Here is a 57,671-nt window from a genome sequence, read left to right as displayed (position 1 = left end):
CGCGAAGAGCGCCGCCCAGAAGTACATGATCAGCACCGCACGGCTGTGCGAGTGGCCGATCTCCAGCAGCCGGTGGTGCAGATGCTGCTTGTCGGCCGCGAACGGCGACTTGCCCGCCCAGGTGCGGCGCACCACGGCCAGCAGCAGATCGGCCAGCGGCAGCGCGATCACGGTCAGCGGCAGCAGCAGCGGGATGTAGATCGGCACCAGGGCGTGCACCGCGTCGCGCTGCGAGCCGGTCTGCTCGATCAGCGGGTCGGGGTTGACCCGGCCGGTGATGGAGATCGCCGCCACCGCGAGCAGCAGGCCCAGCAGCATGGAGCCGGAGTCGCCCATGAAGATCCGGGCCGGGTGCAGGTTGTGCGGCAGGAAGCCCAGGCACATGCCGATCAGCACCGCGCTGAACAGCGTCGCGGGCGCCGCGTCCTCGATGCCGTAGCCGTACAGCAGCCGGTAGGAGTACAGGAAGAAGGCCATCGCGGCGATGCAGACCATGCCGGCCGCCAGGCCGTCCAGACCGTCGATGAAGTTGACCGCGTTGACCATGATCACGACCAGCAGCACCGAGATCAGGGTGCCCTGCATCGGGGTCACGTAGACCGAGCCGTAGCCGGGCACCGGCAGCGAGATCACGGTGACGCCCTGCCAGACCATCACACCGGCGGCGACCATCTGGCCGCCCATCTTGACCAGCGCGTCGACCCCCCACTTGTCGTCCAGCACGCCCAGCACCCACATGATCCCGGCGCCGGAGAGCAGCGCCTTGACGTCGCTGCCGGAGTGGAAGACGTCCTTGATGTGGGTGAGGTGCGCGGCCATCAGCAGCCCGGCGCACAGACCGCCGAACATCGCGATGCCGCCGAGCCGGGGGGTGGGCTCGCGGTGCACGTCGCGGGCGCGCACCGGCGGCATCGCGCCGGCCGCGATGGCGAACTTCCGCACCGGCGCGGTCAGCAGGTAGGTGACCGCTGCGGTGGTGAACAGCGTCAGCAGGTACTCACGCACCGGGGCCCTCCAACCTCGTGTCAACGGCGGCTTCGCTCCCCCGGACCACTGAACGGGCGGCGGTGACCAGAGGTGCCGCCATAGCTGTCTGAGGTCTCGGGTGCGTTGCCACGGCACCACACCTTATTCAGATCGACGCCCTCAGCGCGCATTGCGGTTTTGTCGACAGCGTGATGTCACCGTTTCGGTACCGGACCACGGGCCAGCTCACGCACCCGCTCGGCCAGCTCCCGGTCCGCCTCGCCGGTGCGGATCGCCCGCCCGACCAGCTCGGCCACCGTGCCCATCGCGGCGGTGTCCAGGCCCTGGGTGGTGACGCAGCCGGTGCCCAGCCGGATGCCGGAGGTCTCGGCGGGCGGCGCGGTGTCGTACGGCAGCGCGCACTTGCCCAGCAGGATGCCGGCCGCCGCGCAGCGCCGCTCGGCCTCCACGCCGCTCACCCCGAGCGCGGAGACGTCCGCGGTGACCAGGTGGGTGTCGGTGCCGCCGGTGAGCGGGCGCAGGCCCCGGGCGGCCAGGCCCTCGGCCAGCGCGGCGGCGTTGGCCACCGCGGCGCGGGCGTACCCGGCGAACTCCGGGGTGGCGGCCTGGGCCAGCGCCACCGCCTTGGCCGCCACCTCGTGCATCGAGGGGCCGCCCTGGGTGAACGGGAAGACCGCCCGGTCCACCCGTTCGGCCAGTTCGCCGGTGCAGAGCAGCAGGCCGCCGCGCGGGCCGCGCAGCATCTTGTGGCTGACGCCGACCACCACATCGGCGTACGGCACCGGGGAGGGCGCCGCGCCGCCGGCCACCAGGCCGAGGGTCTGCGCGGCGGCGGCGATCAGATACGCCCCCGCCTCGTCGGCGACGGACCGGAAGGCCGCCCAGTCGATGTGCCGGGGGTAGGAGATGCCGCCCGCCACGATGGCCTGCGGCCGGTGCCGCCGGGCCAGCTCGCGGACCTGGTCCAGGTCGATCCGGCCGTCGTCGGCGCGCACCCCGTAGCTGATGAACTCGAACCAGCGGCCGGAGAAGTTGGCCCGGGAGCCCGCCGTGAGGTGGCCGCCGTGCTGGAGCGACATCGCCAGCACCCGGTCGCCGGGGCGCAGCAGGGCCGCGTAGGCGGCGAGCATGGCGGTGGTGCCGGTGTACGGCTGCACATTGGCGTGCTCGGCGCCGAACAGCTCCCTGGCCCGGTCGACGGCCAGCAGTTCGGCGGCGTCCGCGGCGGCGCAGCCGGTGTGGTGGCGGTGTCCGGGGTAGCCCTCGGCGTACTTGTCGGCCAGCGGGCCCGCCAGGGCCGCCAGCACGGCGGCGGAGGCGGTGTTCTCGCCGGCGATCAGCTGGAGGCCGTCCCGCCGCCGGGCGGCCTCGGCGGCCAGCACGTCGGCGATCTCCGGGTCGGCGCGGCGGAGGGCTTCCGGGGCCTCCCAGAGCCGCTGTGGGCGGCCGGAGGCGGTGGACGGGGGCTCGGTGACCGTCATGGCGGGCTCCCCAGGGGTTGGCCGCGTACGGAGGGCTGGCCCCTCCAGCGTAGGCCGGGCGGCGCCGGGCGGCACGGCGACCGCTACGGGCGGGGCAGGCCGGTCAGCGCGGTGACCACCGGGTCGAGCGCGTCGTAGATCTCCTCGCCGCAGTTGCGGAACATGCTGATCGGCGCCCCGTACGGGTCGTCGACCTCGTCGGCCTCCGGGGAGGAGGCGAGCAGCCAGCCGCGCAGCGCGGCGGCGGCGCGGACCAGGGCGCGGGCCCGGCCGGCCACCCCGGCGTCGTGGACCGGGTCCGGGAGGGTGGCGGGGTCTATCGTCCGCACCAGCCGGGTGAACTCCTTGAGGGTGAAGGTGCGCAGCCCGGCCGCGTGGCCCATGGAGATCACCTGGGCCCGGTGGTCGAGCGTGGCGGTGAGCACCAGGTCGGCGTCGATGACGTGCTCGTCCAGCAGCTCCCGGCCGACGAAGCCGCCGGTGTCGGCGCCGTACTCACCGAGCACGGTGGCGGCGTGCGCCTCCATCGGGGCGCCCTCGTGGCCCCAGGTGCCGGCGCTCTCCACCAGGATCTGGGCGGCGGCCCGGCCGCCGAGCCGGGCGGTGAGCTCATGCCGGGTCAGCCGCTCGGCGATCGGGGAGCGGCAGATGTTGCCGGTGCAGACGAACAGGATGCGGAAGCGGTCGTGCGCGGTGGCGCCGGGGGCCGGCTTGGGGCCGGATATGCCGTACGGGGCGGCGGACTGGCGGCTGGGCCCGGGGAGGGCGAGCCGGCCGGGCAGCTGGGTGTCCGCGGGCGTCAACTGCCGGCCTCCAGGTCGGGTACGACCTCCCTCAGCTGGTCGGCGCTGATCGCGCCCGCGCGCAGCAGCACCGGGACCTTGCCGGTGACGTCCACGATGGAGGACGGCACCGCGTGGTCGGCGCGGCCGCCGTCGAGGTAGACCGAGACCGACTCACCGAGCTGCGCTTCGGCCTCGTCGCAGGTGGCGGGGGACGGGCCGCCGGTGAGGTTGGCGCTGGAGACGGCCATCGGGCCGGTGGTGTTCAGCAGTTCGATGGCGACCGGGTGCAGCGGCATCCGGACCGCGACGGTGCCCCGGGTCTCGCCCAGGTCCCAGCGGAGCGAGGGCTGGTGCCGGGCGACCAGGGTCAGGCCGCCGGGCCAGAAGGCGTCGACCAGTTCCCAGGCGGCCTCGGAGAAGTCGGTGACCAGGCCGTGCAGGGTGGTCGGGGAGCCGACCAGCACCGGGGAGGGCATCCCCCGGCCGCGTCCCTTGGCGGCCAGCAGTTCACCGACGGCCTCCGGGGAGAAGGCGTCGGCGCCCAGGCCGTACACGGTGTCCGTGGGGAGCACCACCAGCTCGCCGCGACGGATGGCGGATGCGGCCTCCCGCAGTCCGGTTGCCCGGTCGCTCGGATCGGCGCAGTCGTAGCGGCGGCTCATCGGTACAGGCCCCTTCCGGACGGCATGACAGCGGTGGTGATGGTGGTGACGGTGGCAGCGGTGGTGACGGTGACGGTGGTGACAGCGGTGGTGGAGCGGGGGGTCACGGCACCGCCCGGCGGGCGGTGGTGAAGCGGGGGCGGTTGTTGAGGTCGCGGTGGTCGGCCGCGTCGGTCCAGCCGCCGTCCTCGTTGAAGATCCACGGGACCTGGCCGCCCTGGGTGTCGGCGTGCTCCACCACCACGACGCCGCCGGGGCGCAGCAGTCTGGCGGCGACCCGCTCGATGCCGCGGATGGTGGTCAGGCCGTCCTCGCCGGAGAACAGCGCCAGCTGCGGGTCGTGGTCGCGGGCCTCGGGGGCGACGTACTCCCACTCGGTGAGCGGGATGTACGGCGGATTGCTGATCACCAGGTCGAAGCGGCCGTCCCAGGAGCGGTCGTCCTCGAAGGCGCGGGTGGCGTCACCGGCGTGCAGGGTGATCCTGGCCCGGTCGGGGCTGGCGTCGATGTTGCGGCGGGTCCAGGTGAGCGCGGGCTCGTCCAGCTCGAAGGCGTGCACCGTGCTGCGCGGCACCTCCTGGGCGATGGCCAGCGCGATGGCGCCGGAGCCGGTGCACAGGTCGACCACCAGCGGTTCGGCCACGTCCATGTCGCGGACGGCGTCTATCGCCCAGTCGACCACCGTCTCGGTCTCCGGGCGGGGGACGAAGACGCCCGGCCCGACCCGCAGCTCCAGGTAGCGGAAGAAGGCGCGGCCGGTGATGTGCTGGAGCGGCTCGCGGGCCTCGCGGCGGGCGATGGCCTCCCAGTAGCGGGCGTCGAAGTCCGCGTCGGGGACGGTGTGCAACTGGCCGCGCTTGACGCCGTGGATGTGCGCGGCCAACTCCTCGGCGTCGAACCTCGGCGACGGCACGCCGGCCGCGGCCAACCGCTGGGTGGCCTGGGCCACCTCGGCGAGCAGCAGGTTCATCCGGCCCCCTTCCTGGTGTACGGCGGCTTCCGGCCCCCGAGCGGCGGTGGTTCAGCTCTCCTGGGCCGCGGCGAGCTTGGCCGCGGCATCGGCGTCCACGCAGGACTGGATCATGGTGTCCAGGTCCCCGTCGAGCACCTGGTCCAAGTTGTACGCCTTGTAGCCGACCCGGTGGTCGGAGATGCGGTTCTCCGGGAAGTTGTAGGTGCGGATGCGCTCGGAGCGGTCCACGGTGCGGACCTGGCTGCGGCGGGCGTCGGACGCCTCGCGCTCGGCCTCCTCCTGGGCGGCGGCCAGCAGCCGGGACCGCAGGATGCGCATCGCCTGCTCCTTGTTCTGGAGCTGGCTCTTCTCATTCTGGCAGGAGACCACGATGCCGGTGGGCAGGTGGGTGATCCGGACCGCGGAGTCGGTGGTGTTGACCGACTGGCCGCCGGGGCCCGAGGAGCGGTAGACGTCGATCCGCAGGTCGTTGGGGCCGATCTCGACCTCGACCTCCTCGGCCTCCGGGGTGACCAGCACCCCGGCGGCGGAGGTGTGGATGCGGCCCTGCGACTCGGTGGCCGGGACGCGCTGCACCCGGTGCACCCCGCCCTCGTACTTCAGCCGGGCCCAGACGCCCTGACCGGGCTCGGTGCTGCCCCTGGTCTTCACGGCCACCTGGACGTCCTTGTAACCGCCGAGGTCGGAGGCGTTGGCGTCCAGGATCTCGGTCTTCCAGCCGACCCGCTCGGCGTAGCGCAGGTACATCCGCAGCAGGTCGCCGGCGAACAGCGCCGACTCCTCGCCGCCCTCGCCCGCCTTGACCTCCAGGATGACGTCCTTGTCGTCATTGGGGTCGCGCGGCACCAGCAGCAGCCGCAGCCGCTCGGTGAGCTCCTCGCGCTCCGCCTCCAGCTGCTTGACCTCGGCGATGAAGTCGGGGTCGTCGGCGGCGAACTCGCGGGCGGTCTCCACGTCCTCGCCGGTCTGCCGCCAGGCGCGGTACGCCTCGGTGATCGGGGTCAGCTCCGCGTAGCGCTTGGCGAGCTTGCGGGCGTTGGCCTGGTCGGCGTGGACCGACGGGTCGGCCAGCCTCTTTTCGAGGTCGGCGTGCTCGGTGAGGAGCTCTGCGACTGCCTCGAACATGGCTGGTCCTACTTCCGGTACGTGAGGGGTGCTGCGGCTGCTGGGCGGGTGGGCGGGGGGCGCTGGGGGGGCTGCTGAGCGGGTGGGACGCGAACGGCGCCGGTCGGGGGCCCTCCCGCAGGCGTGCTGCGGGGGGCGCCCGGCCGGCGCCGAGAGGTCGCTACTTCTTGACGGCGTGCTGCTTGCCGAAGCGGGCCTCGAAGCGGGCAACGCGGCCGCCGGTGTCGAGGATCTTCTGCTTGCCGGTGTAGAAGGGGTGGCACTGCGAGCAGACGTCGGTGCGGATGACGCCGCCGTTGGCGGTGCTCCGAGTGGTGAACTCGGCACCACAGGTGCAGGTCACCTGGGTGACGTTGTACTCGGGGTGGATGTCGCTCTTCAAGGGGGCTCTCCTAGCGGTTCGGGAGGGTACCGGGTCGTACGGCCGTTGCCGCGCGTGAACCGGGACCGACGTATCAGTCTGCCAGGACTGACCGCCTCTTCCCAAACCGGGGCGGCGCCCCGGCTATTCCGCAGGTCAGCGGTGGCCTGCGGCGCGCGGGCCCAGCGGCGAGCCCACCCGGGCGGGCGACGGCGTGGCGGACGGCGCCGACAGCGGGGAGTTGGCGGGGTTGGCGGGCTGCTGGGCGAGGATGTCCACCGGGATCGGCCCGTCGTCCTTGAGCGCCGCCCAGAGCCGGGACGCCTGCGGCTCGGTGGCCACCACCCGGTTGGGGTTGCTGGGCGCGTAGTGCACCGGCAGGGTGACCGTGCTCAGGTCGGCGGCGCCGATGCCCTTGAGGGTCTGGGAGAGCCCCACCAGCGCGTTGACCGACGCCAGGTCGGTATCGGCGGTGATGCTCCTGGTCAGGGTGTCCGCGACCGAGTAGAGCTTGACCGGGTTGGCCAGCAGCCCGGCGTCGTGCGCCTGGCTGATGATGGACTTCATCATCTGCTGCTGCAGCTCGGTGCGGCCCAGGTCGCTGCCGTCGCCGACGCCGTGCCGGGTGCGGACGAAGGCCAGCGCCTGGTCGCCGCCCAGGTGGTGGGTGCCCCGGGCCAGGGTGAGGCCGCTCTGCCGGTCCTTGATGTCCACGGTGGTGGTCACGTCGACCCCGCCGATGGCGTCGATGAAGTTGGCGAACCCGGCGAAGTCGATCTCCACGAAGTGGTCCATCCGCAGCCCGGTGATGTCCTCCACGGTCTTCACCGCGCAGGCGGCCCCGCCGACCTCGTAGGCGCTGTTGAACATGGCGCCCGAGACGGCGGGCGCCGTGCTGCCGTCCGCCTTGGTGCAGGCGGGCCGGTCGACCAGGGTGTCACGCGGGATCGACACCACCGACCCGTGCTTGTGGTCGCGCTCCACATGCACCACCATCGCGGTGTCCGAGCGCGCCGTGCCGTCGTTGGCGCCGCCCACCTTGGCGCGGTTGGCGCCGGCGCGGGAGTCGGAGCCCAGCAGCAGGATGTTGAAGTCGCCGCTGGTGGACGCCGGCGGCCGGGCGTGGCCCAGCAGCGAATCCACATCGACGCTGGTGATGTTCTGGTTCAGCTTCCAGTACACGAAGCCGGCGAACCCGGCGCCCACCAGCAGCACGGCGGCCAGCGACAGGCCCGCGATCCGCAGGCCGCGCCGGTGGCGCCCGGCGGGCGTCGGCTGCTGGTCCTTCTGCTGCTCGGCCATGGTGCTCGGTCCGCCCCTCGTCTGCTCCCGCGCCCCGCGCGGACCGGCTCCCGGACTGGACGCACGCCTGCGGGCCGGATCGGCCGGGCCCGGACAGGGCGTACTACGCTAATCGAACATATGCACTGATCGGACGTACTGCACTGCTGGGACGTACTGCTGCGACGTACTGCTAGGACGTACTGCGACTCCGCTGCGGTTCCCATCACCTGGCGGACCACTTCGAGCATACGGGACAGGGCGGACATCACGGTCGTAGCCGGACACGGCCGCGTCCCGCCGGGCGTGGCCCGGCGGGACGCGGTGTCGGCTGCGGCCGGCCGTCGGCCCGGGGTCAGCCCAGGATGGTGAAGGACTTCCAGCTGCCGGAGCCCAGCTTCACCCGGCTCGCGAACTTGCCGTTGCCCTTGCCCGGGTACAGATAGAGCGACCCGTTGCTGAAGCGGGCCAGCAGGTCGGCATGGCCGTCACCGTCGACGTCCCCGACGGCGGCGAGCGCGTCGGCGGACTTGAAGCCCTGGCTCAGCGTCCGGCGGGCGGCGAACTTGCCGTTGCCCTTGCCCGGCCACAGGTACAGGCCGCCGCTGGAGGTGCGGGCCACCAGGTCGGGGATGCCGTCACCGGTGAAGTCACCGTGCCCCACCAGCTGCCGGTAGCCCTTGAAGCCCGAGCCCACCTTGAAGCGCTTGCCGAACTTCCCGGTGCCCTTGCCCGGGTAGACCCACACCTTGCCCGCGCTGTCCACGGTCAGCATGTCCTGCCAGCCGTCACCGGTGAGGTCGCCCGGCACCACGATCTGCCGCACGCCCTTCCAGCCGGTCGCCAGCCGGGTGGTCTTCCACGCCTTGCCGGTGTAGTGCCGCCAGTACAGCGAGCCGTTGGTGCCCCTCATGACCAGGTCGGCGATGCCGTCCCGGTCCAGGTCCGCCTGGATCACCAGGTTGTAGGACTTCCAGCCGGAGCCGGTCGAGGTGCGCGAGCGCAGCGTGCCGCCCCGGTAGACGTACCCCTGGCCCTTGGCGGTGCGGACCAGCAGGTCGGCCTTGCCGTCCTCGGTCCAGTCGGTGTCGGTGATCCGCTCCATCGCGGCGGCGGTGTACGTGCTCACCTTGGTGTAGACGTCGTAGCCGCCCTGCTCCACGCAGTCGCCCGCGCCCCAGGAGACGATGCCCGCGATCCGGCCGCCCACCACCAGCGGACCGCCGGAGTCGCCGTGGCAGCTGGCGACGGTGGTCTCGGCGCTGCCGGTGCCGGGCTTGCCGGCGCAGAGCATCTTCCCCGCCGCGTACAGGCCGGCCGTGTCCGGCAGCTTGTTCAGCGCGCTGCGGCAGGTGGCGTCCGCGACGATCGGCAGGGCGGCCTTGCGCAGTTGCGGCGACAGGTCGGCGTCCGGGTCGCTCCCGGCGGAGGTCAGGCCCCAGCCGTACACGGTGCCGACCGTACCGGCCTTGTACGAGGCGGTGTCACCCGCAGGGGCCAGCCGGGCGGTACGGGCCGTCAGCGCCCGGTCCAGGGTGAGCACCGCGATGTCGTTCTGCAGGGTGCGGTCGCTGTACTTGGGGTGGCTCCACTGCCGCCAGACCCCGGCGATCTTGCCGTTGCTGCCGTTCCACAGGGCGCTGGTGGAGCTGACCACGATGCCGTTCTGCTGCCACTTCAGCCCGGCCACGCAGTGCGCGGCGGTGAGGACCTTGTCCGGGGCCACCAGGGTCCCGCCGCAGAACTGCGCCGTCCCGTCGCCCAGCAGGTACCAGAGCTGCACCATGGAAGGGGCGTTGGCGATGGGGGCGGTCGACCCGCCGATGATCCGCGTGGTGACGGCGGCTGACGACCCGTCGGCACCGGACGCCTCGGCGCCGGACGACACCGTGGGAGCGCTCCCCAGCAGGCCCTGCCGCTGCGCCGCCTTGCGGATGCGGGCCACCAGCGCCTGGTCCACCGGGTGGCCGCTCTTGGCGGTGGTGGGGACCAGCTCGCTCTTGGCCGCGGTCGCCACCGGTACGTCCGACCCGGCCCACGCCTCGGAGGCCACCAAGGCCGCGCCACCCACCAGAGCGGTGGCGAGAAGGGCGGCCGGGAGCTTGTGCCTGCGTATCCGGTGCTTCCCGGAGGCACGTTGAGCTCGTTTCACTCGATCTCCTGTGGCAGAGGGAGCGCGCTCCCCCGGAGGCGCCCGCAGTCAGGTGCCGGCGGGCAGACGTCCGGGGCGGCGCGCACAGCGCCGCGCACACCGGTGATCCACACACGTGCGGCCCGTCGATGCTATTGGCCGATCGGAGGCCGGCGCGCACCGGGGTCGGAGTTGTGACGGAATCCGGACGTCCGGCGGCCGGGGCCGGACATGGCAGGGGCCCCGGACCAATGTGCGGTCCGGGGCCCCTGGTTGACGGCGCGTCAGTCGTTGTTGCCGGGCGTCGTCTTGGCGATCTGCATCAGGAACTCGCCGTTGCTGCTGGTCTTGCGCATCCGGTCCAGCAGCAGCTCGATGGCCTGCTGCTGGTCCAGCGCGTGCAGCACCCGGCGGAGCTTCCAGGTGATGGCCAGCTCCTCGCTGCCGAGCAGGATCTCCTCCTTGCGGGTGGAGGACGCGTCGACGTCCACCGCCGGGAAGATCCGCTTGTCGGACAGCTTGCGGTCCAGCCGCAGCTCCATGTTGCCGGTGCCCTTGAACTCCTCGAAGACCACCTCGTCGGCCCGGGAGCCGGTCTCCACCAGCGCGGTGGCGAGGATGGTCAGCGAGCCGCCGTTCTCGATGTTGCGCGCGGCGCCGAAGAACTTCTTCGGCGGGTAGAGCGCGGTCGAGTCGACACCGCCGGAGAGGATGCGGCCGGAGGCCGGCGCCGCCAGGTTGTAGGCGCGGCCCAGCCGGGTGATCGAGTCCAGCAGGATGACCACGTCGTGGCCCAGCTCCACCAGGCGCTTGGCGCGCTCGATGGCCAGCTCCGCGACGACCGTGTGGTCCTCGGCCGGGCGGTCGAAGGTCGAGGAGATGACCTCGCCCTTGACCGACCGCTGCATGTCGGTGACCTCTTCCGGACGCTCGTCGACCAGGACGACCATCAGGTGGCACTCGGGGTTGTTGCGGGTGATCGCATTGGCGATCGACTGCATGATCATCGTCTTGCCGGTCTTCGGCGGGGCGACGATCAGACCGCGCTGCCCCTTGCCGATCGGGGCGACCAGGTCGATGATCCGGGTGGTCAGCACGCCCGGGTCGGTCTCCAGCCGCAGCCGCTCCTGCGGGTACAGCGGCGTCAGCTTGCCGAACTCGGGGCGGCCGCGGCCGGACTCCGGGTCCATGCCGTTCACCGAGTCCAGCCGGACCAGCGCGTTGAACTTCTCGCGGCGCTCGCCGTCCTTGGGCTGGCGCACCGCACCGGTGATGGCGTCGCCCTTGCGCAGGCCGTTCTTGCGGACCTGGGCCAGCGAGACGTACACGTCATTGGGACCGGGCAGGTAGCCGGACGTCCGTACGAACGCGTAGTTGTCGAGGATGTCCAGGATGCCGGCGACCGGGATCAGGACGTCGTCCTCACCGATCTGCGGCTCATTGGCGGTCTCGAAGCCCTCGCGGCGACCACCCCGGCGGTTGCGGTCGCGGTAGCGGCCGCGACGGCCGCGACGGCCGCCGTCGAAGTCGTCGTCGTCCTGCGGCTGCTGGTCGCGGCGCTGGTCACGGGACTGGTCACGGGACTGGCCGCCCTGCTGGCCGCCGTCCTGCCGGAAGTCCTGGCGGCTCTCCTGGCGGTCGCCGCCCTGGCGACCGTCACCCTGGCGGCCGTCACCCTGGCGGTCGCCACCCTGCCGGCCGTCGGTCCGGCCGTCGCCCCGGTTGTCGCGGTCGCGGCGGTTGCGCCGGTCGCGGCGGGTCTCGCGGTCGCCCTGGCCGTCGCCGCCGCCCTGGCCGTCGCCGGCCTCCTGGCGGTCGGTGCGGTCGGTGCGGTCCCGGCGGTCGCGGCGCTCACGGCGGCCGTCACCGCCCTGGCGGCCGTCCTCGGACGGCTTCTCCCGGGTCTCGGTGGCCACCGAGGCGGTCGGCTCGGCGCGCTCGGCGACGGCCTCCTGCACCGTCTCGGCGGCGGTCGCGACCGGGGCGCCGGCCGCACCGGCGGGCGTACCGGCGGCAGAGGTGGCCCGGCGGCGGGGACGCTCGGCGCGGGCCGGGGCGGGGGCCTCGGCGGCGGCGGTGTCGCCCGCCACCTGGCCGGGGATCTCGATCTGGGCCGGCTCGGCGGCGGCGGCGCGGGTCCGGGTGCGGCGGACCGGCTTCTCCTCGGCGGGCGCGCTCTCGGCGGGCTTGGCGGCCTCGGCCTTGGCCTTGGCGGTGCCGCGCTTGGCGGCGGGGGCGGCCGGGGCCTCGCCGCCGGACAGCAGCGGGTCGCCGCCGTTCTTCTCCTTGATGGCGTCGATCAGCTGGCTCTTGCGCATCCGCCCGGTACCGCTGATACCGAGGCCGGAAGCCAACTGCTGGAGCTCGGCGAGGACCAGGCCGTTGAGGCCGGTGCCCTGGGCCCGGCGACGCTTGGGCGCGGGGGCCGCGGCCGCCGCGTCCGGAGCATCGGCGTCCGGGCGCGCGCCCATCAGATCGGTGGTGTCGCTCACGAAGGGTCCTTCCCTGGAGCGGACGTCGGCCTGTCTGGCTCGGCGACCGGTCGTGCTGTCCGTCCTGCTTGGTGTGCAGGTCCGGGGCGGTGTTCCGCCGGATGGCGGTTGAAGGTGTGGTGATGTGCGGTGCCCAGTGCGGCGCCGCCGTACGCGTCGGCCCTACACCGGCCGTACCGCTCCGCTCTGGATTCCGGGCCCCCGTCGCGCGGCGGTGGCCCTGGTACCCCCGGGCGCGGCCTCAGGTGGAGGCCGGCGGCTGCGGGCGCCCCCTAGCGCGGTCGGGGCCGGACACCGTCACGGCTTCGGGACGCGGCCGAACTCGCGCAGGCAGGCTGCGTACGCGGTGAGGCAGGCTCCCGGAGAATCGTGGTCCCGTACTTCCGGTATACCCCGTCAGGATGAGGAGCCGGGATCGGGACACTGAGCACCCGGCCCCGGAGGGCTCCTGGTGCTCGCATGAGATTAACACTACTGGACCCAACAAACATTCCCCCACCCCGTGTGCGCCAATCGTGTTCCGTGCCTTACTCGTCAGCCCTTCGCGCCACCGCGTCGGACACCGGTCGAGCGGGCGGGGACCCGGCCCCCGCCTGCGCGTCCTCAGCCCGCGAGCGGCAGCACCGAAGCGCCGTCGTGGTCGAACTCCAGGCAGTGCGCCGCCCACCCCGGCCCGGCGAAGCGGGCGAGCTTCTCGGCCGTGCCGACGTCCGAGAGCGCCAGTACGGTCGGCCCGGCGCCGGAGACGACGGCCGGTACGCCCTCGCCGCGCAGGGCGGCGACCAGCGCGGTGCTCTCCGGCATCGCGGAGGAGCGGTAGTCCTGGTGGATGCGGTCCTCGGTGGCCGGCAGCAGCAGTTCGGGGCGCCGGGTGAGCGCCTCGACCAGCAGCGCGGCGCGGCCGGCGTTCAGCGCGGCGTCGGCGTGCGGGACGGTACGCGGCAGCAGACCGCGCGCGGTCTCGGTGAGCAGCGGCGTCACCGGGACGAACACCACCGGTACGACCTCGGGCGACGGCTCCAGGCGCACCGCGCGGGCCGACTCGTCGTCGGTCCAGGCGACGGTGAAGCCGCCGTACAGACAGGCCGCGACATTGTCGGGATGGCCCTCCAGCTCGGAGGCCAGTTCCAGCAGACCCGCGTCGTCCAGCAGCGAGGGGCCGCCGATGGCCACCGCCCTGGCCGCGACGATGCCCGCGCAGATGGCGGCGGAGGACGAGCCCAGGCCGCGGCCGTGCGGTATGCGGTTGGCGCAGACCACCTCCAGGCCGCGCGGCTGGCCGCCGAGCACGTCGAAGGCGGCGCGCAGCGAGCGCACCACCAGGTGCCGCTCGTCGCGGGCCAGGGTGTCGGCGCCCTCGCCGGCTATGTCGACGTGCAGTCCGGAGTCGGCCACCCGGACCACGACGTCGTCGTACAGGCCCAGTGCCAGTCCGAAGGCGTCGAAGCCGGGGCCGAGGTTGGCGCTGGTCGCGGGGACCCGCACCCGGACGGCTGCGGCGCGGAACGCGGGACCGGCCATGCGGTGAACTCTCCTGGACTGAGTGGGGCCCGGCTGAGCGCGGGCCTGGAACCGGTTGGGAGCCTTGGACGGATTGGCCAGGGACGGACTGGCCGTGGACGGGGTGGCCGTGGACGGGGTGGGTGGTCGTCGTGCGGCGGGTCGATGCGAGCCCGGTCCCACCGGGCGCCCGTGGGGCCGGGCGACGGCGGTGCGCCTGCCGGTGGCACATTCACCCGGCCTGTACCGGCGACCTGTGCCGCCCGTGCCGCCACCAGGGTATCGAAGAGAGGTTCTGCGGCGGTACACCCCGCCGCGCTGTTGTCGGCCGTGTTGCGGGGTCGGCCGGAAACGCACCGGTCGGACGGCCCGGCGGGGCCCGATCAGGTGGCCGGAATCGGCCGGCCCGGTCGCGCCGGGCGGCGGGGGCGGCACGGGGCCGCTCCGGCCGCCCGGACGATCCGGAGGCGGGTGGGTGCCGGGGCGCGGGTCAGTCGGTGAGACCGAGCCGCTCGGCGGCCGCGTCGGCGTCGACCGGGACCACCACGGGCTGGGGCGCGCCCATCACCGCCCAGTCCGGGTCCTTGAGGCCGTTGCCGGTGACGGTGCAGACGATCCGCTGGCCGGGGTCGACCAGGCCGCGCTCCGCCGCGTACAGCAGACCGGCCACCGAGGCGGCCGAGGCCGGCTCCACGAAGACGCCCTCGCGGGAGGCCAGCAGCCGGTAGGCGGCCAGGATCTGACGGTCGGTCACCTTGTCGATCAGGCCGCCCGACTCGTCCCGGGCGGCCAGGGCGAAGTCCCAGGAGGCCGGGTTCCCGATCCGGATCGCGGTGGCGATGGTCTGCGGCTTGAGCACCGGGGCGCCGTCCACGATCGGCGCCGAGCCGGACGCCTGGAAGCCCCACATCCGGGGCTTGCGGGTGGCCAGGCCGTCCGCCGCGTACTCGCGGTAGCCGCGCCAGTAGGCGGTGATGTTGCCCGCGTTGCCGACCGGCAGCACATGGATGTCCGGGGCGTCGCCCAGCGCGTCCACGATCTCGAAGGAGGCGGTCTTCTGGCCCTCGATGCGCGCCGGGTTCACCGAGTTCACCAGGGCGACCGGGTACTTGTCGGACAGGCCCCGGGCCAGGGTGAGGCAGTCGTCGAAGTTGCCGTCCACCTGGAGGATGCGGGCGCCGTGCACCAGCGCCTGGCCCATCTTGCCCAGCGCGATCTTGCCCTGCGGGACCAGCACCGCGCAGACCATGCCGGCCCGCACCGCGTAGGCGGCGGCGGAGGCGGAGGTGTTGCCGGTGGAGGCGCAGATGACGGCCTGCGCGCCGTCCTGCTTGGCCTGGGAGATGGCCATGGTCATGCCCCGGTCCTTGAAGGAACCGGTCGGGTTGGCGCCCTCCACCTTGAGGTACACGTCGCAGCCGGTGCGCTCGGAGAGCAGCTGGGCCGGGACGAGGGGCGTGCCGCCCTCGAGGAGGGTGACCACCGGGGTGGTGTCGGTGACCGGGAGCCGGTCGCGGTACTCCTCGATGAGGCCCCGCCACTGGTGGGTGTGGCGCCTGGGGCTGTCGACGACGGCGTTCATGCTGCTCTCCTACTCCCCTTCGACCCGCATGATGCTGGCCACGTCACGCACGCTGTCCAGCGTACGGAGCTTGTCGACCGTCGCCGACAGCGCGGCGTCGGTGGCACGGTGGGTGACCACCACGAGCGAGGCGTCGCCGTCGCGGCCCTGCTGGCGCACGGTGTCGATGGAGACGCCGTGCTCCGCGAAGACCATCGCGACCTGGGCCAGCACGCCCGCCCGGTCCGCGACGTCCAGGCTGACGTGGTAGCGGGTGACGACATCGCCCATGGGCCGGGCCGGCAGCTCGGCGTAGGCGGACTCGCCCGGACCGGTGGCCCCGGCGATCTTGTTGCGGCAGACGGCGACCAGGTCGCCGAGGACGGCACTGGCGGTCGGTGAGCCGCCGGCGCCCGGACCGTAGAACATCAGCCGGCCGGCCGCCTCGGCCTCCACGAAGACGGCGTTGTACGCCTCGCGGACCGACGCCAGCGGATGGCTGAGCGGGATCATCGCGGGGTGGACCCGGGCGGTGACGCTCCGGCCGTCCCGGGACCGCTCGCAGATGGCCAGCAGCTTGACCACGCAGCCCATCCGCCGGGCACTCTGGATGTCGGCGGCGGTGACCTCGGTGATGCCCTCGCGGTAGACGTCGGCGGCGGTGACCCGGGTGTGGAAGGCGATTCCGGCCAGGATCGCGGCCTTGGCGGCGGCGTCGAAGCCCTCCACGTCGGCGGTCGGGTCGGCCTCCGCGTAGCCGAGCGCGGTGGCCTCCTCCAGCGCCTCGGAGTAGCCGGCGCCGGTGGAGTCCATCTTGTCGAGGATGAAGTTGGTGGTGCCGTTGACGATGCCCAGCACCCGGTTGACCTTGTCGCCGGCCAGCGACTCGCGCAGCGGCCGGATCAGCGGGATGGCCCCGGCCACCGCCGCCTCGTAGTAGAGGTCCACCCCGGCGCCGGCGGCGGCGGCGTGCAGCACCGCGCCGTCCTGGGCCAGCAGCGCCTTGTTGGCGCTGACCACCGAGGCGCCGTGCTCCATCGCGGACAGGAGCAGGCCGCGGGCCGGCTCGATGCCGCCGATCACCTCGACCACCACATCGATGCCGTCGCGTTTCACCAGCTCGGTGGCGTCGGTGGTGACCAGGTGCTCGGGTACGCCGGGGCGGGGGCGGCCGGGGCGGCGCACGGCCACACCGGCCAGCTCCACCGGCGCGCCGATGCGTGCGGTGAGGTCGGCGGCGTGTGTCGTCATGATGCGCGCCACCTCGGAGCCGACCACTCCACAGCCCAGCAGCGCCACCTTCAGCGGCCGCGTACGCATCATCCGACTCCGCTCTCGTCTTCCGTCGTCGAGTTGTCACCGGGGATCGCTCCCCCGCCCAGTCTCATGGACACGGGGGTGGGATCTCCGCCCGTTCCACGATCTGAGACCAGAATTTCATCAGCCGATATCGAGGTGCAGCAGATCCTCTTCCGTCTCCCGCCGCAGCACGGCTCGGGCCCGGCCCTCGCGCACCGCCACCACCGGCGGGCGCAGCACATGGTTGTAGTTGCTGGCCATCGAGCGGCAGTAGGCGCCGGTGGCCGGGACGGCGACCAGGTCGCCGGGGGCCAGGTCGGCGGGGAGGAAGGCGTCCCGGACCACGATGTCGCCGGACTCGCAGTGCTTGCCGACCACCCGGGTCAGCATCGGCTCGGCGTCCGAGGAGCGGGAGACCAGCGCGACCGAGTAGTCGGCGTCGTACAGCGCGGTGCGGATGTTGTCCGACATGCCGCCGTCGACGCTGACGTACGTCCGCAGCCCGTCCAGGTGCTTGACGGTGCCGACCTCGTACAGGGTGAAGGTCGTCGGGCCGACGATGGCGCGGCCCGGCTCCATCGACAGCCGGGGGGCCCGCAGACCGGCGGACTCGCACTCGCGGCGGACGATCTCGGCCAGCGACTTGGCGATCATCTCCGGCTCGCCGGGGTCGTCCTCGCTGGTGTACGCGATGCCGAGGCCGCCGCCGAGGTCGATCTCCGGCAGCTGGACGCCGTGCTCGTCGCGGATCTCGCCCAGCAGCCCGACCAGGCGGCGGGCGGCCACCTCGAAGCCCGCCGTGTCGAAGATCTGCGAGCCGATGTGCGAGTGCAGGCCGACCAGCTCCAGGCTGTCCAGCTTGAGCACCCGGCGCACCGCCTCGGCGGCGGCGCCGCCGGCCAGCGAGAGGCCGAACTTCTGGTCCTCGTGGGCGGTGGCGATGAACTCGTGGGTGTGCGCCTCGACGCCCACCGTCACCCGGACCAGCACCTTCTGCCGTACGCCCTGCTCGTCCGCGATGAAGGCCAGCCGGGCGATCTCCTCGTACGAGTCGACCACGATGCGCCCGACCCCGGCCGCCACCGCCCGCTCCAGCTCATGCGCCGACTTGTTGTTGCCGTGGAAGGCGATCCGGTCGGCGGGCATCCCGGCGGAGAGCGCCACCGCCAGCTCGCCGCCGCTGCACACGTCCAGGCCGAGGCCCTCCTCGTGCAGCCAGCGGACCACCGCGCGGCAGAGGAACGCCTTGCCCGCGTAGAAGACGTCCGCCTCGTCGCCGAACGCCTGCCGCCAGGCGCGCGCCCTGGCCCGGAAGTCGTCCTCGTCCAGGATGTAGGCGGGGGTGCCGAACTCCTCCGCGAGGGTGCGCACATCGACCCCGCCGACGGAGGCCGCGCCGCCGACCGGGCCACGGGCGACGGTGCGCGCCCAGACCTTGGGGTCCAGCGCGTTGAGGTCGGCGGGCGGTGCGCTGTAGTGGCCCTCCGGCATGACATCGCCGTGGCGCGGGCCCGCGGGGTGCGCGGAGCGGCTCATGGTGCTGATCTCTCCTTGTGCGTCAGCTGGTACGTCGGCGGCCGCCCGGCAGCGGGGTGCGGCGGCGGGGCGGGGGCACCGCCACCACCGCCGCCGGGGGCGCTCACATGCGCTCGGGGGCCGATACTCCCAGCAGGCCCAGGCCGTTGGCGATCACCGTGCGGGTCGCCTCGGCCAGCCACAGCCGGGCGCGGGTGAGGTCGGTGACCTCCTCGTCGCCGCGCGGCAGGATGCGGCAGTTGTCGTAGAAGCGGTGGTACGTACCGGCCAGCTGCTCCAGGTAGCGGGCCACCCGGTGCGGCTCGCGCAGCTCGCCCGCCGCCGCGACGACGCGCGGGAACTCGCCCAGCATGCCGAGCAGGTCGGACTCCCACTCGGTGGCCAGCAGCTCCGGGGCGAAGTCGTCGGCGCTGCCCTTGTCGATGCCGAGCTGGGCCGCGTTGCGGGCGACCGAGCTCATCCGGGCGTGCGCGTACTGCACGTAGTAGACCGGGTTCTCGTTCGACTGGCTGGTGAGTACGTCGATGTCGAGGGTGAGCGTGGAATCGGTGGAGGAGCGGGCCAGCGAGTAGCGCGCCGCGTCCACCCCGATCCAGTCGACCACGTCGTCGATGGTGATGATGTTGCCGGCCCGCTTGGACATCCGGACCTCTTCGCCGTCCCGGAGCATCTTCACGAACTGGCCGATCAGCACCTCGATGTTGCGCTCGGGGTCGTCGCCGGCGCAGGCCACGATCGCCTTGAGCCGGCCCACGTAGCCGTGGTGGTCGGCGCCCAGCATGTAGACGTTGACGTCATTGCCGCGGTCCCGCTTGGAGAGGTAGTACGCGGCGTCGGAGGCGAAGTAGGTGGTGTCGCCGTCGGCCTTGATCAGGACGCGGTCCTTGTCGTCACCGAAGTCGGTGGTGCGCAGCCAGATGGCGCCGTCCTGGTCGAAGACGTGGCCCTGCGCGCGCAGCCGCTCGATCGCCTTCTCCACGGCGCCCGACTCGTGCAGCGACTTCTCGGAGAACCAGACGTCGAAGTGGACGCCGAACTCCTCCATGGAGCGCTGGATCTCGGCCACCATCAGCCGCAGGCCCTCGGCGCGGAACAGCTCCAACTGCTCGGCGTCGGGGAGGTCGAGCACGCCGGGGTTGGCCGCCACGATCTGCTGGGCGATGTCACCGATGTACTCACCGACGTAGCCGTCCTCCGGCACCGGCCGGCCGTTGGCGGCGGCGTGCAGCGAGGCGCCGAACTTGGTGATCTGCACCCCGGCGTCGTTGATGTAGTACTCGGTGGTGACGTCGGCGCCGCCGGCCCGCAGGATGCGGCCGAGGGAGTCACCGACCGCCGCCCAGCGGACGCCGCCGATGTGGATCGGGCCGGTGGGGTTGGCGGAGACGAACTCCAGGTTGATCTTCAGGCCCGCCAGGGCGTCATTGCGCCCGTACGCGCCGCCCGCCGCCACGATGGTGCGCGCCAGGCCGCCCTGGGTGGCGGCGTCCAGCGTGATGTTGAGGAAGCCGGGACCGGCGACGTCGACCTTGGCGACACCCGGGATCTGCGCGAGGCGGGCGGAGACCAGCTCCGCCACCTGTCGGGGCGGCTTCCCGGCCGGCTTGGCGAGCTGGAGGGCCACATTGGTGGCGTAGTCGCCGTGGTCCCTGTTCTTGGGCCGCTCGACGGTCACCTGCTCGGGCACGGCGACGGTCAGCTCGCCCGCCTCGACGGCGGCGCGAACCGCGGACAGCACTGCCTGGGAAAGCTCTGCGGGTGTCACGGTGCAAGCGTAGGCGAGAGGGGGGTGTGCACCGCCATCGGGTTTGAGGCGTGAGACACCCGCTCGGGCGTCCCGGGCCCGCCTGCGGCCCGGAACGCCGCTTGTGCCGGGAACGCCCGGCATCGGTGCGGTTCCGGCGGCGCGGCGGTGGCGCGGCCGGACGGCGCGGGGGCGGGCGGGCCGCGTACGGGGGCGGGTTCGGCTTCGGGTGGGCTGCGCGCAGGGGCGTACGGGGGTCACCGGTCCGTTCGCGGAGAGCGGAACGCCCGGTCGGGTCGGAGCAGGCCCAGCCCGGCGCCCCGGCCGAATCCGATCCGCTGGTCGCCGGTGGCCGCGCCGGGCGCGCCCGGCGGTTCCGGGGGCGCGCCGAGCAGCCGGCGCACCAGCCGCACCAGGTCGGCCGGTTCGAACGGCTTGCCGAGGTAGCCGTCCACCCCCACCGACTCCCCGCGCTCCAGATCCGCCGGGGTGCAGGCGCTCACGATGGCGATGCGCAGCCGGCTGGTGACCGGGTTCCCCCGCAACCGGGCCGCCGTCCTCAGTCCGTCCAGACGTGGCATCACCACGTCGAGGGTGACGACATCGGGCTGGACCCGCTCCACGACCTCCAGGCACTCGGCACCGTCAGCGGCGGTCACCACCTCGAACCCCTCGAGTTCGAGGTTGACCCTGATCAGCTGTCGGATCACCTCGCTGTCATCGACGACGAGGACCCGACCGGACACGTCAGGCACATCACCGAGGGTAGGCGCGGCCCCCTGGGCCCGTCCCCGTTTCGCCCACTTCCGCGCCCGCCCACCCCGGATTCACCACCACCGGTGACCACCCCACCCCCGGGTGGACGCCACCCCCCGACACCAGCCCGACCCCCGAACGCCCACCCCACCAACTCGTGCACGTCCACCCCTTGCGACCTGGTAGTGTTCTTCCCGTCGCACCAAGCAAGCCCCCGTAGCTCAGGGGATAGAGCAACGGCCTCCGGAGCCGTGTGCGCAGGTTCGAATCCTGCCGGGGGCACTTCGCGAGAAGTGCCAAGGGACCCCGCAAGCAGCAGAGATGCTGACTGCGGGGTCTTTCTGCATGCCTGGGCGGGGCGGGGCCGCACCCGACAATGCGGCCATCAAGGCAGGGCCGCCGCTGAGCACGGGCCCATCACCGAGGAGGAGATCCAGGCGAAACGGGATCGGCTTCGGCGTGCGCTCGGGCAGCGGACGAACGCCGCATGACGCGTTCCTCGGCCGTGCCCGGTGGACGCTGGTCCTGGACAGTGAGGGGCTGGCGAAGGCTGTGCTTCGCGACCGCGAGGTCACCGGGTGGCGCGCATCATCGTCGAGCCCGTCTCCGAACCCCTTGCCCGACACGCGGCGGCGCTGCTGGCGGACGCCGGGCCGCACGGCCGCAAGTACGCGATCCCGACGGCCGCAGCGCGCTCTGCGGGGACCGGGTCGTCGTCATCAAGGTCTGACCGCTGGTTGAAGGCCCTGACCGCCGGTTGCCGGGGCCCGGGGCGGTCGTCGCCGGGGTGGGGGCGGTCGACCGACCCGGGCCTGGGAGGGCGGCCGGGGTCAGCTGATGGGGATGCCGGGGTTGGCCAGGCCGTTGCCGCCGGTGACGGTGTTGTCGGCGGTGATGGTGACCGGGCAGGTGGCCGGGTCGTAGACGGTGACGTCGATGGCGTAGCGGTTGGGGCCGGTGGCGCCGGTCAGGTCCGACGTGTTGTGGCGGAAGACGGTGCCGCAGCCCCAGCCCGGGTACTGGCTGTGCGTCTGGTAGCCGTCGTTGGTGGTGTGGACGCCGGTGTTGTTCTGGATGGTGTAGCCGTTGCCCTTCACGTCCACCCAGGAGTCGTCGTAGTTGGCTCCGGTCAGTCCGCTGCCGTCGAAGGTGTTGCCGGAGATCAGGCCGCCGGTGGTTCCCTCCTTGATGTCGATGTTCTCGCCGCCGATGTTGGGGCCGATCACGTTGTCGAGGATCTGGACGTGGTCGCTGGTGTCGCTGAGGGTGTTGGCGGTGCCGACGTAGACCCCCTCACCCATGCCGTTGCCGGAGGTGCCGGTGTCGTGGATGAAGGAGTTCTTCACCACTCCGTAGCTGCTTGAGGTACGGAAGTGGATGCCCTCCATGGTCGTGTGGTGCACCTGGACCGAGTCGATGACGACATGGTCGGAGGAGTCGACCATGATGCCCTTCTGGCCGCCGGTGATGGTGATGCCCTTGATGGTCCAGTAGCCCGCGCTGGTGAGCTGGATGCCGTTGCCGCCGCCGGAGGGGGTGGAGAGGACCGCTCCGGCGGAGCCGGTGAGGGTGATCGGGGCGGTGGCGGTGCCGGGGGTGGTGATCTTGAAGTTGCCGGAGTAGGCGCCGTCGGCCAGGTGGATGGTCTGGCCGGGGGTGGCGGCGGTCAGCGCTGCTTTGAGGCCCTTGGTGTCCGAGACGTTGACGGTTGTGGGGTCGGTGGAGGGCTGGGTGGGGGTCACGGTGGGGGTGGGGGTGGGGGTGGTGCGAGTCGGTGTCGGGGTGGGGGTCGGTGTCGGGGTGGGCGTGGGGGTCGGGGACGGGGAGGTGGTGGGCGTGGGGGAGGTCGTCGGTGCGGTGGGGGCCGGGCCGGTCAGGGTGACGTCGTCCACGGAGAGGTCCCCGGAGGCTGATCCGCCGTTCACGGTGACGGTGATCTGGGTGGTGGCCGGGCCCGCGAGGATGTTGGCGGTCAGCTGGGTCCAGGAGGAGGAACCGCTCCGGGTGGACTCCTTCACGCCGTTGCCGGTGGCGGAGAGTTCGGCGTACGCGCCCTTGGTCCAGGCGCCCAGTACGTACCTGCCGCCCGGCTGCACCGCGACCGTCTGCGAGCACGGCGCGGTGTCGGCGCTGCCGGGCGAGGAGAGCAGGGCGTAAGCGCCGGAGTGCGGGGACGCGGTGCTGACGGTCGAGTGGCCGGCGCAGGTCCAGCCGCTGGTGCTGCCGCTCTCGAAGCCGCCGTTGACCACCAGGTTGGCGGTGGTGTCGGCGGCGGCGGTGCCCGGCAGCAGGGCCAGGGCCGACGTGGTGAGGGTCAGTGCGGTGGCGGCTGCCGCCAGTACGGGTATGCGGGGGCGTCCGGCTTTGGGCTTGGTGGCGGTGGACGGGCGGGTCGGGGCAGGGGGCATGACGGTGGCTCCTGGGGGGAGGGAGGGAGCGCCACGATCCGGGGCACTACGAGTCGTTCGCTGCGGCGCGCGCCACCGGGCGTGGGGCTCGCTCGGCGGTGGCGATGATCGCGTGCCCACGGTGGACTGGACCAAAGTGGCTGTCAAGGGTGCCAAGTTGGGGTGTTCGGGGCGTTGGGGATGCCACTGCTGTCCCGCTGCTTTCTCCTGTCGCTGTGGGTGCGGGGGAGAGTGCGGGGACGGGGGTGGCTGGGCGCGCGGTTCCTCGCGCCCCCGAGGCAGTGCAACAAGCCGAAAAGGGGGACAGCGCGGCAGAGGGGGTGCGGCGGGCCGGTGGGGACTCCCCGCCCGGGGTGGGCGGGGAGTCGTGGGGGGTCAGAGGCGGGAGAGGGCGTCCACCAGGTCGTCCAGGCCCAGGGAGCCTTGGGAGAGCGCCGCCATGTGCCATGCCTTGAGGTCGAACGCGTCGCCGTGGGCCGCCCTGGCCGCCGCGCGGCCCTGGAGCCAGGCGCGCTCGCCGAGCTTGTAGCCGATGGCCTGGCCGGGCATCCCCAGGTAGCGGACCAGTTCGCTGTCCAGGAAGTCGGCGGCCAGGCCGCAGTACTGCCCGAAGAACTCGCGGGCGGCCTCCGGCGTGACCGGCTCGCCGGGCCGGTACGGGGAGTCGGCGGGGAAGTCCAGGCCGACGTGCATGCCGATGTCGACGATCACCCGCAGGACCCGCATCATCTGGGCGTTGAGGTAGCCGAGCCGGGCTCCCGGGTCGGTGAGGTAGCCCAGTTCGTCCATCAGCCGCTCGGCGTACAGTGCCCAGCCCTCGGCGTCGGCGCTGACCTGGCCGACGCTCACCTGGTACGTCGACAGGCTGTCGGCCACGTAGTTCCACTGCGCGAGCTGGAGGTGGTGGCCCGGAACGCCCTCGTGGTACCAGGTGGAGACCAGGTCCCAGACCGGGAAGCGCTCCTGGCCCCGGGTGGGCAGCCAGGTGCGACCCGGACGGGAGAAGTCCAGCGACGGGGCGGTGTAGTACGGCGCGGCGGCGCTGCCGGCCGGGGCGATCATCGACTCCACCCGGCGGACCGGCTCGGCCAGGTCGAAGTGGGTGCCCTGGAGGTCCTGGATCGCCTGGTCCATCAGCCCCTGGAGCCAGCGGCGGGCCTCCTCGGCGCCCTCGATGGCCGGGCCTTCGTTCTCCAGGTAGGCCATGGCCTCCAGCGGGGTGGCGTCCGGCAGCACCTTGGCGGCCTCGTCGCGCATCTCCGCCACCAGCAGGTGGAACTCGCCCCAGGCCCAGCGGTACGCCTCGTCCAGGTCGGGGTCGGCGCCGTTCCAGTAGCGGACGAACCGGGCGTAGCGCTCGCGGCCCACCGGGTCCGGGGTGTCCGCGGCGGCCGGGGCGTAGACGTCGCGCAGCCAGTCGCGCAGCTCGACGAGGGCGGCGGTGGCGGCGGTGGCGGCCTGGTCCAGCTCGGTGCGCAGGCTCTGCGGTCCGCCGGCGGCGAAGTCCGCGAACCAGCCGCCGTCGGAGCCGGAGCCCAGCCACTCCCCCAGCTGTTCGACCACGGTGGCGACCTGCCTCGGGCCGGAGAGCAGCCCGCGCTCGACGCCCTCCGCGAGGGTGGCGCGGTAGCCGGTCAGGGCCTGCGGGACGTGCCGCAGTCGGCGGGCGATCAGCGCCCAGTCGTCGTCGGTCGCGGTGGGCATCAGGGTGAAGATGTCGCGTACGCCGTGCAGCGGGGAGCCGAGGTTGCGTACGGCGCGCAGGTCCTCGCCGGCGTCGTGCACGGCGAGTTCGGCGGTGAGCCGCTCGCGCAGCAGCCGGGCGCAGCGCTGTTCGGCGGCGTCGAAGCCGGTGCCGGCCGCTTCGGCGGCGCGCTCGGCGGCGTCGAGCTGGGTGAGGGTGCGGCGGCCGAGGTCGGCGACGGCTTCCTGGCCGCTGGGGGTGAGGTCGGGGAGCCGGTCGTCGCCCGGGTTGAGCCCTAGGTAGGTGGCGGTCAGCGGGTCGAGGGCCGCGAGCGCATGGACGTAGGCGTCAGCGATACGCCGTGGGGTCGCCTGGTCGGCTGTGGAGATCGATTCTTCGGCCATCTGGCTATCCTGGCGCAGGAACCGGCGTTTGTACTGCACTTTCACGCGGTATCGGTCGGCGTTCGACAGCCGCGCCGGCAGGCGTGAGCGGCCCGGCCCGCCGGGCCCTCGGGCGGCGGGCCGGTGGTGCGGGCGGGCCGGGCCGGTCGGCTCACTCGTCGGGGTAGCGCAGCCCGATCCGGTCACGGACGGTGTCCAGGGTGGCCATCAGCGAGAGGCTGCCGTCCAGCGGGACGAGCGGCGACTCGGTGGCGCCCTCGCGCAGGCAGCGCATCACCTCAAGGGCCTCGTGGGTGTAGCCGTTGCCCGGGTCGGCGGGCAGCCGGACCTCCTCGGGCTCGCTGCCCTCGCGGTGCAGCACGAAGCCCTCCGGGTGGAAGAAGTCCCGGGCGAAGACGATCCGGCCCCGGGTGCCGTTGACGGCGGCGTACTGGGAGGTGCCGGCGACCAGCGAGCAGGACAGGTTGGCGACGGCGCCGCTGTCGTAGCCGAGCAGGATGCCGGTGTTCTCGTCCACGCAGGCCGGGCTGAGGTGCGCCCAGGCGGAGACGCTGGCTGGGGCGCCGAGGACGAGCTGGGCGAAGCCGACCGGGTAGACGCCGAGGTCGAGCAGCGCGCCGCCGCCCTGGGCGGGGTCGTGCAGCCGGTGGTCGGCCTGGTACGGCACCGAGGCGCCGAAGTCGGCGTGGACCGAGCGGACCTCACCGATGGCGCCGTCCGCGATCAGCTCCAGCATGCGGCGCACGGTGGGGTTGACGTACGTCCACATCGCCTCCATCAGGAACAGCTCGCGCTTGCGGGCGAGGGTGACCAGGTCCTGGGCCTGGGCGAGGTTGAGGGTGAACGCCTTCTCGCAGAGCACCGCCTTTCCGGCCTCCAGGCAGAGCGAGGCGGCGGCGTGGTGGGCGGAGTGCGGGGTGGCGACGTAGACGACATCGACGTCCGGGTCGTCCGCGAGGTCCTGCCAGGTGCCGTGGGCGCGGGCTATGCCGTGGCGGTCGGCGAAGCGCTGGGCGGAGGCGAGGGAGCGGGAGCCGACCGCGGCGAGCTCGGCGTCGTCGGGGAGCAGTCGCAGGTCGGCGGCGAAGGAGGCGGCGATTCCGCCGGTGGCGAGGATGCCCCAGCGGACGGGGCGGTGGGCAGCAGTGGTCACCTGCGGCAGCGTACGGCGTGCGGCGGACAGGCGGTACGACCGGACCGACTGCTGGGCGGTCGGCGGCGCGGCCGACGCCGGGCGGGGTGTTCGGCGGCGCACCCGAGGGGGCGGCGACCCCAGGCCGCTGTGAACGGGCCGGGGGGCATGGCCGGGCAGCCGGTGGGCAGGCGCAGCGCAGGACGGATTCCGGGCCTCCCGGGATCGATCGCCTGTATCCGGAGGGAAACGCCATGGGCATCGGCAAGAAGGCGGAGAACGCCGCCGACAAGCTGAAGGGCAAGGCCAAGGAGCACACCGGCAAGGCCACGGACGATCCGTACCTGGAGTCCGAGGGCAAGGCCGACCAGGACAAGAGCGACCTGAAGCAGGCCGGGCAGCATGTGAAGAACGTCTTCAAGCACCGCTGAGCGGCGTTCTCGCCCCCGGGAGCCACGGGACCGGTCCGACCGGTGCCGTGGCTCCCGCCCGTCCGCCGGTCAGGGCCGCCCCCGGTGCTGCTCCCACTCGGCGGCCAGGATCGACATCACGGTGGCGTCCACCCACTCGCCGTCCCAGCGCAGCGCGTCGCGCAGCACGCCTTCGGCGACGAAGCCAACCTTCTCGTACGTACGGCGGGCCCGGGGATTGAAGGCGTAGACCTCCAGCGAGATGCGGTGCAGGCCCAGCTTCTCGAAGCCGTACCCGACCAGCAGCCGTACCGTCTCGGTGCCCAGGCCGCGGCCCTGCCCCGGGCGGCCGATCAGGATGCGGAAGTTGCAGGACTCGTCGGCCGGGCTCCACTCGTTGAGGACCGCCTCACCGACGCACTCCCCGGTCTCCCGGTCCACCACGGCCAGGTCCAGCCGGTCCTGGTGGTCGGCGCGCGTCCCGTACCACCGGACGGCCTGCGCCCAGGAGATCTCACCGTGGCTGCCGGTGAGCCGCCGCACCTCGGGCTCGTCCATCAGCGGGTACAGCACGGCGGCGTCCTCGGCGGTCACCGGGCGGAGCACCACCTTCTCCCCCGGCAGGGTGGGCTTGGTGCGGAAGTCGGGCGCGGATCTCTCGGTCATCCGCACATTGTGCGGCCCCGGTCGGCGCGCTGCCGGACGGGGCCGCTCATCGGGTGCCGCGCAGGTCAGCGGACGGGGGTGAGCGTCCACGGTCGGCCCGGCCGGTGGCTGTGGGGGCCGGGCCTCGCGGCGACGTGTCCAGCGGCGCGGCGGGCCCGGCCCGACCCCGGCGGCACGGGGGGATGGTGGCCGCGCGGGGGCAGGGAGCGGAGCTCGGGGGGATGGCTCCTTCCCTGGGGAGCAGCGTACGGGTGGCGGCTGAGGGCCGGGTGGGTTTCGGCCGAGAGAACGATGAGGATGCGGGTCAGCCCGCCGGTTCGCGCGGGGTGGCGAGGCCGAGGTGGTCACGGAGCGTACGGCCGGTGTACGCGGTGCGGAAGACGCCCCGTTCCTGGAGCAGCGGCACCACCCGGTCCACGAAGTCGTCCAGGCCGCCGGGGGTCAGATGGGGCACCAGGATGAAGCCGTCGGCGGCGTCGGACTGCACGTACTCGTTGAGCTGCGCGGCCACTGTCGCCGGGGTGCCGATGAACGACTGGCGGCCGGTCACCTCGATGACCAGCTCCCGGATGGAGAGCCGCTGCTGCTCCGCGACGGCCCGCCAGCGGGCCGCGACGGCGAGCGGTTCCCCGATCCGGACCCTGCCCTGTACCAGGGTGGACTCCGGGTCGGGGTCGCGCTCCGGCAGCGGGCCGTCCGGGTCGTACCCGGAGAGGTCGAAGCCCCAGACCTGCTCCAGGAAGGCCAGCGCGGTCTGCGGGCCGACCTGGGCGCGGCGGATCTCGGCGGCGCGCTCGGCGGCCTCCTGCTCGGTGTCGCCGAGGACGAAGGTCACCCCCGGCATGATCTTCAGCTCGTCGGGTTTGCGGCCGTACGCGGCCAGCCGCCGCTTGACGTCGGCGTGGAACGCCCGGCCCGCCTCCAGGGTGCTGTGCCGGCTGAAGATCACATCGGCGGTGGCGGCGCCGAACTCCCGCCCGTCGTCGGAGTCCCCGGCCTGGATGAGCACCGGGTGGACCTGCGGCGAGCGCGGCCAGCCGGCCTCGGCGGTGATGTCGAACTGCGGCCCGGAGTGCCGGACCTCCCGGATGCCGCCGGGGCGGACGAAGCGGGCCGGGTCGCCGGAGTCCAGCGCGTCCGGCTGCCAGGACTCCCAGAGCCGGCGGGCAACGGCCACGAACTCGGCGGCCCGGTGGTAGCGGTCGGCCCGGTCCAGGAAGCCGCCGCGCCGGAAGTTCTCCCCGGTGAAGGCGTCGGAGGAGGTGACGATGTTCCAGGCCGCGCGGCCGTCGGAGAGGTGGTCGAGCGAGGCGAGCCGGCGGGCCAGCTCGTACGGCTCGTTGAAGGTGGCGTTGACGGTGGCGGCCAGGCCGAGCCGGTCGGTGACGGCGGCCAGCGCGTTCAGCAGGGTGAGCGACTCGGGGCGGCCGACCACGTCCAGGTCGTGGATGCGGCCCTTGTGCTCGCGCAGCCGCAGCCCCTCCGCCAGGAAGAAGAAGTCGAACAGGCCGCGCTCGGCGGTCCGCGCCAGGTGCCGGAACGACGCGAAATCGATCTGGCTGCGGGAGGCCGGATCGGTCCACACCGTGGTGTTGTTGACGCCGGGGAAGTGCGCGCCCAGGTGGATCTGCTTCAGCGGGCGGTCGGCGGAGGCATGTCCGGCGGACGTGTAGGCGGTGGGCGCGTGGGTGGTGGGCGGCGGGGTCATCGGGCCACCTCCGAGGGGGCGTAGCGGCTGGCGGGCCGGGCCAGGCCGAGGTGGTCGCGGAGCGTACGGCCGGTGTACCCGCTGTGGAACAGGCCGCGCTCGCGCAGCAGCGGCACCAGCTCGTCCACCACCGCCGCCAGGTCGGCCGGCAGCACGGCGGGCAGCAGATGGAAGCCGTCGGCGGCGTCGGCGGCCTGCCACTGCGCGAACAGGTCCGCGAGCCCGGCGGCGGTGCCGGTGTAGGCGACGGTGCCCGGTTCGCGCTGCTCCGGGGGACCCGCCAGCGCGTCCAGCTCGGCGGTCCGGGCCTGCGCGGCGGCGGAGTCGGCGGCCAGGGTGACCGCGATCCGTACCAGCACGGTCAGCGTGTCCGGTTCGCGGCCGGCCTGGGCCGCGCGGCGGCGCAGCACCTCGCGGGCGCCCCGGGCGGTGGCCGGGTGGCGGGCGGCGAGCAGCACCACATCGGCCCGCTCGGCGGCGAACGCCCAGCGTTCCTCGGGGTCGGCCGGGTCCAGCGCGACGGCGACGACCGCCCGGCCCTGCGGCGAGCGGGGCACGATGGACGGCCCGCGCACCGCGAAGTCGGGCCCCTGGTAGTCGATGTAGTGCAGCTTGTCGCGGTCGATGAAGCGGCCGGTGGCGGTGTCGCGGATCTCGGCGTCGTCCTCCCAGCTGTCCCAGAGCCGGGCGGCGACCTCGGCGGCGGCCGCGGCCTCCCGCCACAGCTCGGCGGCCGGGGCGACCGGGCGGCGGCCGACCGCGCGGGCCTCCGCCTCGGTGGCGGAGACGTCGACCAGCCAGCCGGCCCGGCCCTCGCTGACCCAGTCCAGGGTCTGGAGCGAGACGGCGGTGTGGAAGGGCTCGGTGTGGGTGGTGGTGACGGTGGGCACCAGGCCGATCCGGCTGGTGCCGGGGGCGACCCGGGCCAGGGTGGCCGCCGCGTCCAGCCGGCCGCGTACCCGGTCGTCGCGGGTGTCGGGCGGGGCGAGGGAGTCACCCAGGGTGACCAGGTCCAGGGTGCCGCGCTCGGCGAGGCGGGCGAGGCCGGTCCAGTACGCGGCGGTGAACAGCTCGGCGGGGTGGAGCCCGGCGGCGCGCCAGGCGGCGGGATGCCGCCCGGCGCCGTCCAGGGCGGCGGAGAGGTGCAGCTGGCGGGGCATGGGGTTCCTCGATGGTTCCTCGATGGCGGTGGTGTGCCGGTGGTCAGGTGCCGGTCTTGGGCAGGCCGGGCGGGTTGAGCTCGGAGGTGGGCACCGCCTCGCCGGACAGGCCCCAGCGCTTGAGCACCTGGGCGTAGCTGCCGTTGTCGATGACGGTCTGCAGGGCCTGCTGCACCGCCTTGATCAGGCCGTTGTCCTTCTTGGTGGTGGCGGCGATCTTGCCCTGCACGGTGGCGCCGCCGCCCGAGTAGGTACCGGCGATCTCGCTCTCACCGGCGGCGGCCACGTGGTAGGCGGCGCTGGGGTTGGGGCCGAGCCATGCCTCGATGCGGCCGGAGCCGAGGGCCAGGTAGTAGTCGCTGGGCTTCTGGTAGTACTTGATGTCCACCGGCTTGAGGCCGTTCTTGACGTCCGCTGCGCTCCAGTCGACCAGCAGTTTCTCCTGGTTGGTGCCGGAGGCGACACCGATGGTGCGGCCGGCCACGTCCCGGGGGCCGCCGATCCGCAGCCCGCTGCCCTTGCGGGCCTCGAAGGCCAGGTTGTCCAGCCGGTAGGTGGCGAAGTCGTACTTCTCCTTGCGCTCCTCGGTGACGGTGATGTTGCTGACGCCGAGGTCGTACTTGCCGCTGTCCAGGCCGACGAAGATCTGCTCCCAGGCACCCGTGTTCTGGTGCATGGTCAGGCCGAGGACGTCCGCGATCAGATGGGCGATGTCGGTCTCCACGCCGATCACGGTTCTGTCGTCGGTGGCGTAGAAGTCGAGCGGTGGCGAGGTGGTGGCCGAGTCGACCACCTCCAGGGTGCCTCTGCTGCGGATCGCCTGGGGGACGAGGGCGGCGATGGCGGGCACCTCGGGCGTGGTGATCCGGTGCTGGTCGGGGCTGAGGTCGAAGGTGGTCCCGGCGACCTTGCGGGTCTTGGGCGCGGCCTTGGCCTGGCCCGCGTCGGCGGAGCCGCCGCAGGCGGCGAGGGTGAGGGCGGCGGCGAGGCCGAGCGGGACGGCGGCCGAGCGGCGGGCGAGCGAGGTGGGCATGGGTGATTCCTCCGGGATCGGATGCGGGGGGTGTGTCAGAGGACCTTGGCGAGGAAGGCGCGGGTGCGTTCGTGCTGCGGATCGTCCAGTACGGCCGAGGGCGGGCCCTGTTCGACGATCACGCCGCCGTCCATGAAGACCACGGTGTCGGCCACCTCGCGGGCGAAGCCGATCTCATGGGTGACGACGACCATGGTGGTGCCGCTGCCGGCCAGGTCCTTGATCACTTCAAGCACCTCGCCGACCAGCTCCGGGTCGAGCGCCGAGGTGGGCTCGTCGAAGAGCAGCACCTTGGGTTCCAGGGCCAGCGCTCGGGCGATGGCCACCCGCTGCTGCTGGCCGCCGGAGAGCTGCCGGGGGTAGGCGTCCGCCTTGTCGGACAGCCCGACCCGGGCCAGCAGCCGTTCGGCCGCCGCCGCGGCCTCCTTGCGGGGGCGGTGCAGCGCGTGGACCGGCGCCTCGATGAGGTTCTCGGCCACGGTGAGGTGCGGGAAGAGGTTGAAGTTCTGGAAGACGAAGCCGATGTGGGTGCGCTGCCGCAGGATCTCCCGCTCCCGCAGTTCATGCAGCCGGTCCCCGGAGCGGCGGTAGCCGATCAGCTCGCCGTCGATGCTGATCCGGCCCCGGTCGACCTTCTCCAGGTGGTTGATGCTGCGCAGCAGGGTGGACTTCCCGGAGCCGGACGGCCCGAGGACCACGGTGACCTCGCCGGCCCGCACCTGGAGGTCGACCCCGCGCAGCACCTCCAGCGGGCCGAAGCTCTTGTGGACGCCGCGTACGTCCACCATCACATCACTCATTCGGTGCCTCCTGAGATGACCTGGTCCGGGGCGAGCCGGTCCGGGCCGAGCCGGTCCGGGGTGAGCCGGCCGGGGGTGACGGCCTCGTCCCGCCGGGCCGCCGCCGCGCGCAGCCCCCGTACGGCGCGGCGGGCGCGTTGCAGCGGGGTGGGCGGCGGGGTGCGGCTGGCGCCCCGGGCGAAGTGGCGCTCCAGGTAGTACTGGGCGACGGACAGCACGGTGGTGAGCACCACGTACCAGGCGGTGGCGACCATCAGCAGCGGCACCACCCGCCCGTTGCGCCCGTAGACCACCTGCACCTGGTAGAACAGCTCGCCGATCGCCATCACCGAGACGATCGAAGTGCCCTTGAAGAGCGAGATCACCTCGTTGGCGGCGTTGGGCAGGATGGACCGCATCGCCTGCGGCAGTACGATCCGGCGGATCTGCCGCAGCCGGGGGATGCCCAGCGCGGCGGCGGCCTCCAGCTGGCCGTGGTCGACCGCGAGCACTCCGGCCCGGACGATCTCGGCGGCGTACGCGGCCTGGTGCAGCGCCAGCCCGATGACCGCCGCGCCCAGCGCGCCGACCAGGCTCATGGTGTCGAAGGACCAGACGGTCGGGCCGAACGGGACGCCGACGCCGAGCCGCCGGTAGAGGTAGGAGAGGTTGAACCAGAACAGCAGCTGCACGATCAGCGGGATGGAGCGGAACGCCCAGATGTAGACCCAGGCCACGGTCTGGAGCACCGGGTTGCGCGACAGCCGCATGAAGGCCAGCACCACGCCGAGCGCGAAGCCCAGCAGGGTGCCGTAGACGGTGAGTTGCAGGGTGACGCCGACCGCGCGGAGCACCGTGCCGGAGGCGGCGAAGTCCGCGAAGGTGGCCCAGTCCCAGGCGGGGTTGGTGGCCAGGCCGTGCAGGAACTGGGCGACCAGCACCAGTACGGCGACGGCGGCCGCCCAGCGCCAGGGGTGGCGGGCGGGTACGACGGTCAGCGCGGCCGGGTCGGGCGCGCTCGCGGTGGCGGGCGGCTGCGCAACGCTCGGCTCGGCGGTCGGCTCGGCGGTCGGCTCAGGGGCGGCCGCCTCGGTGGCGATGCCGGGGGTGGTCATGGCAACTCCGGCGGGTTGATCCGGGATTCGGTGATCGCGGAGCCGGTGGTTCCCCACTTCCGCAGGATGCGGGCGTAGCTGCCGTCCTTGATCAGCTGGTTGACGGCGGCCTGGAACGCCCTGGTCAGCGGGGAGCCCTTGGCGAAGGCGAAGCCGACGTCCAGCCGGTGGAACTCATTGAGGAAGGTGACCTTCGCGGCCGGTTGGGACTCCTGGTAGCGCAGGCCGTTGATGGTGGACATCAGCACGTCCAGCCGGCCCTGCTGGAGTCCGGTGAGGGTGGCGGCCTGCTCGGAGAAGACCTTGACCTGGTACGGCTTCTTGCCGGCCTTGACGCAGTCGTCCTTGTGGGCGTTCAGGGTCGCCTCGAAGGTGGTGCCGGCGCCGGTGCCCACCGTCAGCCCGCAGAGCTGGGTGAGGTCGGTGACCTTGCCGAGCGAGGTGTTGCCGGTCCGGACCGCGAACCCCTGGCCGTCGTCGATGTAGGTGACGAAGTCGATGGTCTTCAGCCGCTCATTGGTGACGCCGAAGTTGCCGGTGCCGACGTCGTACTTGCCGCTGTCCAGCGCCGGGAGGATGGTCTCGAAGGTCGCGATCTCCCGGTCGATCCGCAGGCCCAGCACCTTGCCGACCGCGTCCGCGATGTCGACGTCCAGGCCGACCGGCTTCCGGTGGTCGGCGTCCGCGAAGTAGACGCCGGGCGGGCTGCCGCCGGCAGCGGTGCCCACCCGTACGGTGCCGGCCTTGCGTACGTCGGCCGGGAGCAGCGCCGCGATGGAGTCGACCTCGGCCACGGCGGCGACCGGGTCGTCACCGGGTGCGGACGCGCCGGGCCCGGCGGCGGCCCGGACGGTGGCGGGGTCACCGGAGCCGCAGGCGGTCAGCGCCAGCAGGGGCAGCAGCGCGGCGGCTGCGGCGAGGCCGGGTCGGCGGCTGCGGGCGGGGGCGCTCATCGGGTCGGGGCCTTTCCGGGGTGGGTGAGGTGCTTCTCGAACGGGAGCGGGCCGATCGTCTCCGGGTCGGCGGCCAGGTCGAACAGCGGTGTGTAGCCGGTGGCCAGGTAGAGGCCGCGGGCCTCCGGCTGGCGGGGGCCGGTCGTCAGGAAGACCCGCCGGTAGCCGCGCGCGGCGGCCTCCCGCTCCAGCTCGGCGACCACCCGGCGGGCCAGGCCGCGCCGCCGGTGGGCGGAGTGCGTCCAGATGCGCTTCAGCTCGGCGGTGGCCGGGTCCTGGTGGCGGCGGAACGCGCCGCCCGCCACGGCGGTGCCGCCCTCCAGCAGCAGGAGCAGCGCGCCGTGCGGCGGGGCGAACTCCGCCGCCGGATAGCGGGTCAGCTCGCTGCGCGCGTCATGGCCGTAGCGGGTCTGGTACTCATGGGCCAGCTCGGTCAGCAGCGGCCGCACCCGGGGGTCGTCGACGGCCACCCGGGCGACGGCCAGGCCGCCGGGCTCGGCCACGGACGTCATGACGGCACCGCCGTGAGCTGCCGGCGGGCCCGGTCGGCGTCGCGCCGGGCGACCTCCGCGCGGACCAGCGGGATGACATGGCGGCCGAAGTCGACCGCGTCGCCCAGCAGGTCGTAGCCGCGCGCGGAGAGGATCTCCACCCCGAGGTCGTAGTAGTCCAGCAGCGCCTGGGCGACCGTCTCCGGGGTGCCGACCAGGGCGTTGGAGTTGCCGGAGCCGCTGGTGGCGGCGGCGGTGGGGGTCCACAGCGCCCGGTCGAAGCGCTCGCCGCGGGCCGCGATGGAGACCAGCCGCTGCGAGCCGGTGTTCTCCGGGGTGGCGGCGGCGTCGGACGCCGGGTTCGGGCGGCGGCGCGGGCGGATCTGCTCCCCGGCGGCCCGGCGGGCGTTGATGGTGTCCAGGGTGCGGTGGGCCTTCTCCCAGGCCAGTTCCTCGGTCGGCGCGATGATCGGCCGGAACGCCACCTGGAAGCGCGGCGGCTCGCTGCGCCCGGCGGCCTTGGCCGCCGCCTTCACCTTCTCGATCTGCTCGGCGGTCTGCGCCAGCGGCTCGCCCCACAGGCAGTAGATGTCGGCCTCGGCGCCACCCGCCGCGTACGCCGCCGGGGAGGAGCCGCCGAAGGAGACGCCGGGGCGCGGCTGCTGGACCGGGCGGACGTCGCTGACGAAGTCGTGGAAGCGGTAGTACTCGCCCTCGTGGTCGAACGGCGTCTCACTGGTCCAGGCCCGCTTGACGATCCCGATGTACTCCCGGGTGCGGGCGTAGCGCTCGTCCTTGGTGAGGAAGTCGCCCTCGCGGCCCTGCTCGTGGTTGTTGCCGCCGGTGATGAAGTGGACGGTGAGCCGCCCGCCGCTGATCTGGTCCAGGGTGGCGAAGGTCTTGGCGGCGAAGGTGGGGTAGGAGACGTTGGGCCGGTGGGCCAGCAGGATCTGGAGGCGCTCCAGCCGGGCGGCGATGTACGCGGCGGCCGGTGCCGGGTCGGGTGAGCCGGAGCCGTAGGCGAACAGCACCCGGTCCCAGTCGTAGTCCTCGTGGGCGCGGGCGAGCCGCAGGGTGTAGTCCTTGTCGAAGGCGCCGCCGGAACGGCGGTTCGTCTCCGAACCGTCGTTGGTGGCGGCGATGCCCAGGAACTCCACAGGCATGGGAGTGGCCTCTCGGGTGGGATGGGTGGCCGGATGCGGGTACGCCGAAGGGGCCCTCGGCGCGGGCATGGCGGCATGACGGTGCGGTACCGGTACAGGTGCGGATGCGGTGCGGATGCAGTGCGGTGCGGATGCGGTGCGCGGTGCGGGGCAGTGCGATGCGTGGGCGCGATGGCACGTCAGGTGCAGGCGGGGGTGGCGGCAGCGTGCGCCTCGGAGCCGTACCCGGCCGGTGTCAGCAGGGGGTACGGCGGCAGTGCTCGGCCCGCGACGGGGTCACCGAGGGAGGAGGAAGGGGCCGGTCAGGCGGCCCGCTGCCGAGTCAGGCGCGACACGCGGCGGACCACACCCGACCGAAGTCGATGTGGTCGCGGGTGACCAGGGGCTGCTCGGCGTTCACCCCATCAGTTGACCAGTGCACCCGCGCGTTCGTCAACCACCGTCCGCGCCCCGGGCATCGCTTGACACTTGTCCGAGCACCGTGCGTACGATCGACGCGGACCGGTGGCGACCGGTCCGGCCGCGTTGAGGGACGCGGCGCGCGTGATGGCACCGCCGCCCCGTGCCGGGGCGTGCCCACCCGCCCGCCCGCGCACATCCCTCCCCGGAGAGCCCGTGATGGCCGCCTCGCCCGACGTCATACCCGCCGCTGCCGTACCCGCCGCCCCGAGCACCCCGGCCGCACCCCGGCCGCAGCCGCCGGCCCCCGTACCCGAACCCCGGATCGTCCCCAGGCGCCGCCCCGGCCGACTGCTGGCCGCGGCCGTCGCGCTGCTGGTCCTGGCCATGGTGCTCAACTCGGTGGTCCGCAACCGGGCCTTCCAGTGGGACGTGGTCGGCCGCTACTTCACCAGCGCCGCCGTGCTGGACGGCCTGCTGCTCACCCTCTGGCTGACCGCCGCCGTCATGGTGCTGGGCTTTCTGCTCGGCACCCTGCTGGCGGTGATGCGGCTCTCCGGCAACCCGGTGCTGCGCACGCTGGGCTGGGCCTACATCTGGATCTTCCGCTCCACGCCGATCCTGGTGCAGCTGCTGTTCTGGTTCAACATCGGCGCCCTCTACCCGACGCTCGGCTTCGGCATCCCGTTCGGCCCGGAGTTCGTCACCTTCCGTACCGTCAATCTGCTGGGCGCCACCGCCACGGCCGTCATCGGCCTCACCCTGCACGAGGCCGCGTACGCCGCCGAGGTGGTGCGCGGCGGCATCCTCTCGGTGGACCACGGCCAGCTGGAGGCGGCGCAGGCGCTGGGGCTCTCCCGGTACCGGGTGCTGCGCCGGATCGTGGTGCCGCAGGCGATGCGGTCCATCGTGCCGACGGCGGGCAACATGCTGATCGGCACCCTCAAGGGCACCAGCATCGTCAGCGTGCTCGCCGTGCAGGACCTGCTGTACTCGGTGCAGCTGGTCTACAACCGCACCTACGAGGTCATCCCGCTGCTGACCGTGGCGACGCTCTGGTACCTGGTCGTCACCAGCGTGCTCTCCACCGGCCAGTACCACCTGGAGCGGTACTACGCGCGCGGCGCCAGCCGCGAACTGCCGCCCACCCCGCTCCAGCGGCTGCGCGGCCGGCTGCGCACCCTGACCGCCGCCGACGCCGCGCCCGCCCTCGGCGGCCACCGGTGACGGCGGCCGTGCTGGTGGTGGTCGGCGCCGGGCCGCGCGGCACCGGGCTGCTGGAACGGATCGCCGCCAACGCGCCCGAGCTGCTGCCCGACCGGCCGCTCCACATCCACCTGGTGGACCCGCACCCGCCGGGCGCCGGGCGGATCTGGCGGCACGACCAGTCCCCGCTGCTGCGGATGAACTCCATGGCCGAGGACGTCACCATGTTCACCGACGAGCGCTCCACCATCCAGGGCCCGGTACGGCCCGGACCCTCGCTCGCCCAGTGGGCCGCCGACCCGGCCGCCCACCCGCCGTACGCACCGCCCGCCGACCCGGCGGTCACCGCCGAACTGCACGCCCTGGCACCCACCGACTTCCCCACCCGCCGGGCGCAGAGCGCCTACCTGGACTGGGTCTTCCGGCGGGCCGTCGCCGACCTGCCACCGCACATCACCGTCACCGTGCACCGCGACCGCGCCGTCGCCGTCACCGGGCCGGCCGACGGGCCGCAGCGGGTCCGGCTGGCGTCGGGCCAGGTCCTGACCGGCGACCAGGTAGTGCTCACCCTGGGCCACCTGGGCTCGGCGCCGGGCGGGCCGCACCGGGAGCTGGCCCGCTTCGCCGCCCGGCACGGCCGCTACTACCTGCCGCCGGAGTTCTCCGCCGACGCCGACCTGGAGCCGGTCCGGCCCGGCGAGCACGTGGTGCTGCGCGGCTTCGGGCTGGCCGCCGTGGACCTGACCGTGCTGCTCACCGAGGGGCGCGGCGGCTCCTACCGCACCGGGCCGGACGGCACGCTGACCTATCTGCCGTCCGGCCGGGAACCGGTGCTCCACCTCGGTTCGCGGCGGGGCGTGCCGTACCACTCCAAGACCGGCTACCGGTTGCAGGGACCGCCCGCGCCGCTGCCCCGCTACTTCGACGCCGCCGCCGTGGACGCGCTGCTGGCCGGCGCCGGGCCGCTGGACCTGCGGCGCGACCTGTGGCCGCTGATGGCCAAGGAGATCGGCTTCGGCCACTACCACGAGCTATTCCACGCCCATCCGGAGCGGACCGCGCTGCCGTGGGCGGAGTTCCTGGCCGGCTACGACCGGCTCGGCTGGTACTCCGCCGGGCTGGCGGAGCTGGTGGCGGCGGCCGTGCCCGACCCCGCCGACCGGCTGGACTTCGAGGCGCTGGACCGGCCGCTGACCGGGCTCGTCCTGGACGACCCGGAGGAGTTGCAGACCCGGCTGCGCGACCACATCGCCGCCGATGTCGCCCGCCGCGCCGACCCCGCCCACAGCGCCGACCTGGGTGCCTTCCTGGCGCTGCTCTCGCTCTACGCCCAGTTGCCCCGGGTGCTGGCCACCGGCCGGCTCACCGCCCGCTCGGTCGCGGAGGACGTCGACGGCTGGTGGTCCGGCTTCTTCAGCTTCCTGGCCTCCGGGCCGCCCGGCTTCCGGCTGCGCGAGCTGCTGGCGCTCTCCCGGGCGGGGGTGGTCCGCTTCCTGGGCGCCGGGATCGAGGTGACCACCGACGAGGCGACCGGCACCTTCCGGGCCACCGGCGCGTCCGTACCGGGACACACCGTCACCGCCACGGCGCTGATCGAGGCGTACCTGCCCCGGCACGCCCTGGAGCGGACCCACGATCCGGTGCTGCGCGGCCTGCACCGCAGCGGCGCGGTGGCCGAGGAAGTGCTCGCCGACCCCTCCCGGGTGCACCGCTCCGGGCTGGTCAGCGTCTCCCCGGCCGACGGGCGCCTGTACGACCCGCTCCTCGGCGGCCCACACCCCCGCCGCACCGCCCTGGGCCCGCACACCAACGGCCGCGCCTTCGCCGCCTTCGCCCGGCCCCGCACCGACTCCCCCGGCTTCCGCCAGACCGACTCCGCCGCCCGCGCCCTCCTCCGCGCCCTCCGCCCGACCCCACCCCAACGGCCCGGGGAACCCACCACCAGCCCCACACCACCCCAGCGCCGCGAGGAGCCCACGGCCAGCCCCACACCACCCCAGGGGCGCGAGGAACTGCGCGAGGAACCCACCACCCACCTGCAACTGAACGACGTGCTCAGCCCCCCACCCCGGCGGTCGGCGGCCCGCGCAGTTCCCCGCGCCCCCACACCACAACCCGTCCCCCACAACCAACCCTGACCCCCCACAGGGGCGCGAGAAACCGCGCGAACAACCCACCATCCACCCGCAACCGAACCACACACGCAACCCCCCACCCCAGCAGCAGGCGACCCGTACAGCCCCCGCGCCCCCACACCACAACCCGCCCCCCACAACCAACCCTGAACCCCGGTTCCCCGAAAGCGCACCCCCGGCCCGGGGGCAGAGCGGGGGTCGGGTGGGAGGATGGCTGCTGCCGGGCGCGCAGCGGTGTGCGCCGTGGCGGCGAGGCGGAGGTGGGCGAGGATGAGCAGGCAGGCTCCCGGGAGCGACCCGGCACAGGACGCACCCCAGGTGACCGCACCCAAGCACGCGGCGGCCGGACTCCCCGCCGTCGTCCACAGCCTGCGGATGGCCGGGGCGCAGATGAGCCCGAGCCGGGTGGTGTCCACGCTGCGCCGGGTCAACCAGCCGAAGGGCTTCGACTGCCCCGGCTGCGCCTGGCCGGAGCCGGACCGCCCGCACACCGCCGAGTTCTGCGAGAACGGCGCCAAGGCGGTGGCCGAGGAGGCGACCGAGCGGCGGATCGACCGGGAGTTCTTCGCCACGCACCCGGTGGCGGACCTGGCCGAGCGGTCCGGCTACTGGCTGGGCCAGCAGGGCCGCCTCACCGAGCCGATGCTGCTGGACGCGGGCGCCGACCGCTATGAGCCGGTCGGCTGGGAGCGCGCGTTCGACATCATCGCCGAGGAGATCGCCGCCCTGGACTCCCCGGACGGCGCCGCCTTCTACACCTCCGGGCGCACCGGCAACGAGGCCGCCTTCACGTACCAGCTGTTCGCCCGCCAGCTGGGCACCAACAACCTGCCGGACTGCTCCAACATGTGCCATGAGTCGTCCGGTTCGGCGCTGACCGAGACGCTGGGCGTCGGCAAGGGCAGCGTCAGTCTGAAGGACCTGCACCAGGCCGATCTGATCATCGTCGCCGGTCAGAACCCCGGCACCAACCACCCCCGGATGCTCAGCGCCCTGGAGCGGGCCAAGCGGGCCGGCGCCCGGATCGTCAGCGTCAACCCGCTGCCGGAGGCCGGTCTGGAGCGGTTCAAGAACCCGCAGACGCCGCGCGGTCTGGTCGGCGGCGGTACGCGGCTGACCGACCTGTTCCTGCAGATCCGGCTGGGCGGCGACCTGGCACTGTTCCGGGCGCTCAACCTGCTGCTGCTGGAGGCGGAGGACAAGGAGCCGGGCACCGTCCTGGACCGCGACTTCATCGAGCGGCACTGCCACGGCTTCGACGCCTGGGAGGCGGACGCCCGTACCACCGACTGGGCTGCGGTGCTGGCGGCGACCGGCCTGCCGGAGGAGCAGATCCGGGAGCTGGCCGCACTGGTGCTGGACGCCCGCAAGGTCGTCGTCTGCTGGGCGATGGGCCTCACCCAGCACAAGCACTCGGTGCCCACCATCCGGGAGGTGGTGGACTTCCTGCTGCTGCGCGGCAATGTGGGCCGCCCCGGCGCCGGGGTGTGCCCGGTGCGCGGGCACAGCAATGTGCAGGGCGACCGGACCATGGGCATCTTCGAGCGGCCGGCGGCGGCGTTCCTGGACGCGCTGGGCAAGGAGTTCGACTTCCAGCCGCCGCGTGAGCACGGCCATGACACGGTGGACACCATCCGGGCGATGCGCGACGGCCGGGTCCGGGTCTTCTTCGCCATGGGCGGCAACTTCGTGGCGGCCTCCCCGGACACCCTGGCCACCGAGGCGGCGATGCGCCGCTGCCGGCTCACGGTGCACGTCTCCACCAAGCTCAACCGGTCGCACGCGGTGACCGGCGCCCGAGCGCTGATCCTGCCCACCCTGGGCCGCACCGACCTGGACCGCACCTCCAGGGGGCGGCAGTTCGTCACCGTCGAGGACTCGATGGGCATGGTGCACGCCTCGCGTGGCCCGCTGCCGCCGCCGTCCCCGCAGCTGCTGTCCGAGGTGGCCATCGTCTGCCGGCTGGCCCGCCGGGTGCTGGGTCCGGAGAACACCGTGCCCTGGGAGGACTTCGCGGAGTCGTACGACCTGATCCGCGACCGGATCGCCCGGGTGATCCCCGGCTTCGAGGACTTCAACGCACGGGTGCGCGCCCCCGGCGGCTTCGCGCTGCCGCACGCCCCCCGGGACAGCCGCAGCTTCCCCACCACCACCGGGAAGGCCAACTTCACCGTCAACCCGCTGACCGCGCCCGAGGTCCCCGAGGGGCGGCTGCTGCTCCAGACGCTGCGCTCCCACGACCAGTACAACACCACCGTCTACGGTCTGGACGACCGCTACCGGGGCATCGAGGGCGGCCGCCGGGTGGTCCTGGTCCACCCCGAGGACGCCGCCGCCCTGGGCTTCGCCGACGGCGCGTACACCGACCTGGTCAGCGAGTGGACGGACGGCGTGGAGCGTCGCGCGCCGCACTTCCGGGTCGTCCACTACCCCACCGCGCGCGGCTGCGCGGCGGCGTACTTCCCGGAGACCAATGTGCTGGTCCCGCTGGACTCCACCGCCGACACCAGCAACACCCCCACCTCCAAGTCGGTCGTCATCCGCCTCGAACCCGACAGCGTCGCCTGACGACTGATCAGCACATACGTGCGATGCGCATGCCATTGACACCACTGGTCCAGACCTAGTTCAGTGGTCTAGTCCACTGTGGACGCCTCCCCGACACCCCCCTCACCCGTGTCGACCCAGGAGCATCGCATCATGCGTAGACCGCGCCCCCGCCCCCGCTCGTTCCTCGCGGCCGGCACCGCCCTGGCCACCGTCGCCGCGGCGGCCCTCGCCACGACCCTCGGCCTCGCGCCCGCCGCCCAGGCGGGCGAGTTCCTCACCAACGGCGGCTTCGAGAGCGGCAGCCTCTCCGGCTGGAGCTGCGGCACCGACGGCAGCGTCGTCACCGGACACGCCCACGGCGGCGGCTACGCCCTGGCCGGCGCCGCCTCCACCGGCAGCACCGCGCAGTGCACCCAGACCGTGGCGGTGGCCCCCAACACCACCTACACGCTCTCCTCGTACGTCAACGGCGCCTATGTCTACCTCGGCATCGACGGCGGCACCAGCACCTGGACCCCGTCCACCGGCGGGGCGTACAGCAAGCTGTCGGTCGGCTTCACCACCGGCGCGAGCCAGACCAGCGCGACCGTCTTCCTGCACGGCTGGTACGGGCAGGGCACCTACTACGCCGACGACGTGTCGCTGGACGGCCCCGGCGCACCCAACACCCCGCCGACCACACCCCCGACCACACCCCCGACGACGCCGCCCACCAAGCCGCCGACGACGCCCCCCACCACCCCGCCCACCACCCCGCCCACCACCCCGCCCACGACACCGCCGACCACACCCCCCACCACCCCGCCCAGCAGCGGACTGCCCACCCACGCCCTGGTCGGCTATCTGCACGCCAGCTTCGCCAACGGCTCCGGCTACACCCGGATGGCCGACGTCCCCGCCGGCTGGGACGTGATCGACCTGGCCTTCGGTGAGCCGACCTCGCCCACCTCCGGCGACATCCGGTTCAACCGCTGCTCGGTCTCCGAGTGCCCCTCGGTGGAGTCCGACGCCGACTTCAGGGCCGCCATCCAGGCCAAGCGCTCCCAGGGCAAGAAGGTGCTGATCTCCATCGGCGGCGCCAACGGCCAGGTGCAGCTGACCACCACCGCCGCCCGGGACGCCTTCGTCGCCTCGGTGTCGTCGATCATCGACACCTGGGGCCTGGACGGGGTGGACATCGACTTCGAGGGCCACTCGCTCTCGCTCGACACCGGCGACACCGACTTCAAGAACCCGACCACGCCGGTGATCGTCAACCTGATCTCGGCGCTGAAGACCCTCAAGGCGAAGTACGGCTCGGGCTTCGTGCTGACCATGGCGCCGGAGACCTTCTTCGTCCAGCTCGGCTACCAGTACTACGGTTCCGGCCCCTGGGGCGGCCAGGACCCGCGCGCCGGAGCGTATCTGCCGGTGATCTACGCGCTGCGCGGCGACCTGACCCTGCTGCACGTCCAGGACTACAACTCCGGCTCCATCATGGGCCTGGACAACCAGTACCACTCGATGGGCGGCGCCGACTTCCACATCGCCATGACCGACATGCTGCTGGCCGGCTTCCCGGTCGCGGGTGACACCGGCAACCGCTTCCCGGCGCTGGCCCCATCCCAGGTGGCCATCGGGATGCCCGCCAATGTGAACGCGGGCAACGGCTATGTGGCGCCCGCCGAGGTGGACAAGGCGCTGGACTGCCTCACCAGGGGCAGCAACTGCGGCTCGTACGCGCTGCGCGGCGGCACCCACCCGGACCTGCGCGGACTGATGACCTGGTCGGTGAACTGGGACCGCTTCGCCGGCGGGGAGTTCTCCAGGAACTTCCACGGCTACTTCGGCTGACCGACGCCGCACGCCGCCGCCCGGCCACCGCGTCCAGCGGTGACCGGGCGGCGGTGCGTCAGTCCAGCAGCGACAGCAGCGAGGACCCCACCGCCGTCGCGGACCAGCCCTCCGGCGCGGACGCCTCGTCCGAGGCGGCGGCCGACTCCGAGGCCGACAGCGACGCCGACCCGGAGGCGGACGCCGAGGCGGACCCGGTCGCGGTGGCCGAGGCCGAACCGCTGGGCGTCGCCGAACCCGACGGCGAAGCGGACGCGGAGCCGCCCGGCGACGGCGACCCGGTGGCCGAACCGCTGGGGCTCGCCGAGGGACCGGCCGGGGTGGACGGCGCCACCGTGGGCTTGGGCCTGGGCGGCTGCTCGACCGGCTTGGGCGTGGCCGGCCCGGTCGGCTTGGCGGGCCCCAGCGGCCGGGGCTTGCCGCCGTCGATGATGTCGGAGCCCAGGATCGGGGTGGTGGTGTCCGTCCCGCCGGGGATGTCCGGCACCTTCCAGCTGCCGCCGTCGTCGGCCGCCGACGGGTCCGGCCGGACCGCGCCCAGGATCGGCATCGACCCGACCGGCGACACCTTCACGAACGCGCCGGGCCGGGGCGCCTGGACGATCAGGCCGCCGCCTATGTACATCGCCACATGGGTCGCGCCGCTGAAGTAGATCACCAGGTCACCGGGCCGCAGCTGGTTCAGCGGAATGTGCGTCAGCCGGGCCCACTGCTCCTGGCTGGTACGCGGGATGGGCAGCCCGGCGTGCAGCCACGCCTGCGAGGTCAGCCCCGAGCAGTCGAAGACGTCCGGCCCGGCACCGCCCCACACATACGGCTTGCCGACCTGCGCCAGCGCGTACTTCACCGCCCGGCGGCCCACCGCCGAGGGGGCCAGCTGGCCCTTGCCGAGCACACCGGTGGCCAGGAAGGCCAGCTGCGCCTCGTCGGCCTGCTCCTTCTCCAGCTGCTCCAGCTCGGAGCGCTGGGCGCCGGTCAGCGAGGCGACGGTCTTCTCCACCTCGTCCAGCTGGGTGCGCACCTCGTCCCGGGCGCTCTCCTGGGCGGCCGTCAGCTGCTGGACGGCCAGCAGTGCCTCGTCGGCCTTCTTCTTGAGCGCCGCCAGCGCGGCCTGGTCGGCCTTGAGCCCGTCCACCAGGCTCGCCTGGGCGTCACCGGCGCGCTGGAGCGCCTGGCCCCGGTCCAGTGCCTCGTACGGGCTCTTGGAGAGCATCAGCTCGGCGTAGCCGGAGAGCTGGCCGTTGCGGTACTGGGCGCTGGCCAGCTCGGCGGCGAGCGAGGTGCCCTGGTCGACCTGGGTCTGCTTCTGGGCGACCTGGAGGTCGATGTCGACGACGGCGGCCTGGCGCTCGCTCAGCTGCTCGGTCGCCTGGTTGTAGTTCTCGGTGGCCTGCTCGGCCTTGTCGTAGAGCTCGTGCAGCCGGTCCAGCAGCGGCCCCAGGGTGGCCTTGGTGTCGGCCAGCGGATCGGCGCCGGTCACCTTGCCCGCCGCCTTGCCGACCGTCTTGCCGTGCGGCCCGGCCGGTGCCGCGTACGCGAGCTGGGCGGTGGCCGGCACCGCCAGAGCGGCGGCGGCCAGTACGGCGCCGCATCGCAACGCGGCCCGCAGCCACGGCCGCGCCGCGCCCCCTCCCGCACTGCCGGCCTGCTGAGTCACCGCCATCGACACAACCTCCCCTGCTCGGTCCCCGTACCTGCCAGTAGCCAGCGGCAGTGCGATCCTGCCACGGAGGAACCCACCTGCGGCAGGGGGCGCCCCCGCTACGGGTGAATTCTCATCAGTTGCAAAGACAACCGCCCCCGGCCCGAGGTTGTACTCGGACCGGGGGCGGTTTGGGCGAGCGTCAGCCCTGGCGGTCGGCCCTGGCCGTCAGCCCTGGCCGTCGACCGAGGCGAGGAACGCCTCCGCCTTCTCCGGCTCGAAGAACCAGTCCTCGAAGTCGGCGGGGTCGTCGAAGCCGTTGGCGAACCGGTTGGCGACGGGCTGCGCGAGGTCACCGGCGGCGATCAGGCCGAGGACGTGCTCCGGCGGCGGCGCCAGCATGGCGTTGGTCCACTTGGTGACGTGCCGGGCGTGCGCCCAGTAGCCGTCGAAGGTCCGCTGCATGAAGTCCCGGTCGAACGGCCGGTCGCCGTGGGCGGTGATCGCCGCCAGGTAGGAGGCGGCGCACTTGGCGGCGTTGTTGGAGCCCTGCCCGGTGATCGGGTCGTTGGCCACCACCACGTCCGCGACGCCCAGCGCCAGGCCGCCGCTGGGCAGTTCGGCGATCGGGTTGCGCACCACCGGTGCGTACCGGCCGGCCAGCACCCCGCCCGCGTCGGTCAGCTCGACACCGCCCGCCGCGCGCTCGTACTCCCAAGGAGTGAACGTACGCATCAGCTCCAGGGTGAGCCGCAGGTGCTCGGCCGGGTCCTTGATACCGCCGAAGACGTCCAGCGGGCCTCCCGGTATGCCCTCCCAGAAGAGGATGTCGCATCGGCCGGAGTTGGTCAGCGACGGCATCACGAACAGCTCACCCACGCCCGGCACCAGGTTGCAGCGCACCGCCTCGAAGTCGTACTCCGGGCGCGGCCCGAGGCCGTGCACATAGGAGACGGCAAGCGCCCGCTGCGGGCTGTCGTACGGGGAGCGGGCGGCATCGCGGGCGAACATCGACACCAGCTCGCCCTTGCCCGCCGCGACCAGCACCAGGTCGTAGCTGCGGGTGAAGTAGTCGAGGTCGGAGACGGTGACGCCGTGCACCACCACCTGGCCGCCGCGCTTGGCGAACGCCTCCAGCCAGCCCGCCATCTTCACCCGCTGGTCCACCGACTGGGCGTAGGCGTCCAGCCGGCCGACCCAGTTGACGGCCCGCATGCCGCCGGGGCCGGCCACCGAGACACCCAGACCCTCGATGCTCGGGGCCTGGTCCTCCCAGAAGTTGATGCCCAGCTCGCGCTCGTGCTGCAACGCGGTGCCGAACATGCACTGGGTGGACATCACCCGGCCGTCGCGGATCTCGTCGGCGGTGCGGTTGGTCATCACGGTGACGTCATAGCCGTGCGCCTGGAGGCCCAGGGCCAGCTGCAGGCCGGACTGTCCGGCACCGACGATCAGTATCTTGCGCATGGGATGTTCGGCTCCTCGACTCGTCCGGCAGACGGTTCCTGACGCTTCATCAACAAGCACTCCGGGGTCAGGTACAGTCGATCATCCTTGCACTGCCAACGCGTGCACCACCAGGGCCGTCAACACCTCGGCGACCGAACCGCGCACCCGGGCGTCGCAGATCAACACCGGCACCTCGGGCGGCACGGCCAGCGAGTCGCGTACGTCGTCGGGCGTGTAGCGGGGGGCGCCGTCGAACTGGTTGACCGCCACGATGAACGGCAGCCCGCAGCCCTCGAAGTAGTCCAGCGCCGGGAAGCTGTCCGCCAGGCGCCGGGTGTCGGCGAGCACAACCGCGCCTATCGCGCCGCGCACCAGGTCGTCCCACATGAACCAGAACCGCTGCTGGCCCGGGGTACCGAACAGGTAGAGGACCAGGTCGTCTTCCAGGCTGATCCGGCCGAAGTCCATGGCGACGGTGGTGGTGGACTTGGCCGCGGTGTGGGTGAGGTCGTCGATGCCCTCGCTCGCCTGGGTCATCACCGCCTCGGTGGTGAGCGGCATGATCTCGGAGACCGAGGCCACCAGGGTGGTCTTGCCGACGCCGAAGCCACCGGCCACCACGATCTTGGTCGAGATGGCGTGGCCGGTCGGGGTGAGCGGGATGCCCGGCACCCGCCGCGGATCGGCGGTGGGTGCCGCCCCTCCGGCCGGCGCGGCTCCGGCGGACGCGGCCTCGGTGGTGGGGGCCTTGGCCGGAGGCGGGACCGCGGCGGCAGGCAGGCCGGGGACGGGCTGCCCCGCCACGGTCTCAGAGCTTGCGAAGTCCACCCAGCACCCTTTCCAGCAGAGCCCGGCTCGTCGTCGAGCCGGCAGTTCCGTCGCCTCCGTCCAACCCGTCGCCGCCGGGCGCGCCGTGCACCCGGATGCGGCGCTGGTCCGCCAGGTCGCTCACCAGCACCCGGACCACGCCGAGCGGCATCCGCAGCAGCGCCGAGATCTCCGCGATCGAGCGCATATGGCCACGGCACAGCTCGCAGATCGCCTCCAGCTCGGGCAGTCCGCCGCCCTCGGCCGCCGCCGGCCGGTTGAGGGCGGAGACCAGGGTCTCCACCAGGAGCACGTGCCCGAAGCGGGTCCGGCCACCGGTGATCGCGTACGGGCGGACGCGGGATGCCCGCCCCGCGCCTGGGCGCCGTACGGCCCCAGTGCTGTGGTCGCTGCCGCGCACCGACTCACCTTTCGCCGATGTCACCGGGCGGCCATCGCCCGGTGGAGTTCACTGCGGACCTCGGGGGTGAGCGCGTGCCCGGCCCGCTCCACGAGCAGCGCCATCTGGTACGCCACCACGCTGAGGTCGCAGTCGAGCGAGGCGTGCACTCCGAGGCACGACCCGTCGCTGATCGACATGAGGAACAGGTGACCGCCGTCCATGGTCACGATGGTCTGCTTCACCGCTCCGTTGTCCAGCACCCGGGCCGCCCCGGCCCCCAGGCTGACCAGCCCGGACACCACCGCCGCGAGATCCTGGGCCCGCCGCGCCCCCTCGGAGGCCGCCAGCAGCAGCCCGTCCGAGGAGACCACCACGACGTCCTGTAGGCCGCGGACCCCCGAGGCGAAGTCGGAGAGCAGCCATCTCACCTTGTGCGCCTCCTGGCTGATCCCTCCTTCGCCTTGATCGCCACGTGCCATCACGGGAACACCGGCCGCGCCGCCTACCGTCATCTGCTTGCCTCCTCAATCGAGGAACCGCCGACCCCCTGCTCCGTCTCCCCCGCCCGACCGGTGTCCCGCACCGGACGGGCCGGGCCCTGCTCCACCGGGCCGCCCTCCTGGGCCGCCTGGCGCAGCCCGCTCTGGAAGCCACCGAGGCGGCGCCGGAGCTCCTCCGCCGAGGTGGACCCGGTGCGCTCGCCGGCCTCCCGGCGCAGCCCGGACGCCGGCGCCTCGCCGGTGCCGGGCAGGCCGACCGTCCTCGGCACCCGGCGCGGCAGGCCGAGCCGGGTCGTCGGGCTGTCGTCCGACACATCGTCAGGATTATGGCCCACCGGCGGCACCCGCTGCTCCGCTCCGGCCGCTCGGGCGGCCTCCCTGGCGGCCTCCCGGGGCCGGGTCGCGGCCTGCGGCGACGGCTCCCCGGGCGGGGCTGTCGGGGCGGTCGGGGCAGTCGGAGTGGTCGGGGCGGTCGGAGTGGTCGGGGCGGCGTGCCGGGCCGGCCGGTCGGTGGCGCGGCGCGGGCGGCTGTCCTGCTCGGTGGCGGCGGCCGGCGGCGCCGTACGGCCGTGCTCGGCGTCGTCCCGGAGGCCGGCCGGGGCCCGGCCGGGGGTGCCGGGCGGCTGGTCCGGACCGGCGGCGACTGTCTCGGCGGCGGCCTCGCCGGGGATCTCGTCCGGCGCCCCGGCGGCCCGGCGGGCGGGCGGGACGGCGACGGTCCGTCTCGGCAGCGGCGGCGGGGGCTGGTCGGCCGCCGGGGCGGCCGGGGGCCGCTCGGGCTCGGCCGCCGCCGGGGTGACCGGCGGCTCCGGCCGGGCCGACCGCACCGGCAGCGGGGGCACCGCCGGGGTCTGCCCGACGGTGGCCGCCACCCGGGCCGTACGCTCGGCCGCGCGCTGCTCGTCCAGCTCGGCCGCCGACAGGTCGGCCTCCACCACGGCCTCGCGCGGCACCACCACGATGGCGGTGGTGCCGCCGCCTGCGGCGGTCTCCCGCAGCTGCACCCGGACGCCGTGCCTGCGGGCCAGCCGGGAGACGACGAACAGGCCCATGCTCCGGGCGGAGGCGGTCTGCTCGCGCCAGGGGGCCCGGCCGGAGAGCTGCTCGACATCGCCCGCGTCGGGGTTGTCGAGCCGCTCGTTGATCTCGCGGAGCCGGTCCGGCGGGATGCCGATGCCCCGGTCCGCCACCGAGATCATCAGCTCGCCGTTGTCCAGCAGCCAGCCGCCGATCTCCACCTCGTTCTGCGGCGGGGAGAAGGCGGTGGCGTTCTCCAGCAGCTCCGCCACCAGATGGCTGGTGTCGTCCGCCGCGCCGCCGATCAGCCGGACCGGTGGCAGGAACTGGATGCGCACCCGCTCATAGCGCTCGATCTCCGAGACGGCGGCGCGCAGCACATCCAGCAGCGGGACGTTGCGGTTGCCCCGGCGGCTGTTCTCCAGACCGGCCAGCAGCAGCATGTTCTCGCTGTTGCGGCGCATCCGGGTGGCCAGGTGGTCCAGCCGGTAGAGGTTCTCCAGCTGCTCCGGTTCGCCCTCGCGGCCCTCCAGTGTCTCGATCAGGACGAGTTGCCGCTCCACAAGGGTGAGGGTGCGCATCGCCAGGTTGACAAAGGTCGCGTCGACGCTGCCCTGGAGCTCGTCGCGCTCGGCCGCGACCTCGTCCCGCTCGGCGAGCAGCCCGTCGCGTTCGGCGGCCACCGCGTGCAGCTGGGCGCTGAGCGCCTGGAGCTGGGCGTGCCTGGCCTCGCGGTCGCGCAGCAGCTGGTCGCGCTCGGCGCTCAGGGTGCCGTGCTCCCCGGCGAGCCGGTCGCGCTCGGCGGCGACCCGGTCGCGGTCCCGCAGCAGCGGGCGGACCATGGTGCGCCGGACGGTGACCACCAGCCCCCAGGCGGCGGCGACCGCGGCGGCGGCGGTGGCCGTCCCCAGGACGGCGGTGGTCCCGGTCGACGTGCTCGCACATCCCGTGGCAAGCAGGGAAGCGGGCACGCCGACGGCGACCCAGGCGGCGCCACGGGGGCCGCACTGGGCCGCCGGCTCGTCCCCGTTGCGTACGCGTTCTGGTGGGGTGGTCGGCGCCGCGGCGTGCCGCCGCGGCTCCACTCGCCTCGTCCGCACCGGATCTCGCAATCTTGTTCGGTGAACTCGGATGTCCTGCGGCATCGCCCATCTCAACCGGCATATCGGCCATCTACTGCCCGATACCGCCACAGACACCCGAAAGAGTGAATCGCACAACGGCTCGCCTAAACAAGATCAAACTACCTTGACAGTGTGCAGATCATGTGGACGGCGGGCGGCCACCGACGATTCCACCGTCACATGCCCATGTCAATATCGGGACACGCCGGACAGCCCGGACACCCCCTTCGGGACGCCCCTCCGAGACACTCCTCCTGAACACTCCCTGAATGCTCCCTGAACACCCCTTCCGGGCGGCGACCCGGGCACCCGCACCGCGAAGTCGTCGCTCGTTAACCTTCCGTTCACTCACCGCTCCTACGGTCGCCCACGACGACATCGGACTCCGACGATTGTTTGGTTATGGAACACATCACGTTCCTCGTGGCAGTCGTGATCATCACGGCCCTTGCCTTCGACTTCACCAACGGCTTCCATGACACGGCCAACGCCATGGCGACCTCGATCGCCACCGGGGCGCTGCGTCCGAAGGTGGCCGTGACGATCGCGGCGGTGCTCAACCTGACGGGTGCGTTCCTCTCCGTCGAGGTGGCCAGAACCATCTCCGGCGGCATCATCGAGGAGAGCGCCGGAGTCCAACCGCAGATCATCTTCGCCGCCCTGGTCGGCGCGATCCTGTGGAACCTGGCGACCTGGCTGCTGGGGCTGCCCTCCAGCTCCTCCCATGCGCTGTACGGCGGCCTGATCGGCGCCACCCTGGTCGGCGTCGGCACGCACGGCGTGCACTTCGACACCGTCGTCACCAAGATCCTGATCCCGGCCGCCGCCTCCCCGCTGGTGGCCGGACTCGCCTCCTGGGGCGCCACCAGGGCGGCGTACCGGATCACCCGGGGCGGTCGCGGCGAGAGCACCCGCAAGGGCTTCCGTACCGGCCAGATCGCCTCCGCCTCGCTGGTGGCGCTGGCACACGGCACCAATGACGCACAGAAGACCATGGGCGTCATCACCCTGACCCTGGTCTCCGCCGGGGCGCTCGGCGCCGGGGCCAACCCGCCGCTCTGGGTGGTGCTCAGCGCCGGTCTGGCCATCGCGCTCGGCACCTACATGGGCGGCTGGCGGATCATCCGCACCATGGGACGCGGCCTGGCCGACATCGACTCGCCGCAGGGCTTCGCCGCCGAGGCGGCCGCCACCTCGGTGATCCTCACCTCGTCGCACATGGGCTTCGGCCTGTCCACCACCCAGGTCTGCACCGGCGGCATCATGGGCGCCGGTCTCGGCGGGCCCAAGCGGGAGGTCCGCTGGAGCGTCGCCCGCCGGATGGTCCTCACCTGGGGGCTGACCCTGCCCGCCGCCGCCGGGGTCGCCGCGCTGGCCGCCTGGGTCGCGGACCAGGGCGACCTGGGCGTGGCCGCCGTCGGCACCGTGCTGGTCGGCGCCGCCGCGGGGATGTGGCTGTACTCCCGGCGGCAGCCGGTGGACCCCGCCGGTACGGCCCCCGCCGAACCGGACGCCACCACTGAATCGGACATCGCCGTCGAACCGAACGCCGTCGAACCGGAGGCCGTCGAGCCCGCCGCGGCCGGAACCGCACCGCTGCCCACCACCACGCCCGCGCCGCTGGGTCCGACCGGCATCGCCGCCTGACTCGCCGGACCACAGGAACTCGCCGGACCGCAGGAACTCGCCGGACCGCAGGAAAGGAAACACCCGTGCACATCAAATGGGGCGCGCTCGCCGGCACCGCAGGTGTCAGCTTCGGCATCACCGTCGCGGTGGTCGCGGCGTTCGCGCTGGGCGTGCTGGCCCTCTCCCGCCGCGAGGCCGCCCGGGAGGCGGCTGCGGGGGCTCCCGCCGGGGCCCCCTCGGGCGGGGGCGGCGGGCCGGCGCTGGGCGCGGCCGTCGTCTGCTTCGGCGCCTGCGCGGCGGCCGTGGGCTACGGGCTGTACCTGATCGCGCTGACCTGAGCGCGGCGGGCGCCGGTCAGCCGTACTCGATCAGGTCGTTGAAGCGGTGCAGCAGCCCGGCGAACCGGGCCACGTCCGCCGCGTCCCAGGTCTCCAGCATGGTCCGCAGGCTGCCCATCCGGGCGTCGCGGGCGCTGACGTAGCGGCGGGCGCCCTCGTCGGTCAGCGAGACCAGCGAGACCCTGCCGTCCAGCGGGTCGGACTCCCGGCGGACCAGGCCCAGCCCCTCCAGCGCCTTGATCTGCCGGCTGACGGTGGCCTTGCCGACGCCGAAGTGCAGCCCGATGTCGGTGAGGCGCACCTTGTCCAGGCCCTCGATGTACGCCAGCAGCGGATAGGCGCTGCCCTCCAGCTCCGGGTGGACCTCGCGGGCCATCTCGGCGGCCCTGGCTCGGGCGCGCCGGAACAGCAGGGCCAGCTCGTGCTCCACCGAGCGGAAGGCGTCCTCCGCCACTCCGTCGCGCGCGTCCACGCTGCCTCGCCTCCGGTCGTCCTGCGGCCGATGTCGGCCCAAGTATCCACTGCTCGCGGCTCCGCGCGGGCCCCGGGTCGCGCAGGTCGGAGGCCCGGCCCACGCCGTACCGCCGGACGGCGGGATCACCGCCGCGCGGCGCGCGGAGCGTGGAGGCAGCGCGCGGCGGACCGGCCCGGACACCCCCGCGCCCGGACACCCCCGCGCCCGGACACCGCCGCCCCCGCGCTCGGCCCCCGGCTCAGCGGGCGGCGAACCGGCCGGGGTCCTCGACGATCGCGCGTACGACACCGGTCGCCGCACCCAGCAGCGGGCCCCGGCGCCCCAGCGAGGAGACCGCCAGCCACTCCGGCGACCAGGGCCGCACGGTGACCCGGGCGGCCAGTTCGCGGTGCATGCCCGGCAGCAGCCACTCGCCCAGCTCGGCGTAGCCGCCGCCGAGTATCACCGCCGCCGGGTCGATCAGGTTGACCGCCCCGGCGACCGCCGTGCCCAGCGCGGTGCCGGCCCGCTCCAGGGCGGCCAGCACCGCCCGGTCCCCGGCGGCGGCGCGCTCGGTGAGCAGCCCGACCCAGTCCCCGCCGACGGCGGCCGTCCCGGCGGCCCGGCGCACCGCCCGCTCGCCCGCGTACTGCTCCAGGCAGCCCCGGGCGCCGCACGGGCAGGGCGGCCCTTCCGGCTCGACGGGGACGTGGCCCAGCTCGCCCGCGAAGCCCCGGGCGCCCCGGAAGAGGCGCCCGGCGACGATCAGCGCGGCGCCGATACCGGCCTCCGCCGAGATGTGGACGAAGTCCTCGGCACCGTCGTGCCCGCCGAGCCACAGCTCGGCCAGGCCGCCCAGGTTGGCCTCGTTGTCGACCTCGGCGGGCAGCGCGGCCAGCTCCGGGGCGCCGACCGCCCGCAGCTGGGAGCGGAGCACCGCGATCACCGGGAGCCCGCTCCAGCCCAGGTTGGCGGCGCGCTGCACCAGCCCGGCCTGCACGCCGACCAGGCCGGGGACGGCCAGGCCCAGCCCGGCCGGGTGCAGCTCGGGCGCGACCTCGGCCGCCACGGTGCGCAGCAGCGCGGCGAGGTCGGCCAGGGTCTCGGCGGCGGGCCGGGTGCGGTTGTCGGCGGCGACCCGCCGCCAGGCCCGTACCTCCCCGCGCAGGTCCACCGCGCAGGCGGCCAGGTGCTCCACGCCGACCTCGGCCCCCAGCCCGGCGGGGCCCTGCGGGTTGAGGGTGAGGGCGGTGCCGGGGCGGCCCACCCGGCCGCTGGGGGCGGGGCCCAGCTCGGCGAGGAGTCCGCTGCCGATCAGCTCCTCGACCAGCGAGGAGACGGCGGCGCGGGTGAGTCCGCTGGCGGCGGCGACGTCCGCGCGGGAGAGCGGGCCCGCAGCGGCGACCTCGCGCAGCACCAGGGCGAGGTTCTGCCGCCGCATGCCCTGTTGGGAGGCGGGGGCGGTCCGGTGGGGCGGCCCGCCGGTGGCGGTCGGCTCGCGCACGTGTGCCTCGTTCCTCTCGTCAGGATCAGCGGTCCCGGGGTGGATCAGGCGGTGTCCCGGGCGGCTCAGCCGTTCCGGTCGGGCTGCTCGAAGAGGCTCCGGGCCCTGAGCAGGGTATCCGCGAGCCGGGCGAGGGCTTCCTCGTCCCTGGGCAGCGGGTCCAGCAGCGGTCCGTCGGCGGTGCCCCAGCGGCGGGCCACCTCGGCGGGCTGCTCGCCGGTGAGCAGCCCGGTGGCCTGCGCGGCGGCGCCCAGCGCGACCAGTTCGGCGGCGCGGGGCAGCTGGACGGCCCGGCCGGAGAGCCTGCGTACGGTGTCCTGCCAGGCGGTGCCGCGCGCGCCGCCGCCGATCAGCAGGATCGGTGCGTCGGTGGCGGCCTCGCCGCCGTGCCGCAGCACGTCGTCCAGCGCGGTGAGCAGCGCGTGGGCGGCGCCGTCGTAGGCGGCCTGGAGCAGCTGGCCGGGGGTGGTGTCATGGCGCAGGCCGTGCAGCAGCCCGGAGGCGTACGGCAGGTCGGGGGTGCGCTCGCCGTCCAGGAAGGGCAGCATGACGGCGGTGCCGCCGGGCTCGACGGCGGCGCGGTCGCGGCCGAGCAGGGCGGCGATCCGGTCGACGGCCAGGGTGCAGTTCAGGGTGCAGGCGAGCGGCAGCCAGCCGCCGGAGGCGTCGGCGAAGCCGGCCACGGTGCCGCTCTCGTCGGCGGGGCGGCCCCGGGTGACGGCGTAGGCGGTGCCGGAGGTGCCCAGGCTGACCACGGGCCGGCCGGGCTCCAGGCCGAGGCCGAGTGCGGCGGCCATGTTGTCGCCGGTGCCGGCGGCGACCGGGATGCCGGCGGGCAGCGGTGAGCCGGACCGTACGGCGCCGGCGGCGTGGCCGGGTTCGACGACCTCGGGGAGCCGGTCGGTGTCCAGGCCGACCAGGTCGAGGATCTGCTTGTCGTAGCCGTGCTCGCCCCACCAGCCGGTGCCGGAGGCGTCGCCCCGGTCGGTGGTGGCGGCGCCGGTGAGGCGGCCGGTGAGGTAGTCGTGCGGCAGCTGGACGGCGGCGGCGCGGGCGGCGGCCTCGGGGTGGTGCTCGCGCAGCCAGGCCCACTTGGCGACGGTGAAGGCGGCGGTGGGGACGGAGCCGGTGCGCCGGGCCCACTCGGCGCGGCCGAGCCGCTCGGTGAGGGCGGCGGCCTGCGGGGCGGAGCGGGTGTCGTTCCAGAGCATCGCGGGGTGCACCGGGCGGCCCTGGTCGTCCAGGGCGACCAGGCCGTGCTGCTGGCCGCCGACCGCGACGGCGGCGGCCCGGTCGGCGTAGCCGGTGGCGGCGACGGCGGCGGTGAACGCCTGCCACCACTGCTCGGGGTCGCTCTCCCGGGCACCGCCGGTGCCGGTCACGATGTGCGGGGCGCGGCCCTCGGCCAGCACCTCGCCGGTGTCGGGGTCGACGGCCACGGCCTTGGTGGCCTGGGTGGAGCTGTCCACTCCGATGACGACCCGCTGGTTCGCGTTCATTCCCGCTCCTTCTGCGGCTCCGGCGCCGTGGGGGCTTCCGTATGGCGCCGCCGCATACTAATTTGTTTTCTGGCCTGACGAATAGAGGAGCAGCACCATGAGCATCACCCCGACCCCTGCGGACAAGTTCACCTTCGGCCTCTGGACGGTCGGCTGGCAGGGCCGCGACCCGTTCGGCGAGGCCACCCGGCCCGCGCTGGACCCGGTGGAGTCCGTCAACCGGCTCGCCGAGCTGGGCGCGTACGGCGTGACCTTCCACGACGACGACCTGATCCCGTTCGGCTCGTCCGACAGCGAGCGCGAGGCCATCGTCAAGCGGTTCCGCCAGGCGCTGGACACCGCCGGCCTCAAGGTGCCGATGGCGACCACCAACCTGTTCACCCACCCGGTCTTCAAGGACGGCGCGTTCACCGCCAACGACCGCGACGTGCGCCGCTACGCGCTGCGCAAGACCATCCGCAACATCGACCTGGCGGTGGAGCTCGGCGCCACCACCTACGTCGCCTGGGGCGGCCGCGAGGGCGCGGAGTCCGGCGCCGCCAAGGACGTGCGGGTCGCGCTGGACCGCATGAAGGAAGCCTTCGACGTGCTGGGCGACTACGTGGTCTCGCAGGGCTACGACCTGCGCTTCGCCATCGAGCCCAAGCCCAACGAGCCGCGCGGCGACATCCTGCTCCCGACCATCGGCCACGCGCTGGCCTTCATCAACTCCCTGGAGCACGCCGACCGCGTCGGCGTGAACCCGGAGACCGGCCACGAGCAGATGGCCGGGCTGAACTTCCCGCACGGCATCGCCCAGGCGCTCTGGCACGGCAAGCTGTTCCACATCGACCTCAACGGCCAGTCGGGCATCAAGTACGACCAGGACCTGCGGTTCGGTGCGGGCGACCTGCGCCAGGCGTTCTGGCTGGTCGACCTGCTGGAGTCGGCCGGGTACGAGGGCCCGCGCCACTTCGACTTCAAGCCGCCGCGCACCGAGGACTTCGACGGCGTCTGGGCCTCGGCCGCCGGCTGCATGCGCAACTACCTGATCCTCAAGGAGAAGGCCACCGCCTTCCGCGCCGACCCGGCCGTCCAGGAGGCGCTGCGCGCCGCCCGGCTCGACGAGCTGGCGCAGTCCACCCTGGCCGCCGGCGAGAGCGTCGCCGACCTGGTGGCCGACCGCTCCGCGTACGAGGACTTCGACGTGGACGCGGCCGCCGCCCGGGGCATGGCCTTCGAGCAGCTCGACCAGCTGGCCATGGACTACCTGCTGGGCGTGCGCTGACCCGCCGCGGGGGGGCCCCCGCGGGGGGGGGGGGGGCCGCCCCGCCCCCCCCCCCCGGCGCGGGGCCCCCCCGGGGGACCGGCGTGGCGCGCGCCCGCCCCCCCCACGCCGCACACCACCCCCCAGACACCCCCC

General features: G+C 73.6%; 45 protein-coding genes, 1 tRNA gene and 2 pseudogenes (1 of these 48 only partly in view). 10 read left to right on the top strand and 38 right to left on the bottom strand.

Annotation, left to right across the window (positions count from 1 at the left end):
- The 16 genes from ACIQGZ_RS06820 to ACIQGZ_RS06745 form a co-directional block, all read right to left on the bottom strand.
- Positions 1 to 1,005, bottom strand: partial view of a glycosyltransferase family 4 protein gene (locus ACIQGZ_RS06820; protein ID WP_402599747.1) — the 5' portion only. The gene continues 321 nt to the left of window position 1, outside the view; the window shows 1,005 of its 1,326 coding nt (coding positions 1–1,005); its start codon is at positions 1,003 to 1,005; the stop codon falls past the left edge of the window.
- Positions 1,006 to 1,181: 176 nt separating this feature from the next.
- A complete protein-coding gene (gene glyA, locus ACIQGZ_RS06815) occupies positions 1,182 to 2,468 on the bottom strand; it encodes a serine hydroxymethyltransferase (RefSeq protein ID WP_402599746.1) in 1,287 nt (428 codons plus the stop codon).
- An 83-nt stretch (positions 2,469 to 2,551) separates the two neighbouring features.
- Positions 2,552 to 3,193, bottom strand: coding sequence for a protein-tyrosine-phosphatase (locus ACIQGZ_RS06810; RefSeq protein WP_402600011.1), 642 nt, complete (start codon positions 3,191 to 3,193; stop codon positions 2,552 to 2,554).
- Positions 3,194 to 3,267: 74 nt separating this feature from the next.
- Positions 3,268 to 3,915, bottom strand: a complete 648-nt coding sequence (locus ACIQGZ_RS06805) for an L-threonylcarbamoyladenylate synthase (RefSeq protein ID WP_402599745.1) — start codon at positions 3,913 to 3,915, stop codon at positions 3,268 to 3,270.
- Positions 3,916 to 4,018: 103 nt separating this feature from the next.
- Positions 4,019 to 4,885, bottom strand: a complete 867-nt coding sequence (gene prmC, locus ACIQGZ_RS06800; protein WP_402599744.1) for a peptide chain release factor N(5)-glutamine methyltransferase — start codon at positions 4,883 to 4,885, stop codon at positions 4,019 to 4,021.
- 51 nt (positions 4,886 to 4,936) lie between these two features.
- Entirely contained in the window at positions 4,937 to 6,013 is a 1,077-nt protein-coding gene (gene prfA, locus ACIQGZ_RS06795; protein WP_402599743.1) for a peptide chain release factor 1, read from the bottom strand.
- Between the two features lie 160 nt (positions 6,014 to 6,173).
- The gene (gene rpmE / locus ACIQGZ_RS06790; RefSeq protein ID WP_402599742.1) at positions 6,174 to 6,395 is read right to left on the bottom strand and encodes a 50S ribosomal protein L31; all 222 of its coding nucleotides are present in this window, start codon (positions 6,393 to 6,395) and stop codon (positions 6,174 to 6,176) included.
- 135 nt (positions 6,396 to 6,530) lie between these two features.
- Positions 6,531 to 7,676, bottom strand: coding sequence for an LCP family protein (locus tag ACIQGZ_RS06785; RefSeq protein ID WP_402599741.1), 1,146 nt, complete (start codon positions 7,674 to 7,676; stop codon positions 6,531 to 6,533).
- A gap of 334 nt (positions 7,677 to 8,010) precedes the next feature.
- A complete protein-coding gene (locus tag ACIQGZ_RS06780) occupies positions 8,011 to 9,807 on the bottom strand; it encodes a trypsin-like serine protease (RefSeq protein ID WP_402599740.1) in 1,797 nt (598 codons plus the stop codon).
- Between the two features lie 263 nt (positions 9,808 to 10,070).
- Entirely contained in the window at positions 10,071 to 12,278 is a 2,208-nt protein-coding gene (gene rho / locus ACIQGZ_RS06775; protein ID WP_402599739.1) for a transcription termination factor Rho, read from the bottom strand.
- Between the two features lie 603 nt (positions 12,279 to 12,881).
- Positions 12,882 to 13,799, bottom strand: a complete 918-nt coding sequence (gene thrB, locus ACIQGZ_RS06770) for a homoserine kinase (RefSeq protein ID WP_402599738.1) — start codon at positions 13,797 to 13,799, stop codon at positions 12,882 to 12,884.
- A gap of 469 nt (positions 13,800 to 14,268) precedes the next feature.
- The gene (gene thrC, locus ACIQGZ_RS06765; protein ID WP_402599737.1) at positions 14,269 to 15,360 is read right to left on the bottom strand and encodes a threonine synthase; all 1,092 of its coding nucleotides are present in this window, start codon (positions 15,358 to 15,360) and stop codon (positions 14,269 to 14,271) included.
- 9 nt (positions 15,361 to 15,369) lie between these two features.
- Positions 15,370 to 16,662, bottom strand: a complete 1,293-nt coding sequence (locus ACIQGZ_RS06760) for a homoserine dehydrogenase (protein ID WP_402599736.1) — start codon at positions 16,660 to 16,662, stop codon at positions 15,370 to 15,372.
- A 117-nt stretch (positions 16,663 to 16,779) separates the two neighbouring features.
- The gene (lysA, locus tag ACIQGZ_RS06755; protein ID WP_402599735.1) at positions 16,780 to 18,174 is read right to left on the bottom strand and encodes a diaminopimelate decarboxylase; all 1,395 of its coding nucleotides are present in this window, start codon (positions 18,172 to 18,174) and stop codon (positions 16,780 to 16,782) included.
- Between the two features lie 103 nt (positions 18,175 to 18,277).
- Positions 18,278 to 19,939 carry an arginine--tRNA ligase gene (gene argS / locus ACIQGZ_RS06750; protein WP_402599734.1) on the bottom strand — a complete coding sequence of 554 codons (1,662 nt, stop codon included), beginning with the start codon at positions 19,937 to 19,939 and terminating at the stop codon, positions 18,278 to 18,280.
- Positions 19,940 to 20,175: 236 nt separating this feature from the next.
- Entirely contained in the window at positions 20,176 to 20,673 is a 498-nt protein-coding gene (locus tag ACIQGZ_RS06745; protein WP_402599733.1) for a response regulator, read from the bottom strand.
- Between the two features lie 211 nt (positions 20,674 to 20,884).
- Here ACIQGZ_RS06745 and ACIQGZ_RS06740 point away from each other — a divergent pair.
- Both ACIQGZ_RS06740 and ACIQGZ_RS06735 read left to right on the top strand, forming a co-directional pair.
- A tRNA-Arg gene (locus tag ACIQGZ_RS06740) sits at positions 20,885 to 20,956 on the top strand.
- Between the two features lie 205 nt (positions 20,957 to 21,161).
- A pseudogene (locus ACIQGZ_RS06735) lies at positions 21,162 to 21,375 on the top strand (DNA-binding protein); the annotation flags it as partial.
- A gap of 129 nt (positions 21,376 to 21,504) precedes the next feature.
- On the opposite strand, the gene ACIQGZ_RS06730 reads toward ACIQGZ_RS06735, so the two are convergent.
- The 4 genes and pseudogenes from ACIQGZ_RS06730 to ACIQGZ_RS06715 form a co-directional block, all read right to left on the bottom strand.
- Positions 21,505 to 22,416, bottom strand: a complete 912-nt coding sequence (locus ACIQGZ_RS06730) for a right-handed parallel beta-helix repeat-containing protein (RefSeq protein WP_402600010.1) — start codon at positions 22,414 to 22,416, stop codon at positions 21,505 to 21,507.
- 177 nt (positions 22,417 to 22,593) lie between these two features.
- A pseudogene (locus ACIQGZ_RS06725) lies at positions 22,594 to 23,082 on the bottom strand (carbohydrate binding domain-containing protein); the annotation flags it as partial.
- 375 nt (positions 23,083 to 23,457) lie between these two features.
- The gene (locus ACIQGZ_RS06720) at positions 23,458 to 25,170 is read right to left on the bottom strand and encodes a DUF885 domain-containing protein (RefSeq protein WP_402599732.1); all 1,713 of its coding nucleotides are present in this window, start codon (positions 25,168 to 25,170) and stop codon (positions 23,458 to 23,460) included.
- Positions 25,171 to 25,321: 151 nt separating this feature from the next.
- Positions 25,322 to 26,323 (bottom strand): Gfo/Idh/MocA family protein, encoded by a 1,002-nt coding sequence (locus tag ACIQGZ_RS06715; RefSeq protein WP_402599731.1) that lies wholly within the window; start codon positions 26,321 to 26,323, stop codon positions 25,322 to 25,324.
- A 233-nt stretch (positions 26,324 to 26,556) separates the two neighbouring features.
- On the opposite strand from ACIQGZ_RS06715, the gene ACIQGZ_RS06710 reads away from it, so the two are divergent.
- Positions 26,557 to 26,733: a CsbD family protein gene (locus tag ACIQGZ_RS06710; RefSeq protein WP_402599730.1), complete on the top strand. Its 177-nt coding sequence runs from the start codon at positions 26,557 to 26,559 to the stop codon at positions 26,731 to 26,733.
- A gap of 69 nt (positions 26,734 to 26,802) precedes the next feature.
- Here the strand turns inward: ACIQGZ_RS06710 and ACIQGZ_RS06705 are convergent, their stop codons facing one another.
- The 9 genes from ACIQGZ_RS06705 to ACIQGZ_RS06665 form a co-directional block, all read right to left on the bottom strand.
- Positions 26,803 to 27,378: a GNAT family N-acetyltransferase gene (locus ACIQGZ_RS06705; protein WP_402599729.1), complete on the bottom strand. Its 576-nt coding sequence runs from the start codon at positions 27,376 to 27,378 to the stop codon at positions 26,803 to 26,805.
- Between the two features lie 304 nt (positions 27,379 to 27,682).
- Complete coding sequence (locus ACIQGZ_RS06700; RefSeq protein ID WP_402600009.1) at positions 27,683 to 29,014, bottom strand: NtaA/DmoA family FMN-dependent monooxygenase; 1,332 nt, start codon at positions 29,012 to 29,014, stop codon at positions 27,683 to 27,685.
- 68 nt (positions 29,015 to 29,082) lie between these two features.
- On the bottom strand, positions 29,083 to 30,246 hold the full coding sequence (locus ACIQGZ_RS06695; RefSeq protein ID WP_402599728.1) for an LLM class flavin-dependent oxidoreductase: 1,164 nt from the start codon (positions 30,244 to 30,246) through the stop codon (positions 29,083 to 29,085).
- A 43-nt stretch (positions 30,247 to 30,289) separates the two neighbouring features.
- A complete protein-coding gene (locus ACIQGZ_RS06690) occupies positions 30,290 to 31,279 on the bottom strand; it encodes an ABC transporter substrate-binding protein (RefSeq protein ID WP_402599727.1) in 990 nt (329 codons plus the stop codon).
- Between the two features lie 35 nt (positions 31,280 to 31,314).
- A complete protein-coding gene (locus ACIQGZ_RS06685) occupies positions 31,315 to 32,079 on the bottom strand; it encodes an amino acid ABC transporter ATP-binding protein (protein WP_402599726.1) in 765 nt (254 codons plus the stop codon).
- On the bottom strand, positions 32,076 to 33,173 hold the full coding sequence (locus ACIQGZ_RS06680) for an amino acid ABC transporter permease (protein ID WP_402599725.1): 1,098 nt from the start codon (positions 33,171 to 33,173) through the stop codon (positions 32,076 to 32,078). The genes ACIQGZ_RS06685 and ACIQGZ_RS06680 overlap by 4 nt, the downstream gene beginning before the upstream one ends.
- Positions 33,170 to 34,126, bottom strand: coding sequence for an ABC transporter substrate-binding protein (locus ACIQGZ_RS06675; RefSeq protein ID WP_402599724.1), 957 nt, complete (start codon positions 34,124 to 34,126; stop codon positions 33,170 to 33,172). The genes ACIQGZ_RS06680 and ACIQGZ_RS06675 overlap by 4 nt, the downstream gene beginning before the upstream one ends.
- On the bottom strand, positions 34,123 to 34,638 hold the full coding sequence (locus ACIQGZ_RS06670; protein WP_402599723.1) for a GNAT family N-acetyltransferase: 516 nt from the start codon (positions 34,636 to 34,638) through the stop codon (positions 34,123 to 34,125). The genes ACIQGZ_RS06675 and ACIQGZ_RS06670 overlap by 4 nt, the downstream gene beginning before the upstream one ends.
- On the bottom strand, positions 34,635 to 35,780 hold the full coding sequence (locus ACIQGZ_RS06665; RefSeq protein ID WP_402599722.1) for an LLM class flavin-dependent oxidoreductase: 1,146 nt from the start codon (positions 35,778 to 35,780) through the stop codon (positions 34,635 to 34,637). Before ACIQGZ_RS06665 ends, ACIQGZ_RS06670 begins: the two co-directional genes overlap by 4 nt.
- Before the next feature lie 618 nt (positions 35,781 to 36,398).
- Between ACIQGZ_RS06665 and ACIQGZ_RS06660 the strand changes: the two genes are divergently transcribed.
- From ACIQGZ_RS06660 to ACIQGZ_RS06645, 4 genes are all read left to right on the top strand, one after another.
- Positions 36,399 to 37,406 (top strand): amino acid ABC transporter permease, encoded by a 1,008-nt coding sequence (locus ACIQGZ_RS06660; RefSeq protein ID WP_402599721.1) that lies wholly within the window; start codon positions 36,399 to 36,401, stop codon positions 37,404 to 37,406.
- The gene (locus ACIQGZ_RS06655) at positions 37,403 to 39,523 is read left to right on the top strand and encodes an FAD/NAD(P)-binding protein (RefSeq protein ID WP_402599720.1); all 2,121 of its coding nucleotides are present in this window, start codon (positions 37,403 to 37,405) and stop codon (positions 39,521 to 39,523) included. Before ACIQGZ_RS06660 ends, ACIQGZ_RS06655 begins: the two co-directional genes overlap by 4 nt.
- A 267-nt stretch (positions 39,524 to 39,790) precedes the next feature.
- Positions 39,791 to 42,088 (top strand): FdhF/YdeP family oxidoreductase, encoded by a 2,298-nt coding sequence (locus tag ACIQGZ_RS06650; RefSeq protein WP_402599719.1) that lies wholly within the window; start codon positions 39,791 to 39,793, stop codon positions 42,086 to 42,088.
- Between the two features lie 132 nt (positions 42,089 to 42,220).
- Positions 42,221 to 43,903, top strand: coding sequence for a chitinase (locus tag ACIQGZ_RS06645; RefSeq protein ID WP_402599718.1), 1,683 nt, complete (start codon positions 42,221 to 42,223; stop codon positions 43,901 to 43,903).
- 58 nt (positions 43,904 to 43,961) lie between these two features.
- Here ACIQGZ_RS06645 and ACIQGZ_RS06640 read toward each other — a convergent pair whose 3' ends face one another.
- The 6 genes from ACIQGZ_RS06640 to ACIQGZ_RS06615 all read right to left on the bottom strand — a co-directional run bounded on the left by ACIQGZ_RS06640 (position 43,962) and on the right by ACIQGZ_RS06615 (position 50,692).
- On the bottom strand, positions 43,962 to 45,566 hold the full coding sequence (locus ACIQGZ_RS06640) for an NlpC/P60 family protein (protein ID WP_402599717.1): 1,605 nt from the start codon (positions 45,564 to 45,566) through the stop codon (positions 43,962 to 43,964).
- A 207-nt stretch (positions 45,567 to 45,773) separates the two neighbouring features.
- Positions 45,774 to 47,012: a styrene monooxygenase/indole monooxygenase family protein gene (locus tag ACIQGZ_RS06635; protein ID WP_402599716.1), complete on the bottom strand. Its 1,239-nt coding sequence runs from the start codon at positions 47,010 to 47,012 to the stop codon at positions 45,774 to 45,776.
- Between the two features lie 81 nt (positions 47,013 to 47,093).
- A complete protein-coding gene (locus ACIQGZ_RS06630; RefSeq protein ID WP_402600008.1) occupies positions 47,094 to 47,666 on the bottom strand; it encodes a GTP-binding protein in 573 nt (190 codons plus the stop codon).
- A 136-nt stretch (positions 47,667 to 47,802) separates the two neighbouring features.
- Positions 47,803 to 48,222 (bottom strand): DUF742 domain-containing protein, encoded by a 420-nt coding sequence (locus ACIQGZ_RS06625; RefSeq protein WP_402599715.1) that lies wholly within the window; start codon positions 48,220 to 48,222, stop codon positions 47,803 to 47,805.
- Positions 48,223 to 48,242: 20 nt separating this feature from the next.
- Entirely contained in the window at positions 48,243 to 48,683 is a 441-nt protein-coding gene (locus tag ACIQGZ_RS06620; protein ID WP_402599714.1) for a roadblock/LC7 domain-containing protein, read from the bottom strand.
- 29 nt (positions 48,684 to 48,712) lie between these two features.
- Complete coding sequence (locus ACIQGZ_RS06615) at positions 48,713 to 50,692, bottom strand: ATP-binding protein (protein ID WP_402599713.1); 1,980 nt, start codon at positions 50,690 to 50,692, stop codon at positions 48,713 to 48,715.
- Between the two features lie 555 nt (positions 50,693 to 51,247).
- Here ACIQGZ_RS06615 and ACIQGZ_RS06610 point away from each other — a divergent pair.
- A complete protein-coding gene (locus ACIQGZ_RS06610) occupies positions 51,248 to 52,492 on the top strand; it encodes an anion permease (protein WP_402599712.1) in 1,245 nt (414 codons plus the stop codon).
- 65 nt (positions 52,493 to 52,557) lie between these two features.
- On the top strand, positions 52,558 to 52,812 hold the full coding sequence (locus ACIQGZ_RS06605; RefSeq protein WP_402599711.1) for a hypothetical protein: 255 nt from the start codon (positions 52,558 to 52,560) through the stop codon (positions 52,810 to 52,812).
- A gap of 16 nt (positions 52,813 to 52,828) precedes the next feature.
- Here ACIQGZ_RS06605 and ACIQGZ_RS06600 read toward each other — a convergent pair whose 3' ends face one another.
- From ACIQGZ_RS06600 to xylB, 3 genes are all read right to left on the bottom strand, one after another.
- Positions 52,829 to 53,284, bottom strand: coding sequence for a MarR family winged helix-turn-helix transcriptional regulator (locus tag ACIQGZ_RS06600; RefSeq protein ID WP_402599710.1), 456 nt, complete (start codon positions 53,282 to 53,284; stop codon positions 52,829 to 52,831).
- Between the two features lie 241 nt (positions 53,285 to 53,525).
- Entirely contained in the window at positions 53,526 to 54,707 is a 1,182-nt protein-coding gene (locus ACIQGZ_RS06595) for an ROK family protein (protein WP_402600007.1), read from the bottom strand.
- A gap of 128 nt (positions 54,708 to 54,835) precedes the next feature.
- Positions 54,836 to 56,269 (bottom strand): xylulokinase, encoded by a 1,434-nt coding sequence (xylB, locus tag ACIQGZ_RS06590; RefSeq protein ID WP_402599709.1) that lies wholly within the window; start codon positions 56,267 to 56,269, stop codon positions 54,836 to 54,838.
- A gap of 97 nt (positions 56,270 to 56,366) precedes the next feature.
- Between xylB and xylA the strand changes: the two genes are divergently transcribed.
- Complete coding sequence (gene xylA, locus ACIQGZ_RS06585; RefSeq protein ID WP_402599708.1) at positions 56,367 to 57,536, top strand: xylose isomerase; 1,170 nt, start codon at positions 56,367 to 56,369, stop codon at positions 57,534 to 57,536.
- The last annotated feature ends 135 nt before the right edge of the window (positions 57,537 to 57,671 follow it).

The organism is Streptomyces sp. NPDC092296 (assembly GCF_044755465.1).
In the GTDB taxonomy this organism is placed as follows: Bacteria; Actinomycetota; Actinomycetes; order Streptomycetales; family Streptomycetaceae; genus Peterkaempfera.
This window is presented reverse-complemented; position numbering and strand designations above follow the sequence as displayed.

Bases quoted from the DNA above. Each gene is read 5' to 3' on its own strand.
- xylB (WP_402599709.1), bottom strand. From the start codon at position 56,269: ATGAACGCGAACCAGCGGGTCGTCATCGGAGTGGACAGCTCCACCCAG.
- ACIQGZ_RS06610 (WP_402599712.1), top strand. From the start codon at position 51,248: ATGGAACACATCACGTTCCTCGTGGCAGTCGTGATCATCACGGCCCTT.
- ACIQGZ_RS06660 (WP_402599721.1), top strand. From the start codon at position 36,399: ATGGCCGCCTCGCCCGACGTCATACCCGCCGCTGCCGTACCCGCCGCC.
- lysA (WP_402599735.1), bottom strand. From the start codon at position 18,174: ATGAGCCGCTCCGCGCACCCCGCGGGCCCGCGCCACGGCGATGTCATG.
- ACIQGZ_RS06710 (WP_402599730.1), top strand. From the start codon at position 26,557: ATGGGCATCGGCAAGAAGGCGGAGAACGCCGCCGACAAGCTGAAGGGC.
- ACIQGZ_RS06705 (WP_402599729.1), bottom strand. From the start codon at position 27,378: ATGACCGAGAGATCCGCGCCCGACTTCCGCACCAAGCCCACCCTGCCG.
- xylA (WP_402599708.1), top strand. From the start codon at position 56,367: ATGAGCATCACCCCGACCCCTGCGGACAAGTTCACCTTCGGCCTCTGG.
- ACIQGZ_RS06665 (WP_402599722.1), bottom strand. From the start codon at position 35,780: ATGCCTGTGGAGTTCCTGGGCATCGCCGCCACCAACGACGGTTCGGAG.
- ACIQGZ_RS06680 (WP_402599725.1), bottom strand. From the start codon at position 33,173: ATGACCACCCCCGGCATCGCCACCGAGGCGGCCGCCCCTGAGCCGACC.
- ACIQGZ_RS06675 (WP_402599724.1), bottom strand. From the start codon at position 34,126: ATGAGCGCCCCCGCCCGCAGCCGCCGACCCGGCCTCGCCGCAGCCGCC.
- glyA (WP_402599746.1), bottom strand. From the start codon at position 2,468: ATGACGGTCACCGAGCCCCCGTCCACCGCCTCCGGCCGCCCACAGCGG.
- ACIQGZ_RS06640 (WP_402599717.1), bottom strand. From the start codon at position 45,566: ATGGCGGTGACTCAGCAGGCCGGCAGTGCGGGAGGGGGCGCGGCGCGG.
- ACIQGZ_RS06650 (WP_402599719.1), top strand. From the start codon at position 39,791: ATGAGCAGGCAGGCTCCCGGGAGCGACCCGGCACAGGACGCACCCCAG.
- ACIQGZ_RS06620 (WP_402599714.1), bottom strand. From the start codon at position 48,683: ATGGCACGTGGCGATCAAGGCGAAGGAGGGATCAGCCAGGAGGCGCAC.
- ACIQGZ_RS06685 (WP_402599726.1), bottom strand. From the start codon at position 32,079: ATGAGTGATGTGATGGTGGACGTACGCGGCGTCCACAAGAGCTTCGGC.
- ACIQGZ_RS06595 (WP_402600007.1), bottom strand. From the start codon at position 54,707: ATGCGGCGGCAGAACCTCGCCCTGGTGCTGCGCGAGGTCGCCGCTGCG.
- ACIQGZ_RS06785 (WP_402599741.1), bottom strand. From the start codon at position 7,676: ATGGCCGAGCAGCAGAAGGACCAGCAGCCGACGCCCGCCGGGCGCCAC.
- thrB (WP_402599738.1), bottom strand. From the start codon at position 13,799: ATGGCCGGTCCCGCGTTCCGCGCCGCAGCCGTCCGGGTGCGGGTCCCC.
- ACIQGZ_RS06690 (WP_402599727.1), bottom strand. From the start codon at position 31,279: ATGCCCACCTCGCTCGCCCGCCGCTCGGCCGCCGTCCCGCTCGGCCTC.
- ACIQGZ_RS06805 (WP_402599745.1), bottom strand. From the start codon at position 3,915: ATGAGCCGCCGCTACGACTGCGCCGATCCGAGCGACCGGGCAACCGGA.
- ACIQGZ_RS06670 (WP_402599723.1), bottom strand. From the start codon at position 34,638: ATGACGTCCGTGGCCGAGCCCGGCGGCCTGGCCGTCGCCCGGGTGGCC.
- ACIQGZ_RS06635 (WP_402599716.1), bottom strand. From the start codon at position 47,012: ATGCGCAAGATACTGATCGTCGGTGCCGGACAGTCCGGCCTGCAGCTG.
- ACIQGZ_RS06695 (WP_402599728.1), bottom strand. From the start codon at position 30,246: ATGCCCCGCCAGCTGCACCTCTCCGCCGCCCTGGACGGCGCCGGGCGG.
- ACIQGZ_RS06720 (WP_402599732.1), bottom strand. From the start codon at position 25,170: ATGGCCGAAGAATCGATCTCCACAGCCGACCAGGCGACCCCACGGCGT.
- thrC (WP_402599737.1), bottom strand. From the start codon at position 15,360: ATGAACGCCGTCGTCGACAGCCCCAGGCGCCACACCCACCAGTGGCGG.
- ACIQGZ_RS06760 (WP_402599736.1), bottom strand. From the start codon at position 16,662: ATGATGCGTACGCGGCCGCTGAAGGTGGCGCTGCTGGGCTGTGGAGTG.
- prfA (WP_402599743.1), bottom strand. From the start codon at position 6,013: ATGTTCGAGGCAGTCGCAGAGCTCCTCACCGAGCACGCCGACCTCGAA.
- ACIQGZ_RS06645 (WP_402599718.1), top strand. From the start codon at position 42,221: ATGCGTAGACCGCGCCCCCGCCCCCGCTCGTTCCTCGCGGCCGGCACC.
- prmC (WP_402599744.1), bottom strand. From the start codon at position 4,885: ATGAACCTGCTGCTCGCCGAGGTGGCCCAGGCCACCCAGCGGTTGGCC.